The following is a 56,871-nucleotide window of genomic DNA, read 5'->3' as shown; positions in this document are numbered from 1 at the left end:
TGTGCTGGATGGGTGGTCTAAAACCTATGCGATGACGGGGTGGCGGATGGGCTATTCGATCTGGCCTGATCAACTATATAACCATGTGCGCAAAATTGCCGTTAATGCATGGTCTTGTGTAAATGCACCTGCGCAATGGGCTGGATTGGCTGCTTTGGCGGGGCCACAGGATTGCGTGCGCGATATGGTGGCAGAATTTGATCGCCGCCGCCATGTGGTGGTGGATGGGCTGAATGCCATCGACCAGATATCCTGCGCCACGCCAAAGGGCGCATTCTATGCATTTCCAAATATTTCCGAAACTGGCCGCAAGGCCAAAGATCTGGCGGGGGATTTGCTGAATCAAACGGGTGTTGCCACCATTGGGGGGCCAGATTTCGGGATTTTGGGCGAAGGGTACATCCGCCTGTCCTATGCCAATTCTATCGAGAATATCGAAACGGCTCTGGCCCGTATTGATGGGTTTTTAAATCGCTGACTACTGTTTGACAGCCTGCATTAAGAAATGCCCCGAGGCCTGTGCGAATAAAATATCGCGATTGTCCTGCCATGCTTCGATATGCACAGAGGCATAGCGCCGCCCCGCACGCACGATTGTAGCGCGGGCATAGGCATCGCGCGGCAACCCTGGGCGTAGATAATCGGTGGTGAAATTAATGGTCTTTGGTAACGGGGGTAGAGAGCTGTGATTGAGGTGCTCGAGATCAAGCTCGCCGGCCTCCATGCTGTCCCAAATGGTTTTCCATGCCAGTGTAATCACGGCAGTGCTCTCCAAAAATCCTGACGTGCCGCCCCCATGTAGGCGATTTATCACCGCATTGCCAATCAGCTTTGGGTCATATTCTAGCACCGCCGTTAGCTCATCACCGCGGCGCTCGAAACTGATACCCATAAATTTTAGAAAAGGTACCGATTGCACAAATGTGTTCAGCACGCTGTCGCGACGCTTCTTGACTTGCTGGACGGGTTCTTGGGGCTGTCTCATATGTCAGCCTTTCTTTTGAAAACAAATGCGCCGGTGGCCTGCGCTATGGGCTTGTCTGGGTTGTCTGCCCATGTGGTGGCACGGGTAAAGGCCACGGTCTGGGTGGTGTGATAAACCTCGGCGCGGGCGACCAATGTTTGGCCTGGGGGCGCTGGGCGCATGTAATCGATGCGCAGATCAATTGTTGCGGTATTGCCGATATTATCCGGATGGATCATCACCGCAAGGCCGCTAACACTATCAAGCAATACCGATACTGCACCGCCATGAACAACTCCGGTATCGGGGTCGCCGATTAGTTCGACAGAATAGGGCATGCTGATGGTTGCGTCGACCTCGCCAACATCAGTTACCTGCATACCCATGGCTTTGCACAGAGGCGTCAGTTCGGTGAACGCTGCCTGCATTTTGTTTGGTTTGGCCAATTTGCACTCCGCTTTTCTAAAACTGTAAACATGGGATTCGCGGATGTCATCCCTGATTGCATCGAATGGCGCGAGGTAATTTTGATTTATCACGGGCAAATGCATTCTCAACCGTTTGGTTGAACTATCGATTTGGCACGCGATTACCCAAAATCGCGGGTGCGCCAAGATGTAGCAGAATCTAAAATATGATTTATTGTTTATTTTCAGATACTTATTTGTGGTGTGCTGCGTGGCTGCGTCGTTGACTCTGTGCCCGTGCAATCGTATTACCAGCGCAACTGTTCACTCAGGGTTTCATAGGGGGTTTTATGTCTGATCCAATCGACCCAAACCGACTTGATGCTCTTGAGGCAAAGCTGAATGCCATACGCGAGGCTGATAAGCCCGCGCCAAAGCATGAAAGCCACTATAGTGCCGCCCAGCAGGGGTGGCGGATGGTTACCGAGCTGGTGGTGGGTTTACTGCTGGGTTTCGGGATAGGATATGGTCTGGACCACCTTTTTGGAACGCGTCCATGGCTAATGATCCTGTTTGTAATGCTTGGGTTTGTCGCGGGGGTTCGCACGATGATGCGCACCGCGGATGAAATCCAAAAGAAGAACATGAGCGCAGGTGCCCCCGCGGTGCAGGCCGGCAAAGACGAAATGTATGACGATGAAGATTGATCGTCGAGCAAGAGGATAGACAACGTGGCTACAGAAGAAGCAGGTAACGGTTTCAACATCCATCCGATGGATCAATTTGAAATTAAATCATTGTTTGGCGGCGGGCCGATCGAATGGTACAGCTTTACCAACGCCACATTGTGGATGGGTTTTGCGATCCTTGCTGTTGTTCTGCTGTTGGTTGTTGGTACACGCAAGCGCGCAATCGTTCCATCGCGCAGCCAGTCTGTCGCTGAGATGATGTATGGCTTCATCCACAAAATGATCGAGGATGTGGCTGGTAAAGAGGGTTTGAAGTTCTTCCCCTATATCTTCACGCTGTTCATCTTCATCTTGGTTTCAAACTTTTTGGGCCTATTGCCGACATCCTTCACAACCACGTCTCACATCGCCGTAACGGCCATGCTGGCCATGGCAGTTTTCGTGGCAGTGACTGTTTTGGGCTTTTACAAAAATGGCATGAAGTTCTTGGGCCTATTCTGGGTGTCATCTGCCCCCCTTGCGTTGCGCCCGATTTTGGCCGTGATCGAGCTGATATCTTACTTCGTGCGCCCTGTTAGCCATTCTATCCGTCTTGCGGGTAACGTTATGGCCGGCCACGCGGTGATCAAGGTTTTTGCAGGGTTCGCTGGTGCATTGGGCGTATGGGCGGCACTGCCGATCCTGTCTATCACAGCTGTCTATGGGCTAGAGGTGCTGGTTGCCGGTATCCAAGCCTATGTTTTCACTATTCTAACGTGTGTGTATTTGAACGATGCTCTGCATCCAAGCCACTAACGTCTGAACACTTATCTTACGCATTCCATCAAAAGGAGAAATCATCATGGAAGGTAATATCGCAGAATTGGGTCAATACATTGGTGCAGGCTTGGCTTGTATTGGTATGGGCGGTGCTGGCATCGGTGTGGGTACTGTTGCAGGTAACTTCCTGGCTGGCGCATTGCGCAACCCATCTGCAGCTGCTGGTCAAACAGCAACATTGTTCATCGGCATCGCGTTTGCCGAAGCTTTGGGCATCTTCTCGTTCTTGGTAGCATTGCTACTGATGTTTGCTGTTTAAGCAAATCTACGAGCGCGCCGAGCAATCGGCGCAAACTGATATGCGCGTGGGGGTGACCTCACGCGTTTCCCCAATCGGAGAGCAAAATGGCTGATACATCCCATGGCGCAGCCCCCGGTGCAGAATCCGCACCAGGCATGCCACAGCTGGATTTTTCAACGTTCCCAAACCAGATTTTCTGGTTGGTGGTTACGCTGGTTATCCTGTATCTAATTCTAAGCCGCGTTGCATTGCCACGTATCGCAACAGTTTTGGCCGAACGCCAAGGCGCGATACAGCGCGATTTAGACAAGGCCGAGGAACTGAAACGCACCGCACAAGATGCCGAAGACGCCTATAACAAGGCTTTGGCTGATGCGCGTTCACAAGCATCTGAAATCGTAGCCGAAGCAAAGGCCGATATCCAAAAAGATTTGGATAAGGCAATTGCAAAAGCTGATGCAGAAATTGCGGCCAAGGCAGCAGAATCTGAAAAAGCAATCCAAGCGATCCGCGACAGCGCTGCCAAATCAGTGGCAGAGGTTGCACAGACAGCAACAGCAGATATCGTGAACGCGGTTATGCCAAATGCGGCTGATGCTAAATCGATCAAAGCCGCCGTTACTGCGCGTCTGAAAGGATAAGAAGATGAGAGTATTACTGACATCTACCTTGGCCCTTACAGCCAGCCCAGCATTGGCCGCTTCTGGCCCGTTCTTTTCGCTGAACAATACAGATTTTGTTGTTCTGATCTCATTCCTTTTGTTCATTGCTTTGCTGGTTTACCTAAAGGTACCCGGAAAATTGGGTGGCATGCTGGATGAGCGCGCTACTGGTATTCAAAATGATCTGGACGAGGCGCGCTCTTTGCGTGAAGAAGCTCAGAGCATTTTGGCCGAATACGAGCGCAAGCAAAAGGAAGTGCAGGAACAGGCTGATAAAATAGTCGCCTCTGCCAAAGACGAAGCCAAGGCCGCCGCTGCACAGGCAAAGGTTGACCTAAAATCATCTATCGCGCGTCGTCTTCAGGCGGCCGAAGATCAGATTGCATCTGCACAGGCATCCGCGATCAAAGAGGTTAAAGATTCAGCAGTGAATGTTGCGATCTTGGCCGCGCAAGATGTTATTGCATCAAACATGAAGGCCAAAGAGGCCGGCGATTTGATCAATGCCGCAATCGATGAAGTGGGCGAGAAGCTACACTAAGTCTTTTAGATACCGAAGTTATAACCCGCGGGCTACGGCTCGCGGGTTTTTTTATGTTGACTCATGATACCATTTGGTTTTATTTAAGTGATACCAATTAGTATCATGAGGGTCTAATGCAAGACAACATCGCAACATTCAAGGCCTTGGGCGATCCAACGCGTCAGCAAATATTGGGCCTATTGGCTCGCGAAGAGCTGACCATCGCAGAGGTCGCCAGCAAGTTTGATATGACTAGAGCAGGCGTAAAAAAACACATGATCTTGCTCGAACGGGGTAACCTGATTTCTGTCACCCCCCGCGGGCGTGAAAGGCTGAACCGCTTAAACCCCGAAGGTTTCAGGGCGATCACCGATTGGCTCGGATTTTTTGACAATTTCTGGGATGAAAAACTTAATGCACTGGCCAACGTAATAAAGGACGAAAACAAATGAGTACTTCTGATTTGATCAAAACAATTTACCTTCCCGTATCGCCAAAGGTGGCTTGGGCATATTTGACCGAGCCTGAAAAAATGGCCAAATGGTTACATGCGCCTAAAGAGGCGCTTAGGAAAGGCGAGGATTACGCCCTGTATGGGAATGAGTCTGGAGACAAGCTGTGCTGGGGGCGGGTTACAGAAATGACACCCCATACCTCGCTTGCCTATAGTTTCTCGGTAAAGCCTGCCCCTGATCTAGAGACCCATGTTTACTGGACGCTGGATGCAGCAAATGATGGAACATTGATCACATTGCGCCACACTGGGCTGGCCCCGAGCAATAATTTTGATCTATTGATGGGGTTAGACCGCGGTTGGGATGAACATTTCGCATCTCTGCGCGATGCGCTCTAGACCTACTTGGCGATCTCATTCTGGTAGCGCAGTTTTGCGGTCGTCTCGTTTTCTTCGGCACGTCTTGTCTCTACCATACAGGTTTCAACAAAGCTAAGGTGATCCACTACCGCTTGGCGCGCGGCCTTTGGGTCGTGTGCCTTTATGGCTGATAGAATGGCGCGGTGCTGGCCTAGAATTGTGCTTCGGGTCGCGCGACGCTCGAACATAATCTCGCGGTTATAGTAGATGCCGCGCTTCAAGACCTCGAACATAGAGCGCATCATATGAAGCATGAAAATATTGTGAGATGCTTCGATGATTGCCATGTGAAATTCGGCGTCTAATGCGGCATCCTGTGCGGCGCTGTTTGTACCATCCAGAGCCAGCATTTTTTCAAAGATAGCTTCGATCACCATGATGTCGGTGTGGGTACCCATAGTGGCGGCGCGTTCGGCAGCAATGGATTCCAGATCACGGCGAAATGCGATGTAGTCAAACAGCGCATCTTGATGGGTTGAAAACAACTCGATTAGGGGCTCTGAAAAGGCGCTGCCAAATATATCGCCAACAAAGATACCTGCGCTGGCCCGGCTTTCCAAAAGTCCTTTCTCTTGCAAATTGGAAATGGCTTCGCGCAAAGAGGGTCGCGATACCCCAAGGCGTTCGGATAGGTCGCGCTCGGAGGGTAGCCGTTCGCCTGGGCGTAAAATACCACGCAGGATCAAGCCCTCGATCTGGTCGATGACCGTATCGGCAATCCGCTCTTGTTCAATTTTCTGAAAGGGCATTCCAGTCTCCTTTGGTCAGATAATATGACCAAAGAGAGTCGTGGGCAAGAATGCATTGCGCGGGAAAGCCGCGCAATGCAGATTATTTTATTGGCGCGGTGTAATGATGATTTCTACACGGCGGTTGGCGGCGCGACCCTCGAATGTATCATTGGATGCTATTGGCATTTGCTCGCTGCGGCCATAGGCACGGATACGCTCAGATGACACGCCGTTGAAAATAAGCTCTGATTGAACGGCCTGTGCGCGGCGGGTCGAAAGGTTTTGATTATAGGCCGTAGAGCCTACATTGTCCGTATGACCAACCAAATCAATCACTGTATCTGGGTATTTGTTCAAGCTTTGCGATAGCTCGATCATCACGTTTTGTAGGCTAGGGCGTAATACGGTGCTGTCGGTATCAAAGGTGATATCCTCGGGCAATGTTACAACCAATTGCCCGCCAACGCGGTTGATTTCTACACCTGTACCATTCAGAGAGCTGCGCAGCTCTTCCTCTTGCTTGTCAAGCTCGTTGCCGATCAAGCCACCAATGGCGGCACCAGCAAGGGTGCGCTTGATTTTACCGTTGCTGTCGTCATCTGTAAGAATGCCAGAAATCAGCCCGATGCCTGCGCCAATGGCGGCGCCTTTCTGTGCTTTGTCTGGTTCTTCGGTACATGCAACCAGCGCAATGGCGCTGAGGGTTGCGATTGAAACTGTTTTTAATACTGTGGCCATTTTATGATCCTGTTTTATCTGCCTGCATCCATCACTTGGGTAAAATTGTTAAGTTTTCAACTCATAAACGCGTGAAATTGCCCAAAGCGCGGGTTTTTGCCATTTTTGGCGATAAAAGTGACTAATTCGTGACGGCCTCGTGCAAAAGTAACGCACGCTTCACCGGCAAGCCCCAATGGTATCCGCCCAATCCGCCACCCTTTCGCAGGGCTCGGTGGCAGGGAATCAACCAAGAAATTGGGTTTTTTCCGACGGCTGTTCCCACCGCACGCACGGCCCTTGGGTGGTCTATTGCGGCCGCGATATCGCTATAGGTCGTTACCTGACCCGAGGGGATGTTCAAGAGCGCCTCCCATACCTTGATCTGAAAGGGCGCGCCGATCAAATGTAATCGCGCGTTGGCATTTCCTAGCACGGCCTCTTGGTATGTGTTCAGCCCCTGTTGGTCTTGGATGAATGTGGCATCAGGCCAACGCGCGCAAATATCACGCAGGGCCTCGGCACGGCCACACTCAGCGCTAAAGGCGAGGCCGCAAATACCCTTGGCCGTGGCCGCGATCAACATTTCACCAAAAGGGCTGTCGTACCAAGCATATCTAATCTCTAGCCCCGCCCCCTTGCGGGCGTATTCACCGGGGCTCATGGCCTCCCATGTTAGGAACATATCGTGCAATCGCCCCGTGCCCGACAACCCGCTGGCATGGGCCGTTTCCAATGTGTTATGCGCATCTCGCAGCAGGGTTTTAGCCACATCTAGTGTGAGATATTGTTGGTATTTCTTGGGGCTAACGCCTGTCCATTTGGTGAAGACCCGCTGGAAATGGGTGGGGGATAGGCCGGCGGCCTCGGCCACCTGTGCTAGGCTGGGGTTTGTGGCGCGGTTGGCCTCGATGTAATCGAGTGCGCGCGCGACAATTCGATAGTGGTATGGATCATGTGTCATGGGGTCAGTTTTACACGGGGTGGGGTACGGAACCACCCGTTTCTTGCGCAAACACTACTTGGCAACGGGGGCGTTGCGTGTAAAAAGCGCCTATGCCCAAGCAACTCGACTATCATTCTATATCTGAGATTTTCCATCGGTTTCGCGAACACGAACCCGAGCCAAAAGGCGAGCTGGATCACGTGAATGCCTTTACCTTGGTGGTGGCGGTGGCCCTATCTGCACAGGCAACGGATATCGGTGTGAACAAGGCAACCAAGGAGCTTTTTAAAATCGCTGATACGCCAGAGAAAATGGTGGCCTTGGGGGTAGAGGGTATTACCGAGCATGTTAAAACCATTGGCCTGTTCCGTCAGAAGGCGAAAAACGTCTATCGCCTTAGCCAGATATTGGCGGATGAATACAACAGTATTGTGCCCTCGTCGCGCGCGGCCCTAGAGAGCCTGCCTGGTGTAGGGCGCAAGACGGCCAATGTGGTGCTGAATATGTGGTTCAAGCAACCCGCTCAGGCCGTTGATACCCATATCTATCGCTTTGGCAATCGCACGGGCGTTGCTAAGGGCAAGGACGTGGTGGCCGTAGAGCGTGCCATAGAGGATCATATCCCTGCAGAATACCAGCACCATGCCCATCACTGGATGATCCTGCACGGGCGCTATGTATGTAAAGCGCGCAAGCCCGTGTGCGCGAATTGTATAATCGAAGATCTCTGTCATTTTGAGGAAAAAACAAATGTCTAAAGCGTATCAAGTTGTTGGCATCGGAAATGCGATTGTCGATGTTCTGTCCTTCTGTTCAGAAGATTTTCTATCTGAGGCCGAAATCGACAAGGGCATTATGCAGCTGATAGATACCCAGCGCGCAACATCGCTATATGGCATGATGGGGGCAGGCACCGAAATGTCTGGTGGTTCAGGCGCCAACACAATCGCTGGTTTGGCCAATATGGGGGTGAAAACCGCATATGTGGGCAAGGTAAAGGATGATCAGCTGGGTGATATTTTCCACCATGATATGAACGCAACCGGTGCGGTATACAACACCCCGCGCGCGCCCAAAGAGGCGGCCGATGAGACGGGGCGGTGCATGGTTTTGGTTACACCTGATGGCGAGCGTTCCATGAACACCTATCTGGGGGTAACCGAGCATCTGGCCGCGGATGATATCGATCCACAGATGATGGCGGATGCGGATTGGCTGTACCTAGAGGGCTATCGTTTTGATGGGCCCGAAAGCCATGCGGCATTTGCCAAGGCCATTGGCGCCTGCAAGGCAGCTGGTGGCAAGGTGTCGGTGACCCTTTCTGACCCGTTCTGTGTGGATCGCCATCGTGATGCCTTTGCAAAACTTATCCGCGAAGACGTAGATCTGTTGTTTTGCAACGAGCACGAGATGGCAGCGATGTACCCTGCGGATACGCTAGATCAATCCATCGAAATCGCGGCAACACGTACAGAAACTGTGGCATGTACCGTAGGAGACAAAGGCGCGGTTATCGCACATCAGGGCAAGATTGTGCGCGTTGCTGCGACACCTGTGGATATCGTCGATGCAACCGGTGCGGGGGATTTGTTTGCCGCAGGCTTCCTGGCGGGGTTGGTGCAGGGGCAGGATATGGAAGGCTGTGGTAAAATGGGCTGCGCCGCAGCAGGGCATATCATTAGCAAGCTTGGCGCGCGCTCGGATCAAAACTTGGCCGAGATTGTTTCGATCTAATGCGGCTGGACAGGGCGCTGTACCCTGCCTAGGCTGTGGCCATGTGTGGTGCGCTGATAGCTGGGGAAATGACATGGGCCGAGATGATGGCCATTATGCGGGGCTTTCTAGGGCCTGCAATAAATGTGGATGATACCGCACCGCCAGCTGACACAGGTTATAATATCCGCCCAACCCAGCAATTGCCCATGGTCGCCTTGATCAATGATGCGTTGGTTCTATCGACCGCTCGGTGGTGGATGGTGCCAAATGGATATCAAAACGACTGGTCTGATTGGAAGCCTACGACCTTTAATGCCCGCATAGAAACCGCCCACAAGAAAAAGGTATTTGCACAGTCTTGGCGGCATCATCGCTGCGCCATTCCGGTGCAGGGGTATTATGAGTGGACAGGCCAAAGTGGGGCAAAACAGCCGTGGTTCATCGCCCCGAAATCGAACGAACCACAGTTCTATTTTGCCGGGCTTTATTCAACCCGCGGCGATGGGTTGCATAGCTGTACCGTGCTAACCCGTGCGGCACTGTCCGATATCGCCCACATCCATGCGCGCACCCCGGTTATGCTATCGGGCCAAGAGTTACAGCCATGGTTGCGCCGCGAGGCGCGGCAGGCTGGCGAGATTGCCAAACTCGGAATGGGATTTGAGCACCGCATGCGGTTTCATAAGGTACGCCCAATTAAATCGGCCGACGACGGGCCCGAGCTGATCGAGCCTTATGATCCACCAGAACAATTGGGATTTGCGCTTTAGTCGCCCAACATTTTGTGCACTTTGTCTAGATCAATCTCGCCCAGCGGCTCTTTGCGGCTGGGGTCTTGCCAATCGTAATTGAACAGTGCGAAATCGCGCTTGAAAATCTCATAGACCAAATGCATAGACAGATCGTCGAAATAATCTTCGACAGGATGGGCGCGCTTGGGGCCGTGGCCCTCGCTTTCGTTAAAGCGTGGCATGGTGTCGATATCCAAAGCATGTTTAGAATCCACATGCTTCATCACATCTTTCATGCCCTCCTTGAAATTTTCTGTGCTGACTATCGCATCATAACGCCCACCATTAACAACCAGCGTGGCGGCGTGACCCGACATGGCCGACCAGTGGATATCTGGATCCATGGGGCGGCGAAATCGAATGGTATCGCGTGCAAATAGCAAAAAACGGCGGAAAGACTTGATCTGGTCAAACTCGCCCTCCACCTCGATACCATATTGCGCCACCAGTTTGGGCACTAAATTACCGCGGTAATATTTTCCATTGCGCTGAATTCCGCAAATTTTATCGAAAAAGGACGACAAAATGCGGGTGTATGGATTGCGTACACAGGTGAAGGTATAGGTGTTATGATTGCGCACAGTTTCGCTAATGGCTGCGCGGTTATGCTCTTGGCTCCATTTCATGATACCTGTTTCGGCATCGTGGATATCCCCATCAAAATATGACCCGTGATCTGAGTAATACATAATTTGACCAATGGTCGAACAGGCGCATTTTGGCACCACGCGATATGCGACGCTTTTGGAATCTGTGACCCATGTCCCCGGGAAACCCATATTAGCACTCTTCAATAAATATTCAGTTATTCGCCTATTATGCCGTCTTTCATCACAAAGGACTAGCCCATAATCAAATGCACCAATATTGCAAAAAAAATGTAAAAGTTATTTTGTTTTTTGGATTTGAGATTTAGAACAGTGATAATCAACTGAGTGATCGAAATGGCGAATGTCGCATATATTATCCTGTGTCATCAAAATGCTGACAATGTCTGTAATTGGCTAGATGCCTATCTAGAGCAGGGGTGTTTTGCAGCGGTGCATTTTGACCGCAACGGCAGTGATTCCGAGTTCGCCAAGCTTCAGCGTCGTTTTGGAGAGAATCCCAATGTTATTTTGGTACCGCGCATAAAATGTGGCTGGGGCGAATGGTCTTTGGTACAGGCCAGCCTGAACGCCCTGAAAATGGCCGAGAAAGCCTTCCCAAAGGCGTCGCATTTTTATCTATTGTCTGGGGATTGCGCTCCGATCAAACCTGCAAATTATATCTCGGATTTCTTGGATCAGGACAGTAAAGATTACGTCGAGCACCATGATTTCGTAAACTCTGGCTGGATCAAAACCGGGATCGTTTTGGATCGGCTTCAGTACCGTCATTTTTTTAACGAGCGTAAATCAAAGCGGCTGTTTTATACATCACTAAGGCTACAGCGCCTGTTTGGGCTGGCGCGGCGCTTGCCGGCTGATTTGGATATGAAAATTGGGTCTCAATGGTGGTGCCTACGGCGCAAAACTGTAGAGAGTGTTCTAGATTACACCAAGAAAAACCCATCCGTTGTGCGGTTTTTCAAAACAACTTGGATTCCTGATGAATGCTTTTTTCAGACGCTGGTTGCAAACCTGATTCCCCAACAACAGCTGGTGAATAGCCCACCCACCTATCTGAAATTCTCGGATTACGGATTGCCGGTGACCTTTCATCAGGATCATTTTGATTATTTGGTTGGCCAAGATCGCCTGTTTGCGCGAAAGATCACCAATACCACTGATCGTCTTCGCGAAATGCTAACGGATTATTATCGAGATCCGAACGCCGACGTTTCGCTGAACAGCAACGGGGATACCGTTTATAATTTCTTGGTGCAGAGCGGACGCAACGGAAATCGCTTTGCGCGCCGATTCTGGGAAAACGGACAAACCGTGGGCCGCGAGAAGAAACTGTCGATCATTTTGTGCAAGGATTGGCACCATGGCCAACGGGTCTTGCAGCAAATCCTAGATCACACAAATGCCAAGGGGTTTCAGTATCTGTTTAATGACGGTGGCCTGCAATTGCCTGATCTGGGCGGCATTGAGCAAAGCGTTGAAAAACGTTCTCGCCATCGCCGCGCCGTGATGCGCCTGTTGTTTGAAGATAGCACCGTTGATCATCTGTTTATCTGCATTGATCCCTCTTCAAAATTCATTGTGGATGATTTCTATTCGGATGAATGCACAGTGCGCACATTGCATGTTTCGATCCCGTTCTCGGATGAATTCTGCAAAGGACACGCCCAGCGCACGGGGGTCTTGGCCGATCCTGATGCGCCAGATGCTGGGATGATCTGCCAGGCGGTAAAAATGACATTGACCAAAGATGTGGCCGATATCCATGCGGCCCACTATTCTCATTTCTACGAGATCAGCCACAACAAGCCCTACGAGGAAAACCAACAAATGCTGGCAGGTTTTCTAGAACGAAACACAGGAGTTTCAGATAAGATCCTGCAATCTCTCGAGTATTCAAAACAGGAGGCGTAAATGGCCTATACCTACGACGATCAGAATATATTTGCGAAAATATTGCGCGGGGAAATCCCCAATACCACGGTATTGGAAACGGATCACAGCCTAGCATTTCGTGATGTTACACCGCAAAAACCCGAACATATTCTGGTGATCCCTAAGGGGGCATATGTTTGCTATGATCATTTTATTGCCACCGCCAGTGATGCCGAAATTCTGGATTACACGCGCACGATTGCACAGGTTTGCCAAAACATAGGCGTTACGCCAGATACGGGGGCGGGGTATCGTCTTTGCTCCAATAGCGGTGAACATGGGCTGCAGGAAGTGCCGCATTTGCATTTTCATATTTTGGCGGGCGCTTCAGCGGGGCGCATGGTTGCATCTTAGTCATTGCGAGGACTGATGTGCCGCGCTAAAAATACCTATGAACGCTAGGGGAAATCATGACTAAACAGCCAAAACAAGTGGTAAACGTTACCAAAAATCGCATCGCCTGTGATGGCGGTATTGGCGGACACCCACGGGTTTGGCTGCAAATTGCGGCGGGTGAAACCAGCGTTGAATGCCCTTATTGTGATTGCAAATTCATCCTCGAAGACAGCGCCACCGCACAATAACCAATTGTTGCCCCGTACCTGAATAGACCAGTGCCTCGATCAGGCCATCGGTTCGGATTGGCGCATCGTGTTCTAAATTGGCTGTAAGTTTTAGATGGGCTGTGTTTTGGGCAAAAAGAGGTGTTGCACAAAATATGGTGCAGACGATGGCGTAAAAGGTCTTTATGGTCGGCCTAAATATCCAGAATTTACAAAGGTGAGAATATGTCCGAGAATTCGATTGGCAGGGGCCACCACATTCACTTGATCGATGGCTCTGGATTTATTTTTCGTGCCTATCACGCTCTACCGCCGCTAACGCGTAAATCTGATGGTCTACCCGTAGGGGCGGTCAGCGGGTTTTGCAATATGCTGTACAAGATGGTCGAGGATCAAAAAGGATCCGACGCGCCAACGCATTTGGTTGTGGTTTTTGATGCCAAGGGTAAGACCTTCCGCTCGGATATCTACCCAGAATATAAGGCCAATCGCCCACCAGCGCCCGAGGATCTGGTGCCACAGTTCCCGTTGACACGTGATGCAACCCGCGCCTTTGGTCTGGCCCAGATCGAAAAGACGGGGTTTGAGGCCGATGACATCATCGCAACCCTTGCGGTACAGGCCCGCGATGCCGGCGCGCGCGTAACAATCGTGTCCTCGGATAAGGACTTGATGCAATTGGTTGGTGATGGTGTCGAAATGTATGACGCCATGAAAAACAAACGCATCGGCCGCGAGCAGGTCGAGGAAAAATTCGGCGTTGGCCCAGAGCGGGTGATCGATGTGCAATCCCTTGCGGGGGACAGTGTCGATAACGTGCCCGGCGCACCGGGTATCGGGATTAAAACGGCGGCTCTTTTGATCAACGACTACGGAGATCTAGACAGCTTGCTTAGCCGAGCCGAGGAGATAAAACAGCCCAAGCGCCGCCAAACGCTGATTGAAAAGGCCGATCAAATCCGCATCAGCCGTGATCTGGTAACCCTAAAACAGGATACACCGCTAGAGTTTGATTTCTCAGATTACGAGGTAAAGGCCCCAGATGCGGATACTGTGCTGAAATTCCTGACTGAAATGGAATTTCGCACTATGTCAGCGCGGATTGCCAGTAAGCTGGGCGTCGATGCACCTGCAATACCTGATGCGCCCTCTGCTGTTGTCGCAGCGGGCGCGATGCCAGATGTGCCCTTTGATCCAGATAAATATGAATGTGTACGCGATCTGGGTGCGTTGAAATCTTGGGTCGATAAAATCTACGCCCGCGGCTATGTGGCATTTGATACCGAAACCACTGGTCTGAATGAAATGGTTGTGGATTTGGTCGGTATCTGCCTGTCAGTTGAGCCAGGCGAGGCCTGTTATATTCCACTAACACACAAAGATGGCGAGGGCGATTTATTCGGTGGTGATAATCTGGCCGAGGGGCAGATCCCGCTAGAACAGGCCTTGGAAATATTACGCCCTGTTTTACAAGATCCATCCATCATGAAAATCGGCCAGAACATCAAATATGATACCAAGATTATGGCACGTTATGATGTGGCAATCGCGCCCGTGGATGACACAATGCTATTGTCTTATGCCCAACATGGCGGATTGCACAATCATGGCATGGATGCATTGGCCGAACGATATTTGGATCACAAGCCGATCAGCATCAAAACCCTGCTGGGCACTGGTAAATCTGCTATTACCTTTGATCGTGTGCCCATTGTCGATGCGGTGAAATATGCCGCTGAGGATGCGGATATCACCCTGCGCCTGTGGCAAAAATTCAAGCCACAGCTGCACGCGGCCGGCGTTACCCAAGTATATGAAACGTTAGAGCGTCCGTTGATCCCAGTTTTGGCTAACATGGAAATGAATGGCATCAAGGTGGATCGCGATCACCTGTCGCGCATGTCGAATAATTTCGCCCAAAAAATGGCAGGGTTGGAAACAGAAATCCACGAGTTGGCCGGTCAAGAGTTTAATGTCGGATCCCCTAAACAGCTAGGTGAAATCTTGTTTGACAAGCTGGAATTGCCCGGTGGGAAAAAGGGTAAAACCGGCGCCTATTCCACGGGTGTGGACATTCTGGAGGATCTGGCCGCCGAGGGCAATGATTTGCCCGCTCGTGTGCTGGATTGGCGCCAAATGTCCAAACTTAAAAGCACCTACACCGATGCGTTGCAAACACATATCAATCCAGACACAGGGCGGGTGCACACCTCTTATGTGATATCTGGGGCATCCACTGGCCGTCTGGCCTCTACGGATCCAAATCTTCAAAATATCCCTGTGCGCTCTGATGCGGGGCGCCAAATCCGCGAGGCCTTTGTGGCCGATGCGGGGAATGTTTTATTATCACTGGATTACAGCCAAATTGAGCTACGCATTCTAGCACATATCGCTGAAATTGACGCCCTAAAGCAGGCCTTTTATGAGGGCCAAGATATCCACGCCCTTACCGCCAGCCAAATGTTTGACGTGCCAATCGAGGGGATGGATCCGATGATCCGCCGCCAAGCCAAGGCGATTAACTTTGGGGTGATTTATGGCATCAGCGGCTTTGGCCTTGCGCGGAATCTGCGCATTCCACGAAAAGAGGCACAGAGCTTTATCGACACCTATTTCGAGCGGTTCCCCGGTATCCGTACCTATATGGATAAAACAGTGGAATTTGCCAAACAGCACAAATACGTAGAAACCCTGTTTGGGCGTAAAATCCACACGGCGAATATCGATGCCAAAGGCCCGCAGGCGGGCTTCTCCAAACGGGCCGCCATTAATGCCCCAATTCAGGGCACTGCGGCCGATGTTATACGGCGCGCAATGGTGCGCATGCCTGCGGCAATTGCGCATTTGCCCGCGAAAATGTTATTGCAAGTCCATGATGAATTGATATTCGAGGTGCCCAAAGAAGCCGTAGCAGAAACCACCGAGGTGGTGCGTGGGGTCATGGAAAATGCCTGTGAACCTGTGGTGAAACTGGATGTGCCCTTGGTGGTTGATGCGGGTACTGGGGCCAATTGGGCCGAGGCACATTAGGGATAGACATGAAAATAGCAGTTGTGATGACCGGTGGCACCATTGGCAAAAGATACAACCCAAAAACAGGAATGGTAGAGTGTCAGGGAAACCAATTGGATAAATTGCTGGATGGGATTTACCAAGAACATTTGACCCTGACTGGCATAGATGTTTTTGCTAAAGATTCTTTGACCTTTGATGACCGGGATCGCGCAAAAATCGCCGAGGCAGTAGAACAGGCGCAGGCCGGTCACGATGGTGTTCTGGTGCTCCACGGTACCGATACGCTTCAGCACACATCGGACGCTGTTGCCCAGATGATACCCAATCCCACCTGTCCGATTGTGTTTACTGGCGCCATGGTGCCTTTGGCCTGTGCAGGGAGCGATGGGGTGCAAAATATTGCCCAATCTTTGGTCAGCTTTGGCATGCTGGGCGCCGGTGTTCATTGTGTTTTCCACAACCGCACCTTCCCTGCGGGGCATTTTCGAAAATGCAAAGAGACCATGACATTCATCCCCAAGTAACCCTGTAACCAGCATGGCGATAGCGCCGCGCAAACCCAAGGACAGCACATGACACATTTAGGATTGATCGGCGTTGGCGTAATGGGGGCATCTTTTGCCCAGAATTTAGCCGAAAATGGGCATGCAGTTTCACTGTTAGATCGAGATATATCCAAGGCTCAGGCGGTGGCCGATGCTGGGGCTGATCTAGCGGGTGATTTGATTGTTTGTGAAGATGCGCAGGCCTTGATCAACAGCCTGCCTCAGCCGCGTTCGATTCTGGTATTGGTCCCCGCAGGTGGGCCTTTGGATACGGTGATTGATATGTTGATACCCTTGCTTAGCCAGGGGGATTTAATCGCGGATTTGGGTAATTCAAATTATCTAAAAACCCAAGAGCGCGTCGCACGGGTAGAGGCCGCGGGCCTGCAATTTTTGGGCATGGGAATTTCTGGTGGCGCAAAGGGCGCGCGCATAGGCCCATCAATCATGGCTGGCGGGTCAAAAGACAGCTGGGCGCGCGTGCAGGGCCCCTTGCGCGATGCATCTGCTAAATTTGAGGGTGAGGCCTGTTGTAATTGGTTCGGCCCCGGCGGCTCTGGCCATTTTATCAAGATGATCCACAACGGCATCGAATACGCCGATATGCAACAGATCGCAGAAACCTATGGCATCATGCGCGATGGGCTGGGCATGGATGCCACAGAAATTGCTGCGGTGTTTAAATCTTGGATGAAGGGCCCCTTGAATTCCTATTTGATTGAAATTGCCGCCGAGGTGGCGGCGGCCATTGATCCCAAAACCAGTCAGCCGATTTTGGATTTGATCTTGGATAAGGCCGGCCAAAAGGGTACGGGCCGCTGGTCGGTGATCGAGGCCCTGCACCTTGGCGCACCCGCCAGCCTGATGATGGCAGCGGTAGAGGCGCGCAATATTTCTGCCAACAAAGAGGGGCGCACAGAAATGCAGGCGGCCTTTGGTGCATCGCCCGTGGCAATGGGTGCGGCCCTAGGGTCGCGCCAAGAGGCGATTGATATTTTGGAAAATGCCATGATCGCCGCTAAGGTTTGCGCCTATGTCCAAGGGTTCGAGGTGCTAAAGCGCGCCTCTGATGCATTTAGCTGGGATTTGGATTTGGCCGCGATTGCGCGGGTCTGGCGGGCAGGGTGCATCATTCGTTCGGTTTTCTTGGATGAAATCTCGGGTGTATTTGATGCGGGTGGCCATTCCAATCTGGCATTGGCCCCCATTTTCCGTGATCGCCTAATGGCTACGACCCCAGATTTGCAAAGGCTGGTTGGGGCAGGGGTTATGCATGGTCAACAGGTGCCGGCCCTGTTTGCCGCCCTTGGGTACCATAATATGCGCCGCACCGGAAATTCGACGGCCAATATGATTCAAGGTCTGCGGGATTACTTTGGCGCCCATACCTTCGAGCGCATTGATGATCTGGGGCAGGCGGTAAACGGGCCATGGCATAACACCTCTAAATAACAAAGGCCCGCAGGGGAGGACTGCGGACCTTTGAATAAGGAGCTATTGCTTACATTTCTGACACTAGGATATCTGCTGGGTCGACACAGTGCATTTTGTCACTGCTACGCCAATTTGATCGCGGGAATGCCTAGGCGATATCGCCACTCTTGCAAATCGGGAAAAACTGCCCCGCCGACCATAGGCCAAACCAGTCTTCGCCGTCTTGGTGATGGTGTACCCCAAGATCAACCAATCGATAAAAGCTCTTGCGATCAATCAGGGCCTCTAGATTGCTGCGGATCAATACATAGGGCGATGGGGTGTCTGTACCTGGATCAAGACTGACGCGAATAGGGTTCTGATCCCCAGCGGTGCAGTGATCACCGACATGGGTCTCAAAGCTGATGGTCTGCTCCTGACCCTGCCCCTTGACGGTAAAATCAGTCGCCACAAAGGGTGCATCATCTACTGTGATGCCTATTTTCTCCACAGGTGTTACCAGAAAATATTTATCGCCATCTTTACGCAAAATAGATGAGAATAAACGAACCAGCGGTTTGCGGCCAATGGGGCTGCCTAGGTAATACCACGTGCCGTCCCGTGCGATGCGCATATCCAGATCGCCACAAAAGGGGGGATTCCACAGGTGAACGGGGGGTGCACCTTTTGATTTGCTCTTCTTAAGTGCGCTCTCAATACCCTGCATATCGGGCAGTGCGGGTTTTTTAACCGATGGCGGATTTGTCATTTGTCTTCTCTGCTCAAAATGCGTTTAATGGTGGCATTAGTTTAGGTTCCTTAAGAGGATTTGTCATGAGCAGAAAATTAGCACTAGAAATAGATGCATTGGGCGAAAAATTGACCAAGGCAAAAGCCATGATCGCAACCCGTGTTATCGGGCAGGACCGCGTGGTAGAGCTGACAATGATTTCTCTGTTAAGTGGCGGACATGGATTGCTGGTTGGTGCACCCGGTTTGGCGAAAACGCGGCTGGTGGAAACCTTGGGCGTGGTGATGGGGCTGGAAACTGGGCGGGTTCAGTTCACGCCTGATTTGATGCCTGCGGATATCCTCGGCTCCGAAGTTCTAGAAACAGCCAAGGACGGATCGCGCGATTTCAGATTTGTGAAAGGCCCTGTTTTCAACCAATTGCTGATGGCCGACGAAATAAACCGCGCCAGCCCCCGCACCCAATCTGCGCTGTTACAGGCGATGCAAGAGCACCGCGTGACCATTGCTGGTGCTGATCATGATCTCCCTGCGCCCTTCCATGTGTTGGCAACCCAGAACCCCATTGAGCAAGAGGGGACCTATCCCCTGCCAGAGGCCCAATTAGATCGTTTTTTGTTGCAGATCAATGTAGGCATGCCTGACCGAGATACCGAAAAAGAGATTTTGGCGGCCACAACGGGGCTGGATGATGTGGTGGCCCGCGAGGTGCTGAACAGCGAGGAGCTGATGGATGCACAGGATGTCGTGCGTAAAATGCCGGTAGGCGATGCGGTGGTCGAGGCGATTTTGGATTTGGTGCGCGCTGCGCGCCCAGATGATCCCTCTGCGCCAGAGAACATCCGCGAGATGGTCAGTTGGGGCCCCGGACCGCGCGCTGCTCAGGCATTGATGTTGGCCTGCCGTGCCCGTGCCTTGGTACAAGGGAATCTAGCCCCATCTTTGGATGATGTTGTGGCCTTGGCCGAGCCTGTCTTGGTGCACCGAATGGCGCTGGGCTTTGGCGCGCGCGCACAGGGTATTGATCTTACCGAGATTATCCGTGATCTGGCACAATCGATTGTTGGAACCGAGGCAGCCGCTTGAGCGAAACCGCCCAAATAACGCCGCGCGCCCTTAGAAACCGCTCGGAGCAGGCCGCATCCGCGATGCCTGCCTTGATTGCACGCGCACGGCATCTGGCGGCCACTCTGAACCTTGGGGTGCATGGGCGTAGGCGCTCTGGCCAGGGCGAGGAGTTTTGGCAATACCGCCCCGCAGGCAATACAGACAGCTTACGGGATATAGATTGGCGCCGCTCGGCGCGTGGGGATGCGTATTTCGTACGTCAAACCGAATGGCACAGCGCACAAGCGGTGCATTTCTGGATCGACAGTGGTGCCTCTATGCGTTTCTCGGATGGAAACCCTGCCACATCAAAACTCCAACGCGCGCAGGTTTTGGCCTTGGCTGTTGCGATGTTGTTGTCAAAGGCTGGCGAGCGTTTTGCGGTGCTAGAGGATGCGGGGCCACCAAAAACCGGAGAGACGCAGATCGCCCATATGGCGATGTCGCTAAGCTCTGCTCAGGCGCTAGATGAATACCAATTGCCCCCGCCAAAGCCCCTAAAGCAGGGCAGTCGCGCGGTTTTTCTCTCAGACTTTTTAGGGGACTGGGATGAAACGATTACTGCGGTATCCAAAATTGCCGATCAGGATGTTCAAGGGGTTCTGTGCCAAGTACTGGATCCCTACGAGGTGGCCTTTCCCTATCAGGGCCGTACTATTTTCGAGAGCGTAAAGGGGGGCCTGTCTTTTGAATCGCGCCGGGCAGATGCCCTTCGTCTGGAATACCTAGATCGATTGGAACAGCGCACAGATGCGCTGAAGAACTTGGCGCGCGCAACAGGGTGGCGCTATTCTCAACATCAAACTGACAGCTCTGCGCAATCTGGTTTGTTGTGGTTATATTCAGCGCTAGAGTGGGCCGCATAATGTTTGGGATCGCGAATATTGGTTTCTTGAATCCGCTTCTTCTTTGGGCGCTGGCGGTTTTGCCGGTTTTATATTGGCTGTTGCGGGCCACACCCCCTGCGCCGATTGTGCGTAAATTCCCTGCTGTTGTTTTATTGCTTGGGCTGTTGGACAAAGAGAATACACCGGATCGCACGCCATGGTGGTTGTTGCTAATACGCCTCGTTGCCGTTGCGGCAGTAATTCTGGCCTTTGCGGGCCCTGTTCTGAACCCACAGGCACGTAGTCAGGGTGATGGGCCGATGGTAATCGCCATGGATGCCACATGGGCCAGCGCCCAAGATTGGCAGGCGCGCCTGAACATGGCCGAAGATTTGGTTCGCCAAGCCCAGCAAGATGACCGCCCCGTGGCATTGATAAAGCTAACGGATACCCCTACCGAAAAATTGCTATTTCAAAGCGGTGCCGATCTGACGCAAAGCCTGCATAACCTTCTACCAAACGCATGGGCGCCTGATTACCAATCTTGGGCAACAGCGCTGAGGGAGGTGGATATTCAACAGCTTTTTTGGATTTCAGATGGATTGGCCCATGCCGATCGAGCGCTGTTTCAAGAGGGGTTGGATACAGAAATTACGGTGATACAGGGCAATCAGCCAGTTTTGGGGCTGGGGCCGCTGGCCTTTGTGGACGGCACGATGGAGGCGGTAGTTTACCGCCCCTTTGAGGCCGATCCTTTTCAGGCTTCGATCGATTTACTTGGCCCTGATCCCACGGGTATAACGCGGGTGTTGGCCAGTCAGGATGTTGAGATTTTAGAGGCGCAAACGGATGTAAATTTCGAACTGCCGACCGAGTTGCGCAATCGAGTATCCCATGCGCGCCTACGCGGGGTTCGCTCTGCGGGGGCGGTTGTCCTGACCGATGAAACATTGCGCAGCCGCAAGGTGGCCCTGCTGGCGGGACAGCAAAGCCAAGAGGCTGGTGATCTACTGGCCAGCCTGCACTACGTGCGCAAGGCGCTGGAAAACAGCGCAACATTGATTGAAACAGATCTGCGCAACGCATTGTTGGCTACGCCAGATATTTTGATTTTTGCAGATATAGGCCGCTTGTCCGAGGCCGAAACGGAGGCGGTTTCTAGCTGGGTGAAAGAAGGCGGGCTGTTGGTGCGCTTTGCTGGGCCGCGCTTGATTTCCAGCGGCTTAGGCCAGCGAAAAAACGACCCGTTATTGCCTGTGCGTCTGCGCGCCGGTGGGCGTGATGTGGGGGGAGCGATGTCTTGGGGGGCGCCCAAGCAGCTGCGTGAATTCGCCGATGGCACCCCGTTTTATGGGCTAGAAATCCCCGAAGAAGTTTTGGTAAAGGCGCAGGTTATCGCCCAGCCAGACCCCGATCTATCAGACAAGGTTCTGGCCAGCCTTCAGGATGGAACCCCCTTGATCACTGCCTCGGATTTGGGCGATGGGCGGGTGATCCTGTTCCACGTTACGGCCAATGCTGAATGGTCTAGCCTGCCGCTGTCTGGTCTTTTCGTAAAGATGCTAGAGCGCCTATCGGTGGTTACCCGCCGCAGTAACAACACCAGCGAGCAACTGCAGGGGGTGGTCTGGAAACCTCTGCGCGTGTTGGATGGATTTGGCGAAATAACTGATGCCGATAATATCGCCGGGGTCGAGGGCGCATTGCTGGCCAGCGCCCCCCTTAGCGCCACACAGCCCCCCGGTATTTACGGTGTGAAGGATCGCCGCGTGGCGCTGAATGTCATAGACGCAGATACCCCGCCCCAAGCCATGAGCTGGAAGAGCGGTACGCGGATTTCCCCGCTAGAGCGTTCAAACGAGCGAGAGCTGAAATCGATTATCCTGATCGCGGCGCTTCTGTTACTGGTGGCGGATATATTGGGAACGATGCTGGCCTCTGGTCGTGGATTGGCCAAGGCCGCGGTCGTGCTGATGCTGGGTGCGGGTATGATTGATCCCGCTCAGGCGCAGGATGACGACGCCGCATCTATTCTGGCGGCAAACAATACCGTGCTGGCCTATGTGATTACCGGGGATGCCCGTGTGGATGAAACATCAATGGCGGGTCTGCGCGGCCTATCGGCAGAGCTGACACGGCGCACCGCCATTGAGCCGATCCCCCCTGTTGGTGTCGATTTGGATCAGGACGATTTATCGCTGTTCCCCTTCTTGTATTGGCCGATGTCCGAGGGCCACGCATTATTATCTGATGACGCGGTGTCCAAGGTTAACCAATTTTTGCGATCTGGCGGGATGATCCTGTTTGATACCCGCGATGCGCAGATCGCCTCGCTGAGCGGGGGCGGCACCAAGTTGGGCCGTCGTCTTCAGCAGATAGCCCAACGGCTTGATATTCCCCCGCTAGAGGTGATTGCCGATGATCATGTGCTTACCCGCAGCTTCTATCTGATGCAGAGTTTCCCTGGCCGCTATGCCAATGCGCCCCTGTGGGTAGAGGCCACATCAGATGCACAACAGAAAACCGAGGGCATGCCGTTTCGCAACCTGAACGATGGGGTGACGCCTGTGCTGATCGGGGGCAACGATTGGGCCGCCGCATGGGCTATAGATGAGCGCGGGCGATATATGTTCCCTGTGGGGCGCGGGGCGAATGGCGACCTTCAGCGCGAATATGCCCAGCGATTTGGGGTGAACCTGCTGATGTATGCGATGACTGGAAATTACAAGAGCGATCAGGTTCATATTCCTGCGTTGCTGAATCGATTGGGGCAGTAATGGGATTTTCGTTTTCATTTGAACCTTTGATTCCATGGCCCTGGGTTTGGGCCCTGGCGGCCCTATTTGCGCTGGTGGTCTGTATCGGGGCCCTAAGAGGCGTAAAGGGTTGGCCGCTACGGATACTATCTGCGGCGTTCATTCTGTTGGCCCTGCTTACCCCGATGACAAACCAAGAGGATCGAGACCCGCTAAGCAACATCATTTTTGTAGTAGCGGATAAAACTGCCAGTCAGTCTGTTTCGGATCGTCCGGCACAGATCGAGGCCGCACTGGCGCGCCTTGCCCAAGAGATCGGCACCCTCGATGGGTTTGAAATCCGAGAGGTTGTGGTTGAGAATGATCTCAGTGCTCGTGATGATGGCTCGTTTGTTTTAGGGGCGCTTAGCAAGGCGGCTGCCGAGGTGGCGCAGGCGCGAATTGGGGGCGCGATAATCATAACCGATGGGCGCATTCATGATGCGGATGTTTTGGGTGAATTTCCCGCGCCTGTTCATGTGCTGCGCACGGGGCGCGCGGCAGATTGGGATAAACGATTGGTGCTGATCAACGCGCCCAGCTTTGCCATTGTGGACGAAGAAATCAAACTTCGATTGCGCATTGACGAGCAGGGTGCTGTGCCCAGTACACAGCGCGGCGAGGCGGTTCTGTCCATTGACATCGATGGCGAGAATTATGGCACATTCCCGCTACCCACCAACCGAGAGCTGGAATTGCCGATCAAGCTGGCGCATGGCGGGGTAAATGTGATCCAATTCAACGTACATCCCGAAGAGGGCGAGGTGACCCACCGCAACAATTCCGCGGTACTCTCCATCAATGGCGTGCGAGATCGTTTACGGGTGCTATTGGTATCGGGTGAACCCCATAGCGGAGAACGCACATGGCGCAATCTATTGAAATCCGACAGCGCCGTGGATTTGGTGCATTTCACCATTCTACGCCCACCCGAAAAACTAGATGGCGTGCCGGTTAGCGAGCTGTCGTTGATTGCCTTCCCAGTGCGACAATTGTTTCTGGAAAAAATCGAAGAGTTCGATTTGATTATTTTTGATCGCTATAAGCGGCGGGGCATGTTGTCGGCACAATATCTGCGCAACGTGGTGCAGTATGTGAAAAACGGTGGTGCAGTTTTGGTAGCATCTGGCGAGAGCTTCGCCGGAGCAGAAAGTTTGTTCCGTACCGATTTGGCCGAGATTATCCCCGCACGCCCAACGGCACGGGTGATTGAACGGGGCTTCCATCCGATGATCAGTTCATTGGGGCAACGCCACCCCGTAACCCAAGATTTAGAACGCTTTGCTCCGCCAAAAATTACAGATGATGATACCCCCAGCTGGGGCCGCTGGTTTCGCCTGATCGAGGCAGAGCCGCTACGCGGAGATGTGGTGATGACAGGTGCTGAGGGCAAGCCGTTATTACTGCTTGATCGTATCGAAGAAGGACGGGTCGCACTTTTGTTGTCTGATCACGCATGGCTGTGGTCGCGCGGATTCGAGGGCGGCGGCCCGCAACTAGAGCTGTTACGCCGATTGGCACATTGGGCAATGAAGGAACCAGACCTAGAAGAAGAGCGCCTGTCAGCCCGCAGTGACGGCAATCAGATAACAATTACCCGCAGGTCTGTTTTGGACAGCCCGCGTGACCTTCAGGTTCAAAACCCGGATGGCTCGTTGCGCGCCTTAGAGATGCAAGAACATAGCCCAGGGCAATGGATTGCGCAATTCGAGGGTACGGAAAATGGTCTCTATCGGTTGTATGATGGGGATCAAGAGGCGGTAATTGCCCTTGGGCCAACCTTGCCGCGGGAATTTGAACAAACGCTGGCGGATGGTGTCATGCTAAAACCATTGCGTCGGGTAACTGGTGGCGGGGAGATTGGCCTAGAAGAGGTTCCATCCCCCGATTTGCGCATCGTGCGCGCGGGGCGTGTTGCTGCGGGTGAACAGTGGTTGGGGCTGGTGGATCGCCAATCTTATGTAACCTTGGCCGTGCGTCAGGCACCGGTTTTCCCTGCATGGTTCTATTTAATCATGGCCGCAGGATTTGCGATTTTAGGCTGGTGGATCGAGGGACGACGCAGGAATTTGAGCACATCATAGGGAATTGGCAATAAAGAACTTGATTTATCAATTGGTAAAGTTATTTTACCAATTGATAAATCGCACCGGAGTCCCCAATGGAAATGCCAATTCCCGATCAGGCCGTTTTGGATAACAAAACCAAAATCGTCGCCCTGTTGAAAGAGGTGCTGCCCCCGCATGCGGTGATCCACCATATTAGCGAAACCCGAGCCTATGAATGTGATGCACTAACCGCCTATCGCTGCCCTCCCATGATTGCGGTGCTGCCCGAAACCACCCAGCAGGTTTCGGATGTTCTGAAAATTTGCCACGCGCATAATGTGCCTGTGGTTCCGCGCGGATCTGGCACATCGCTGGCGGGGGGGGCGTTGCCCACCGCGGATTCAGTGGTTCTGGGGGTGGCGAAACTGAACGATGTCTTGGAGACCGACTATAAAAATCGATTTGTGCGTGTACAGTCTGGGCGTACCAATCTGTCTGTTACTGGTGCGGTCCAGGAACAGGGCTTTTTCTATGCGCCAGACCCAAGCAGCCAATTGGCCTGTGCGATTGCAGGTAATATCGGCATGAACTCTGGTGGGGCGCATTGCTTGAAATACGGGGTCACCACTAACAATCTTCTGGGGGTAACCATTGTGATGATGGACGGCGAGGTCGTTGAAATTGGTGGGCCTTATATGGATGCCAATGGGTTGGATCTTCTGGGGGTGATCTGTGGATCCGAGGGTCAGTTGGGCGTGGTGACCGAGGCAACTCTTCGAATTCTACACAAACCTGTTTCCGCGCGCCCTGTTTTGGTTGCCTTTGACGAAAACGAGGTGGCTGGGGCCTGTGTTGCCGAAATCATCAGGGCAGGGGTTCTGCCCGTTGCCATTGAATTTATGGATCGGCTTTGTATCGAAACCAGCGAAAATTTCTCTGATGCGGGCTATCCTGATGCGAATGCATTGCTGATTATCGAGGTTGAGGGCGCAGAGGTAGAAATAGAAGAGCAGCTGGAAAAAATCATCAACATCGCCCAGAGGCATAATCCAATTGAAATTCGACAGAGCAAATCCGAAGAAGAAAGCGCGAAAATCTGGCTAGGGCGTAAATCTGCCTTTGGCGCGATTGGTCAGATCAGTGACTACATGTGCCTTGATGGCACAATTCCGGTATCCAAGCTACCTTATGTCCTGCGCCGCACCGCAGAACTATCCGAGGAATACGGCCTGCGGGTGGGGAATGTATTCCATGCTGGTGATGGCAATATGCATCCGCTGATTTTGTTTGACGCAAACAAAAAGGGCGATCTGGAACGCTGTGAGGCCATGGGGGCCGAAATCTTGCGTCTCTGTGTCGAGGTGGGTGGATGTCTGACGGGCGAACATGGCGTCGGAGTCGAGAAGCGCAACCTGATGTTTGATCAATATAGCCAAGAAGATATCGAGGCCCAGCTTTGGGTCAAGGATGTGTTTGATCCCAAATGGCTGTTAAATGCGGCCAAGGTTTTCCCGCTTGCCGCCACACAAACAAGGCGCGCGCGATGACCCCTGCAACTGTTCGCGAGCTTTCTGATACGATCGCTTCGGCCAATGGGCCGTTGCGGATTTTGGGTGGCGGCACGCGCCAAGCTCTTGGCGAATGTTGCTTGGGGGCACCTCTTGGTACTGCAAATCTGTCTGGAATAACCCTCTATGAACCTGAGGCCCTAACGCTGGTGGCACAAGCAGGCACGCCGATGGCTGAATTGCAGGCTGTTCTGCGTTCTGAAAACCAGCAATTTGCCTTTGAGCCAATGGATCATCGTCAGATATTGGGATCCGGTGGGAACCCAACCTTGGGCGGGGTGGTTGCCTGTAATGTATCGGGGCCACGGCGGCTGTCTGCGGGGGCCTGCCGAGACAGCCTGCTGGGTGTATCGCTGGTGGATGGGCGTGGCAATATCATCAAGAACGGCGGCAGGGTGATGAAAAACGTAACCGGCTATGACTTGGTAAAGCTGATGGCGGGCAGCTATGGCACTCTGGGTGTATTAACAGAGCTGTCGTTTCGCGTGTTGCCGATTCCAGAAGCCAGCGCAACCCTGTGCCTGCATCAGCTCTCTGTGGGTCAGGCCTCGGCTGTGATGGCCCGCGCAATTGGGTCGGCCAATGAAATTTCTGGTGCCACCTATTTCGATCATACTGTGCATTTGCGAATCGAGGGCCTCGAGGCATCGGTGGCCCATCGCCTCGGCGTCTTGAAGGATTTATTCCACGAGCACGAGATCAGTGTCGAGACTGCGCCTGATGCACATGCTGAAATCTGGCGGGGAATCCGCGATGTTACACCCCTGTGTGAAAAGCGGGGCAATATTTGGCGCCTGCACATAAAGCCCAGCGATGCCCCAGAGGTGATGAACCGGCTATCGGCCGCAGAGATAAGATACGATTCTATGTTAGATTGGGGGGGTGGTCTGATTTGGTTGTGCCTCTCGCGCGATTTTGACCTGCGTAAATCACTAGAAGGGATTGCAGGTCATGCGAGTTTGATACGTGGATCAGGCTTTGCCGCAGTACCGCCAACCAGCAACGCGGTAGCGCGCCTATCGGCTGGCCTGCGCGGAAAATTTGACCCTAGGGGCATACTAAATGCAGGGATTTTAGGCTGATGCAAACAAATTTTACCGAAGAACAGTTGAAAGATAGTGGTCTTCAACGCTCCAATCAAATTCTTAGATCCTGTGTGCATTGTGGGTTTTGCACTGCCACATGTCCTACCTATCAGGTGTTGGGCGATGAATTGGATAGCCCACGTGGCCGAATTTATCTGATCAAAGATATGTTGGAAAACGAGCGGGTGCCAGATTCAAAGACGGTGGAGCATATTGATCGATGCCTATCCTGCCTGGCTTGCATGACTACCTGCCCTTCTGGCGTGCATTATATGCATCTGATTGATCATGCGCGGGACTACATTGAGCAAAGCTATAAGCGCCCCTTGATGGATCGTATCATCCGCAATGCTCTGGCCCATACACTGCCTTACGATAGGCGGTTTCGGCTGGCCATGCGCGGGGCCCAGATGGCCAGACCCCTTGCGCGGATACTGCCTACAAAGATCAAAAATATGATCGAGTTCGCGCCGCGAAAACTGCCCCCGCCCAGCCTGAATGATCAGGCGCAGGTTTTCCCTGCGCAGGGTAAAACCCTACGCCGCGTGGCCTTGATGACGGGCTGCGCGCAAAAGGCGCTAAATACGGACATCAACGATGCAACACTTCGTTTATTACGCCGCTTTGGGTGTGAAGTGGTGGTTGCCAAAGGTGCGGGGTGCTGTGGAGCACTGACCCATCACATGGGAAAAACTAGCCAGAGTCACGATTTTACAGCGCGAAATGTAAAGGCATGGATGGCTGAGTACCGCGGCAAGGGGCTGGATGCGATTGTAATAAACACCAGCGGTTGTGGCACCACCGTAAAGGATTATGCCCATATGATGCGCGAAACAGATCTTGCCGCAGATGCTGCTCAGGTATCCAAACTGGCCATGGATATATCCGAGGTCTTGGCAACGCTAGACCTGTCGCCCAGCATAGAACCAGATCTACGGGTGGCCTATCACAGTGCCTGTTCATTGCAACACGGGCAGAAAATTACCGCCACCCCCAAAAACCTATTAAGGGACGCGGGGTTTACGGTGCTAGAACCCAAGGATGCGCATTTATGCTGCGGATCTGCAGGTACCTATAATCTGTTGCAACCTGAAATTTCAGCCCAGCTAAAAGAGAGAAAAATCAAGACCATATCTGAGACTGATGCGGATGTGATTGCCGCAGGAAACATCGGTTGCATGATGCAAATCGGGTCTGGCACCACCGTGCCGGTGGTTCATACGGTGGAATTGTTGGATTGGGCAACGGGCGGGCCCAAGCCGCCCAAATTGTGCACCGATTGATTTAGGCGCTATCTTGCGAAAAACGTGCAGAAATAGCGGTGTTTGCTTGTCATCGAATCATAAATGGCGCAGAAATAAACATGCGTGTTTTTTCGATCATTTCTGCACTGGTGTTAATGGGTTCGGCGGGGTTTGCCGATCCTAACCTGCGCGCCTTGCACAGTGCCGATCAGGCGAAGCAATGGGCAGCTGTTGGGCGGTTGAATATCGGCAATACTGGCTTTTGCTCGGGGGCGCTGATAGCACCGGATAGGGTGCTTACGGCCGCGCATTGCGTGGTGGATTCGGCCACGGGCCAGCAATACAAACCAGACACGATAGAATTTTTGGCCGGTTGGCGTGATGGGCGGGCCTCTTCCTATGGTCGCGCTCGGCGCGTGGTGGTGCATGCGGATTATCGTATTCAGGAAACCATTGATGATCGTAGCGTTTCTGCGGATTTGGCAATCATCGAATTACAGCGCCCAATGACAGTAAATGGCCTAAAACCCTTTGGGTATGAACGCCAGCCAAAGGTGGGGCAAACCTTAACCGTGGTTTCCTATGCTAAAAACCGTGCCGAGGCGCCCTCGATCGAAGAGAGCTGTAAGGTGCTGAACCGAAAGCCGCGCGTGATTATTTCCAGCTGTTCAGTGGATTTCGGGGCCTCTGGCTCGCCGATATTCGTGATCGAAGGGGGGATCGCGAAAATCGCATCTGTTGTATCAGCCAAGGCCGAGATGCAGGGGCGCCATGTTTCATTGGGCGTGTCTCTTGAGGATCCTCTGGATGAATTGATTGCACAACTGGAGAAATCGCGCGGGATTTTCCGCAGCCGCAAACCAGGGCAGAGCTTGGCAGATCAGCTGGGGCGCTAGGCGTTTCAGAATTGCTGGTAACTTCTTTGTGAAAATATTGCGTGCAAACAGTCTTGCAAAAAAACTAATCCTACACATATGATAACTACCGGATGCCCAATAGGGGTCCGCAACACGATGGTCTGTCCATGATGGAAGGCCGCAAATAAACGTATCGCTTTTGAAGGATATGATATGCGTACTTATGATTTTACACCCTTATTCCGTTCAACCGTTGGCTTTGATCGCCTTGTAAATCTGGTTGATACTGCCCTGTCTGCCGAGACTGGCGCAAATACCTACCCCCCATATAACATCGAAAAATCCAGCGATGATGCCTACCGCATTTCGGTGGCCGTTGCAGGGTTCAGCGAAGACGAGCTGACGATCGAGATGCGCGATGCGCAACTGGTTATCGCAGCAAAGAAGGCCCAGAGCGAAGACGACAAGGTAACATACCTGCACCGTGGTATCGCCGCGCGCGCCTTTGAGAAACGCTTTCAACTGGCGGATCATGTTCGTGCAACGGGTGCGAATGTTGAAAATGGCCTTTTGCACATAGAATTGGTGCGCGAAGTTCCCGAGGCCCTAAAACCGCGGCGCATTGAGATCGCCAACCCAACAAAAACCATCGAGGCGAAGAAAACCGCCAAGGTCGCCAAGGATGCCCCGATCGAGGTGTAATCCCCTTGGGTCAGCGCCTCCCCTGCGCGGCCCCTGCGCCCGTGTCTATCTCTCCCCCGTTGGCACGGGCATCTGTTCGCCTAGCGAACCAAGGCGCCACCTACTTGTTCCCCAAGAGTGGCGCCTTTTGCATGACCGAAACCTATTTCAACGCATCCGCAAGACGCATCAGCTGAATAGCCTCGGCACGATACCCAAATGGATCAGCCCCCTTACCAGATAACGCAAGGGCAATATTTTTTTGCCAATCCCAATCGCCAAGATACTTATCTTGGGTCAGCAACTGGCCCATTCCCGCAATCGATGCACCAAACAGGGCCTCGCTGGTGGGGGCGCTTGTGTTCATTTGAATAGGTGTGGTGATCAATTTGCTGACCTTCGACCCAGGATCTTTATAACGCAGTTTGAAAAATCCCAACTCGTCGCTGTCGGATACGCCTTGTGTTTTGGCCGCATAGCGTAGGGGATCATTCTTCACAGCAGGCGAGCCGACAGGGGTGATTTCATAGATGGCTGTAACCGTGTGTCCCGCGCCAATTTCGCCTGCATCTACCTTATCGTTGTTAAAATCTTCGCGGTTTAACGCGCGGGTTTCATAGCCAATCAGACGGTACTCGGCGACTTTTTCGGGGTTAAACTCCACCTGAATTTTCACATCATTCGCAATGGGGAATAATGCGCCCCCTGCTTGCTCTACCAACACCTTTTGGGCCTCGGCTAGGGTGTCGATATAGGCGGCGGTGCCGTTGCCGTTTTGGGCGAGGCTCTGCATCATGTCATCGCGATAATTGCCGTTTCCAAAGCCCAGAACCGACAAATAAATGCCTGTGTCGCGCTTTTGTTCTACAAATGTTTTCAGGGCGTCTGGGTTAGAAATACCCACATTGAAATCCCCATCCGTTGCTAAAATAACACGCCCAATGGCCCCGTCTGCGGCCATAGATTCTGCCAGGGAATAGGCCTGCTGTAACCCTGCCTGCCCTGCGGTTGACCCACCAGATGATAACCGCTCTAGGCTGGCCAAAATTTTTGCCTTTTCACTAGCAGGGGTTGGATCCAATACCGTGCCAGCACTGCCCGCATAGGTCACAATCGCGACGCTGTCCTCCGGGCGCAATGTACCCAATAACAGGCGGAAGGATTTCTTTAACAGCGGTAACTTATCCGGTGCATTCATCGAACCAGAGGTATCAATCAAGAAGACCAGATTTAGCGGCGGGCGCGCGTCAACCGCGGGTTTTGCCCCTTGAAGGCCGATGTGCAGCAGCTGTGTGTTGGGATTCCATGGGGTCTCGAAAACCGATAGCTCAGTCGAGAAAGGTGCCTCGGCTAAATCCGGAGCAGCATAGTCATAGGGGAAATAATTGATCATCTCCTCAATACGTACCGCCGAGGCCGGTGGTAAATCCCCATTGCTAAGGGCTGTGCGAACAAAGGCATAGCTGGCGGTATCGACATCAATTGAAAATGTCGAAACCGGGTCTGCCTGCGTAACCTTCAATGGGTTTGGCGTGGCCTCTGGAAATGTGTCGCGGTTTTTGACTTCGGGTAAGGGGGCTATACTCTCGGCCAACTGGGATGGCTTCTTTATTTTGCGGGCGCTCTGGGCCGGTTGACCGTTTGTATCATTTAGCGCTTGTAAGGTTGGCGCTTGCCCGAAACTTTCGCTTTGTGTGCGGGACTTATCCATCAGGGGCTGCTCTTTTGGCGTTTCGCGTTTACCCAGTACGACGGGGGCAGTGGGCTGTGGCGTGACCGTGACTTCTGACCTTTCTGCGCGGGGCATGGGCTTTTGCCGGGGGGCGGCGGTGTCGAACTCGGCCGCTTTATCGACTGTTATGCGATCGATTGCATCGGTGTAATTTCGCAAGCTCATGTCCTGAGTGATCAGAAACCCAAGCCCGCCAACCACCAAAAAAGATGTGGCATAAAGGGCTGTACGCGTTTTCGGTGAATTCATCATGTTCCAAACTCCTGTCCAAATGCCAGACGCACTTTGCGTTGGCTTATGAGTAGGACGCGCCGAATTCTGAATTCCTTGGTGTGCGGCGAAATTTTTTTTCGCCAAGGCAATGGCCGCGGCTTTTTTGTCCGCATCTGGTTGCGGATCGATTGCATCTAGGGCGGCTTTAAGGTTGTCGAGTTCGTCGCTCATGATAGGCGCTCCTCTGATATGGCCAATTCGCGCAGGCGCTTTTTTGCATCACTGATGCGCCAAGAAATGGTGCCCTCGGATACGCCTAGGATTTCGGCGGCCTGAGCATGGGTCATTTCTTCGCTTAGGATTAAGACCAAGGTCTGTTGCTGCTCGGTCGGCAGTGTGGTCATCGCTTGGCTCAGCCATGCCAGCTGTTCCGCTGTTTGCTGGTCTGTGGCGCGATTTAGATCCTGGATATCGCCCCAGACCTCGTTGTTCTTTGTTTGGCGATGCTGTTTTCGCAACATGTCTTTGGCCGCATTCATGGCCACGCGGTATAGCCACGTAGAGAATTTGGCCTCTGCGCGAAAGGACATGATTTTTCCCGCCAACGAGGCACAGACATCTTGGGCCAAATCCTCGGCCCCCGATTTGTTACCAAACATCCGGTATCCCAGTCGAAAAACCATATCATAGTGGCGCGACACCAATTCGCCAAAGGCCTCTGCATCGCCGGATTGGGCACGCTCTGCCAAAATTTCGTCACTGGTTTCCATCAACATAATGGTATTAGACGTGGCTGTGGCGTCAATCCTTGGAAATAAAAATAAAAACGCCCCGTAGGGCGCTTTTCTATTTTACGGATGTACAGATGTATTTCAGTTCTAGGAAATCTTCGATCCCGTGATGCGATCCCTCGCGGCCCAGGCCCGATTGTTTGACCCCGCCAAATGGTGCCACCTCGGTAGAGATGAGACCGGTGTTCACACCGACAATTCCATATTCCAGACCTTCTTGCATCCGGATCACGCGGTTCAGATCATTGGAATAGAAATATGATGCAAGACCAAAAATCGTATCATTAGCCGCGGCAAGAACCTCTTCTTCGGTTTCAAACTTAAACAGAGGCGCAAGCGGGCCAAATGTTTCCTCTGTGGCGACCAACATATCAGATTTCACATCTGTTAAAACCGTGGGCTCGAAAAACGACCCTCCCAAGGCATGGCGATTGCCGCCTGCGGTTACCTTGGCCCCCTTGGCGAGCGCATCGGTGATATGTTCTTCAACTTTGTCCAAGCTGTTCATATCAATCAATGGGCCGTTCAAGGTACCCTGTTCCAATCCATCACCGACGGCCATTTCGGATACGCGTTTAGACAACTTTTGTGCAAATGCGTCGTAGATGCCAGATTGTACATAGATTCGGTTAGAACAAACACAGGTCTGACCATTGTTACGGTATTTGGATGCGATTGCACCCTCAACAGCATCGTCAAGATCAGCGTCGTCAAAGACGATGAACGGGGCATTCCCGCCCAGCTCTAGCGACAATTTCATGATCTGATCCGAGCACTGCTTCATTAAAATTCTGCCAACCTCGGTTGATCCCGTGAAGGTTAGCTTGCGTACCGCAGGGTTAGAGCAGAACTCGGCGCCAATTTTGCGTGCCTTGGATGATGGGATGATCGTTAATAGACCCTTGGGTAGCCCTGCGCGCTCGGCGATAATGGCGATCGCCAATGCCGACAGCGGTGTTTGATTTGCTGGGCGACCGACAAATGAACACCCCGCCGCCAGCGCGGGGGCAAGCTTGCGGGCGATCATCGCTGATGGGAAATTCCATGGTGTGATTGATGTAACCACTCCAACAGGTTGTTTTATAACGGTAATTCGCTTGTCACGCATGTGGCCAGGGATGGTTTCACCATAGATACGCTTAGCCTCTTCACCAAACCATTCAAAGAAGCTGGCAGAGTATTTAATTTCGCTGATGGCCTCTTGTAGAGGTTTGCCCATTTCGGCTGTCAGAATCGCACCTAAATCCTCGGCGTTCTCGATCATCAATTCTGAGATCCGGCGCAAAACGGCGGCACGTTCTTTGCCTGTCCATTTTACCCATTCTTTCTGGGCGATTTCGGCCTGTTCAATGGCAAATTTCGCAGCCCCGACATTCATATCAGGCAGGCTGACAATCACGTCTCCGCGCGCTGGATTGGTAACATCAAATGTCCCCGCATCCGAGGCATCTTTCCATTCGCCGGCGATGAAAGCTTGGCGCGCCAAGAGAGTTGGGTCTTTGAGTAACGACTCAAGGTTCGTTGTCTTTTGCATGAGTGCACCTACCTAAGCTAAAGGGATCTAGGCCTCTTGCCTGACACAAACAGTGAGCAGGTGCAACAAATACCGTTAACAAATGCACTATTGTGATAGTATGTCATCGTCATCCAAATAGGTACCCATGCGGATTTCTAGATAGGATAGGGGTATTTTTCCAAGATTTTCAATGCGATGTTCTGTGCCAAAGGGGATTTCACTGTCGTGGCCTTCGAATATGGTGGTGCTTTGGGTATTGCTGTGGATTGCCGCGCAACCAGCCAAAACCACGATTCGTTTGGATACATGGACATGGCATTCGCTTGGCAGCTTGGCACCGACAGGCAAAGTGACCTGCAAAACGCGGTGGCGTTCGTTGCGTGTCAATTCTTGACGAGAAGTTAGCGCGAAATGTGGATCTTTGGATTTTGGTTGATCAAAAGCAGCGATAGTACCCATGTGGTGTCTCCTTGTTTAGAATAAAATTGTCAGCTTTTAGTTAATGAAAGTTGAATCTTTCGCCGATCGAACCGATATATATGCCAAGCAAAGAAAGTGATCGAAATGCGTATTGTAAAATGGATCTTTATTATCAGCATCTTTTCGGCGGTTGGGCTGTTGTTTCATTACACCCTGCCGCAGCGGGATGTGGTGCGCGTAACAGGTACAGAAGTCATTCGATCTGATTTCAATGGTTGGAATCGCCTGTTCTATGCACAACAAGACAGCGGAAATGCCGTGGCAACCACACGCGATGTGCGCCTGATTAACACCGTCTACCCCGATGGCAGTGTGATGGTATTTCGTAATGAAGATACGGGGTGGTTTAACTGGCCCCCCTATTTCAAGACCAACAGCTCTGACGTAAGTGCCCATGCCGAAAACCTGCAATCAACTGCAGAGGCCCCGAAATGGGTGTCGATCAAACATTATGGATGGCGGTTTTCGCCGTGGTCTATTTATCCAAATGCAACGCGCCTAGATGCAGTCGATGATCCGGATGCCACTTTTTTCCCGTTGTTTAATACGCTGTTCTTCATCTTCATTTCGCTGATCATGCTTGGGCTGTTCCGATTGGCTCAGCGGTTTAAACGCCGGCGCATCGATCCTGTTCTGGATGACATGGGTGAGACTTGGGATTCGGTAGAGGCGGGCGGCACACGCATTGGCAATGCAATTCGTGGGATGTTCAAGAAATTGGGCGGGCGCTAAAATATGCTGGTAAATCGGTACTGATTTTGGCAATACCGTTGGCGTAACATTTAGGCAGGTAACTCCAATGATCCCATATCGTTCCAGAACAACCACTCATGGCCGTAACATGGCAGGCGCACGCGGTCTTTGGCGCGCCACAGGTATGACCGACGAAGACTTTGGCAAACCGATTATCGCTGTGGTGAACTCTTTTACCCAATTTGTGCCTGGACACGTCCACCTAAAGGATCTGGGGCAATTGGTTGCGGGTGAAATCGAGGCCGCAGGCGGTGTTGCCAAAGAATTTAATACCATCGCGGTGGATGACGGTATCGCCATGGGCCACGACGGCATGTTGTATTCGCTACCGTCACGCGAAGTGATCGCAGACAGCGTAGAATACATGGTCAATGCACACTGTGCTGATGCGATGGTGTGTATTTCCAATTGCGATAAAATCACGCCGGGCATGTTGATGGCGGCGATGCGCCTAGACATCCCCGTGGTCTTTGTATCCGGTGGCCCGATGGAGGCCGGCAAGGTTGATATCGATGGTGATCTGCGCAAGGTCGATCTGGTAGATGCGATGATTGATGCGGCCAACCCAGATGTATCCGATGCCGAGGTTCAGGCGATCGAAGAAGCCGCCTGTCCAACATGCGGGTCGTGTTCTGGTATGTTTACGGCGAACTCTATGAATTGCTTGGCCGAGGCGCTGGGCCTTGCCTTGCCGGGGAACGGTTCCACATTGGCGACCCATTCAAAACGCGAGGCCCTATTTCGCGAGGCGGGCCGCCTGATCGTGAGCCTGACCAAGGATTACTATGAAAACGGCAACACGGCCGTGTCTGCACGGGGCATCGCCAGCAAGGCCGCGTTTGAAAACGCGATGACGCTGGATATCGCCATGGGTGGCTCTACGAATACCATCTTGCATCTCTTGGCCATTGCCAATGAGGCGGGTGTGGACTTTACCGTTGATGATATAGATCGGCTGTCACGCACTACACCGTGCCTGTGCAAGGTTGCGCCAGCAATTGCCAATGTCCACATGGAAGATGTGCACCGCGCGGGTGGTATTTTCGGCCTGCTTGGTGAAATGGATCGCGCAGGTCTCATGGATACATCCGTAGCTACAATCCACGAACCAACCATGGCGCAAGCGATTGCAAAATGGGATGTGAAAATATCGAATGACCCAGCCGCTCATGATCTATTCCTTGCCGCCCCCGGTGGTGTGCGCACCACACAGGCATTTAGCCAATCTCGCCTGTATAAAGAGCTGGACGTAGACCGTGAAAGCGGCGTGATCCGCAGCAAAGAAAATGCATTTTCTCAGGACGGCGGATTGGCTGTGCTGTTTGGCAACATCGCCCAAGAGGGTTGTGTGGTGAAAACCGCAGGCGTTGATGACAGCATCCTGAAATTCTCGGGGCCAGCGATTGTCTGCGAAAGCCAAGACGAGGCGGTAAATCGCATTCTTGGCAAAGAGGTTAAGGCGGGGGATGTGGTGATCATCCGCTACGAAGGCCCCAGAGGCGGCCCCGGAATGCAGGAAATGCTGTACCCGACATCCTATCTAAAATCCATGCGCTTGGGTAAGGCCTGTGCATTGATTACTGATGGGCGCTTTTCTGGCGGCACATCTGGATTGTCGATCGGACACGTCTCTCCCGAGGCCGCCGAGGGTGGCAACATTGGCCTGATCAAAGAAGGCGATATCATCGAAATCGACATACCTAATCGTAAAATCGATGTGGCCCTATCAGACGAACAGCTGGCAGAGCGCCGCGCAGAAATGGAAGCCAAGGGCGATGCCGCTTGGGCCCCAGAAAAGCCGCGCAAACGCAATGTTAGCCGCGCATTGCGCGTTTATGCAGCCCATGTGGGCAACGCTAGCCAAGGCGCCGTGCGCTTAGAACCATAGCAATTCTCGGGGATGGTGCGTAGCCATCCCCAAGACCTGATCCGGGGCCGCCCCAGATGCGCCAATCTCCCACTGCCGGTGATCACCCCTAATTTTCAAAGAACATCGCGCCGAATTGCAGCCCTTGGGCCACATTCGTGGCTTTTAGGCGCCTTGGCTAAGATGTTAATATTGACGCACATGCATGCACATGCTGTTCTGCGGGCGAAAACATCGGGAATGACTGGCACGCTCGGCCAATTCCGGAGGAGAGCGGGCAAACCGCTCTGCCTTAAAACACACGCTTGGGGGAACCTTATGAGAAAAATTTCAACAGCCTTGATGATCGGCGCAGTTGCCTCCGGCATCGCAACCGCAGGATTTGCACAAGAGCAGGTGAAAATGGCGACGATTACACCTGGCTCTTCGGCCTATTTGGTGATGACCAGCATGGCCTCTAGTGCAAATATTAATCAAAATAAATTCGAGGTTTTAGTGGATGCCACCGGATCGCCAACCAAAGATATGGTTGATGCCGCGCTGGGGCGTTTGGATATGATCCTGACCACGCCACTGAACATGGAGCACATGAAAAACGGCACTGCCATGTATCAAGATTTGGACAGCGCGCCCGCATTATCGCAAAATCTTGGTTTGGTTTACTGGTTCCCAGCGGGGGCCATTCACACCGTGGTACACGCTGATACCGGCATGGCACGTCTGGATGATATTCGCGGGCAAAAGGTTTTTATGGGGCCGTTGGGCAGCGAGGCATTTAATGCCTCTCGGGCATGGATTTTTGCGGCAACCGGCTTGGATGCTGGTAGCGATTACGAGGTCGTCGACAGCACATGGGGCGCCGCCCTGCAAGGGTTTCAAAACCGTGAATTCGAAGTGCACATTAGCGCTGGTATCCCCCCCTTTGCACAGGTGGAAAAGCTCGCCGAAACGGCAAATGTGCGCATTTTGGGCCTAACCCGCGCTGAGGCCTCTGTCGAAAGTGACCCTCTCAATCGCGCCTTTGGCGAAATCGGGCGCACGCGTGATGTGATCCCTGCCGCTGCATATGGTGATAAGGTGATCAATTCTGAAGATGTCTATGCTATGGGCACCACAGTGGGCGTGGTTGCCCGCATGGACCTGTCTGAAGAGGCGGTTTACGAGATCACCAAGGCATTCTGGGATAACCTGCCAAAGCTAACAGAGGATGCGCCCTACCTAGGGTCACTCACACCTGATGCAGCCTTTGCGGCAGAAAACGTCGCACTACACCCCGGTGCTGCGAGATTTTACAAAGAGGCGGGCTGGAAAATTCCACGCGCTCTGCGCTAGGTGATTGGGCCGCGGATGCGGCCCTTGGCACATCTGGGGTAAGCGTATGGTTGACGCAGAACTGTTGAAAAAATATGCTGATCGGGCTGCATAAAATAGTGCCCCTTAGGCATGTGCATTCATCCAACCAATAGGTGCCTTAATGCCCCAACCGACAACGATTATACAAAACGCCGATGTCATCGTGACAATGGATGCGCAACGCCAAGAATTGAAAGGCGCAGATATCGCTATCACAGGCGGGGTCATCTCTGCCCTTGGACATAACTTACCCACCCAAGGCGCCGAGGTGATCAATGCCAAGGGCTGTGTTGTGACGCCGGGGTTAGTGAACACTCATCACCATCTGTTCCAATCCTTGGTGCGCGGTGTTCCTGCGGGGCAGGATGCATTGTTGTTTGGCTGGCTTAAAACGCTCTATCCAATTTTCCAACGGATGGAGGGCGCGGATATGTTCATATCTGCCCAATTGGGGCTCGGAGAGCTGGCGCTTTCTGGATGCAGTTTGAGTTCTGATCACCAGTATATTTTTCCAAATGATGTGCGCCTAGAACATGCGATCGAGGGGGCTAAATCTATAGGTGTACGGTTTCATGCCACGCGCGGTGCCATGTCGGTGGGCGAAAGCAATGGCGGACTGCCGCCTGATGCCTTGGTCGAACAAGAGCCTGCAATTGTGGCGGATTTCCTGCGGGTAATAGATGAACTGCACGACCCGAATGTGGGGGCGATGGTACAGGTGGCGCTGGCACCCTGTTCGCCCTTTACGGTTTCCGAAGGTTTGATGCGCGATGCGGCGGATATGGCGGCCGATAAGGGGGTGATGTTGCATACCCACTTGGCTGAAAATGACGAAGATATTGCATATTCGCTAGAAAACTTCGGCTGTTTGCCGGGTGAATACGCAGAGCGCCTAGGATGGACGGGTGATCATGTTTGGCATGCCCATTGCGTGAAGCTAAACCCCGATGAAATTGACCTTTTCTCTCGTAGTAAAACCGGTGTCGCCCATTGTCCTTGCTCGAATTGTCGTCTGGGTTCCGGAATCGCACCGGTACGTGAAATGCGCGATGCAGGGGTAAAGGTTGGCTTGGGGGTCGATGGGTCTGCTAGCTCTGATGCGGGGCACTTGCTGTCCGAAGCGCGACAGGCAATGCTATTACAGCGGGTGAAAAATGGCGCCGATGCTATGGCCGCACGCGAAGCTCTGGAAATAGCAACGCTGGGTGGGGCAGCCGTGCTGAACCGGCATGATCTGGGGTCATTACAGCCCAACAAACGTGCGGACATCGCAATCTGGGATGTTTCTGGAATGGCGGCGGCGGGGGCATGGGATCCGGTGGCGGCCTTGGTTCTAAATGGCCCGTTTAATGTTCGCGATTTATTGGTAGAAGGGCGCCCGGTGGTTTCCGAGGGGCAACTGGTCAATCAAGAAGAGGCGGTGATTGTCGAAAACGTTCAGAAGCGCGTGGCACGCCTAATGTCCTAGCACGTATTGTGCCAGCGCCACCGTGATCGGCAGGGTCACAAAGGCCAGACCGGTATGAATGGCCACTATACTAGCACTAAGGGGGGCATCCCCGCCCAGCTGGCGCGCCAGAGTATAAGATGATGATGCGCTGGGGGCGGCGGCAAATATAACCGCGATTATGGTTTGCATATCACTCAGCCCCACGCCTCGGGCAATACCAAAGGCCAAAAGTGGGAAGAGTATAAACTTTCCGATGCCCGCGGTAACAACCGCAGAAACCTTTATCGGCCCCTCGAAACCACGCAGGCTGGCACTCACCACCAATAGCACCAATGGCAATGTGGCCCCCCCCAGCAATCGGGTCATCTCGTGCACAACAGGGATCTGTTGCCCGATCACCAAATTGCAAGATACCCCAAGAAAGATCGATACAAGCAGGGGATTGCGCGCCAAATCCGCAAGAATCGCCGTGATCAGCCCTCCTGTGCGGCGCTTAGGTGTTAGGGTTATTATCAGCGGCACGACCGTTAGGTTGGTAACAGGGATTAACATGGCCGAACCTAGGGCCGCAATGGCCAAACCCTCGGTGCCAAATAGGCTCTCTGCTACCGCAAGTGCAAGGAACGTATTATGGCGCGCACTGCCTTGTAAAACCGAGCTGATGCTGGCGCCATTTAGGCCAATCAAGCGCCCCGCAATTACACCAAAGACCGCCGCACAAAAGAACGCCCCCAGCAAGGCCATGCCCATGCCAACCACCAAATTCATATCAAAACTGGTGGTGGAGGTTTTGTAAAACAAAAGCGATGGCATCAGAACCCAATACACCAATTTGTCTGCTGTGCCCCAGAATGTACCGCTCTCAAAAATTCCGCGGCGCAAAACCAGCCCCAAGACCATTAGCCCAAAAATAGGCGCAATGAGCAATGCGATAGAAAACATTTCAGATCCTTTGAGGGTGGGGCTGTGTTTTGTATCTGCCCAAAGTGATGGGCTGTCAATCCGCCAGATCTAGAAATACCCGACACTGCGAAACCAATTCGCAATGACTAGCCTCTCGGCTGGTTCCATAAAACTAAGGTTGGCGGGGGGCATCGCGTGGCTGATGCCAGCCTGTAAATAAATTGCGCGGGCATGCCCAGCGATTTCGGTAGGGTTGTCCAGAACCACACCCTTGGGTGCCCATAAAACACCCTCGTAGACAGGTTCGGTGGCATGACACATGGAACAGCGCCCCAAAACGATATCATGTACTTGTTGAAACCCGGTGGCGCTCATGTACTTTTGTTGCGTTTTTGTCAGCTGGGTGGTTTCGCGTAATTGCGCGGGCAAAAGGGATAGCCAAATCAGGATGAAAAACAATATTCCCGCCGCGGCCCATGTCCAGTGGGGGTTTCCATTGCGGGCATGAAGGCTGTTGAAATAATGGCGGATGCAAACCCCGATTAGAAAAACAAGACTAGCGATGATCCAATTATATTCGCTGGCAAAGGCAAGTGGGTAGTGGTTTGACAGCATCAAAAACAGCACAGGTAAGGTAAGATAGTTGTTGTGGGTAGAGCGCTGTTTGGCAATTTTGCCATACTTTGGATCAGGTTTGCGCCCCGCTATCAAATCGGCCACCACAATTTTCTGATTGGGAATGATTACCATAAACACATTTGCCGCCATGATGGTTGCGGTAACTGCGCCCAAATGCAACAGCGCCGCCCGTCCAGAAAACACCTGTGTGAACCCCCAAGCAAGCGCCACCAAAGCCAGATATAGAAAAACCATCAAGCGGCGATTATCCGCCCCGAAGCCTGAATTGCAAATCCAGTTATAAACGAGCCAAACACCGGCCATCGATCCAATTGAAATCAAAATCGCAAGCGGTGTCGAGATATCGGCCACACGCGGATCGATCAAATATAGATCAGCACCTGCGTAATACAGCAGGATCATCAGCGCGAAACCCGACATCCATGTGGCATAGCTTTCCCATTTGAACCATGTCAGATGTTCCGGCAGGGCATCAGGGGCCACAAGGTATTTTTGAATATGGTAAAAACCGCCGCCATGCACCTGCCATTCTTCGCCGTGGACACCATGGGGCAGGCCCTCGCGCTTACGCAGCCCAAGATCCAATGCGATGAAGTAAAAGGATGACCCGATCCATGCGATAGCCGTAATAACATGAACCCAACGCGCCGCCAGTTCCATCCACGCCATCACAACCGCTAGATCAAACACCTTAGCTGCCTCGATAGGTGCTGTAGCCGAAGGGCGATAACAATAGCGGCACGTGATAATGAGTAGGAGTTGGCATGCCAAACCGCACGGGCACCTGATCTAGAAACAGAGGTTCCGCCTGTAGCGTACCCAAGCTGCGCAGATAATCACCTGCATAGAACACCAGCTCATAGGTGCCTGGCCTAAATTTACTGGGTGGAAGCAGCGGCTCATCGGTCCGCCCGTCATCATTGGTGACCATTTCTTCGATTTTACGGTGACTGTTTCCCGAAACACGAAAAAGCTGAATTTTAACACCCGCCGCAGGTTGCCCGGTGGATGTATTTAAAACATGGGTTGTTAGATAGCCTTGGCTCATATTTTTCCTCTTCTGCGTTATTTACAATGCACCCGCGCGTCCCAAAAAGAAAGCCCAAGCAGAATTTTTCTTTACGGGCGGGTTCAAAAATCTAATAATTAAGCGAAGTTAAGGTAAGGTTGTAGATGACACGATACCCCAGAGATATGCGCGGATACGGCGATGACCCCCCTGTTGTGCATTGGCCGGGGGGGGCGAAAATCGCATTACAATTTGTGCTAAATTACGAGGAAGGCGGGGAAAACAACATCCTGCACGGTGATCAAGGATCCGAGGCCTTCTTGTCTGAAATTGTCGGGGCGCAATCATGGCGGGGTCAGCGCCATTGGAATATGGAAAGCATCTATGAGTATGGGGCGCGTTCAGGGTTTTGGCGTCTGCATCGGCTGTTTACTAAATTTGATATTCCAGTAACAGTTTTTGGCGTCGCCACCGCCCTTGCGCGTGCGCCCGAGCAGGTGGCGGCAATGCAGGCCGCAGATTGGGAAATTGCCAGCCATGGGCTAAAATGGATCGAATACAAAGATTTCACACCGCAGGCGGAAACCGATCATATCCGACAGGCCAAACGCCTTCATAGGCTAGTTACTGGCGCGCCGCCGCAGGGGTGGTATACGGGGCGGTGTTCTCAAAACACCCTTGATTTAATCACCGCTGATGGGAGTTTTGATTACATTTCCGACAGCTATGCCGATGATCTGCCTTATTGGCATCAAACCCGTAGCCAAAATCAATTGGTGGTTCCCTATACGCTGGATTGCAACGACATGCGCTTTGCCACGCCTCAGGGTTTCAACTCTGGGGATCAGTTCTTCACCTATCTCAAGGACAGCTTTGATGTTCTTTATGCCGAGGGGCAGGAGGGCGCGCCAAAAATGATGTCGGTGGGGTTGCATTGCCGCCTGATCGGGCGACCGGGGCGAATACAATCGCTGGTACGGTTTATAGAATATGTGAAATCAAAGGCGGATGTTTGGTGCGCCAAGCGCATTGATATCGCAGATCATTGGCGTAAAAACCATCCCGCCCCCTTAATTGGATATCGACCCAGCACTATGCCGATGGCGCTGTTTGTGCAAACCTTTGGAGGGATTTTCGAACATTCCCCGTGGGTTGCCACCCAGACATGGCAGGACGAATTAGGCCGCGCACAGGATAGCGTGGAGGGGTTGCATAGCGCGATGTGTAGGCAATTTCGCGCAGCATCTGAGGAGACCCGCCTAGATGTGCTGAAGGCACATCCAGATTTGGCGGGACGCTTGGCCGCGGCAAAATCGCTGACCGAGGACAGCACCAAGGAGCAAGCCAGTGCAGGGTTAGATATGCTAACAGAGGAAGAGCGGGCGGAATTCACCCACCTTAATCAGCAATATACAGGCCAGCATGGGTTCCCGTTCATTCTTGCGGTTAAGGGCCTGAACAAGGATCAGATCATGGCAAATTTTAAGGCGCGGATTTTGAATGCCAGAGAGACCGAGTTTGCGACCGCTTGTGCACAGGTAGAGCGCATTGCGCTATTGCGACTGCAGGAGATTCTGTGATGGGATACCATACACCAACGGGAGGGTTAGCACCGCAAACAACCCCGCTGCGCAGGCGGGCGCGTTTTAGCGAAAGCTATGCGTTTATTCCTGCGGAATGCTTTAGCGATATTGTCACAAGTTACCTACCACATTGGCACAAGTCGCGCGCATGGATTATGGCGCGCCCCATGAGCGGCTTTGCGGAGACATTTGCCCAATATATCGTCGAGGTTGCGCCAAATGGTGGCAGCCCCGCACCCGAACCAGATCCAAACGCACAGGCCGGGATATTTGTCACCCAAGGCACCCTAACGATTATATATTCAGGTCAGCGCCATCAGATCGGTGTGGGGGGCTATGTATATATTCCTCCTGAGGCGCAGTGGCAGGTGGAAAACACCACCACCATGCCGGTAACATTCCATTGGATTAGAAAACGCTACCTGCCCGTTTCTGGGATCGCCAAACCGGAATTTTTCACCACATCGGATGCACAGACACCCGCCCAAGACATGCCCGATTGTGCAGGCCTATGGGCGACCACGCGATTTGTCGATCCCGATGATATGCGCCACGATATGCATGTGAACATCGTGTCTTTTCAACAGGGGGGATGCATTCCATTCGAGGAAACCCATGTTATGGAACACGGGCTATACGTCTTGCAGGGGCGCGCGCGGTATTTGCTGAATCAGGACTGGATTGATGTGGAGCCGGGGGATTTTATGTGGTTGCGTGCCTTTTGCCCTCAGGCCTGTGTGGCAACTAGCACAGAGCCATTTAGGTATCTTTTGTACAAAGATGTAAACCGCCACCCAGCATTGGCGCTGGCATGATAACTATCGATATCGAGCCGCTGACGCAGGATGCATTTGCGCCCTTTGGCGATGTGCTTGCCATTGGATTGGGCGATGCAGTTCCGATTAATCAGGGCAGATGCACCCGTCATCATAACCTGTCGCAACCAGATATCTTGAATGGCTCTACTGGTATCAGCTTGTTTCAGTCCGAACTGCAAACACTTCCCTATGTGCTTACAATGATGGAACGCCACCCTCTTGGATCGCAGGCGTTTGTGCCGATGTGTGATGCGGGGTTCTTGGTGATAGTTGCACCAGATGAGGGGGGGCGTCCGGCGCTACCGCGCGCCTTCATGACGGCGGCCTTTCAGGGGGTGAGCTATCATCGAAATATATGGCACGGGGTTTTAACGCCGCTGTCAGGGTCGGGGATGTTTTGCGTGATCGATCGGATCAGCCAACAGGATACGGGCGGTGAAAACCTAGAGGAATTCACCTTTGGGACACCCTATCATGTCATTGGGAATGCCTAGTAGATTTGCACCGGCGTCGCATCTGTGGTTAGCTGGGGTTAAATCGCCCTAATTTGCTTTACGCCGCATCGGGTATTTTAGGGGTTAAATAACAGAAGGTGGCGGATATTATCCATGGAAATAGAGTTTCTTCTGAATGGGGAAACCACGCGGGTTGATGTTAGTGATCCTACCCAAACTCTGCTGGATTGGCTGCGCGAGGAGCGCCAGCTTACGGGCACCAAAGAGGGCTGTAACGAGGGGGATTGTGGCGCCTGTAGTGTGGTTTTGTCTCATGGTGATTCCCTAATGCCGGTTAACGCCTGTATTTTGTTCATGCCGCAATTGCAGGGTAAATCGATCCGCACTGTCGAGGGGCTGGCGAATGGCTCTGATATGCATCCAATACAATCGGCACTGGTTGAAAAACATGGCTCTCAATGTGGGTTTTGCACCCCCGGTATTGTGGCGTCGCTGGCCGCAGCGCTGGGTAATAAAGACCGCGACTATGATACGGCTCTTGCGGGAAATCTTTGCCGTTGCACAGGCTATGCCCCGATCATTAAGGCCGCTAAGGCTGCTGAGGGCCGTGCGCACCCTATGTGGATAGAGGCAGATCGCGGGGCAGAATATTCCCCGTTGCGCTCGGTGCAGGCACCCCATGATTTGAATGAATTCGCGGCTTGGTTTGTGGATAATCCAGATGCCACATTAATTGCCGGTGGCAGTGATGTGGGACTATGGGTGACCAAAGGTCTGCAAGAGTTAAACCGCCCGTGTTTCTTACATCAAATACCCGACCTAAAACGCATAGAGCGATCGCCGGAGGCGATTACATTTGGTGCGATGGTCACCATAGCACAGATGCGCGATAGCCTGCACAAAGACCTGCCACAGATGTCGGAATTTCTGCGCCGCTTTGCCTCGGCGCAATTGCGCAATGTGGCAACCATTGGGGGGAACATCGCCAATGGATCGCCGATTGGGGATTTGCCGCCCGCGCTCATTGCGCTGGGCGCGCGCCTGCGGCTGCAAAGGGGGCAACAGATCCGTGAAATTGCGGTCGAGGATTTTTTCATCTCTTATGGCTCTCAAGACATTCAGCCCGGGGAATTTTTGCACAGCATCATAGTGCCGACCACATCAGATACGCTAAAGTGCTACAAGTTATCAAAACGCTTCGATCAGGATATTTCGACAGTTTGCGGGTGTATTAATATCCAGACCACAGACGGCATGGTGACAGAGGCGCGACTGGCCTTTGGCGGGATGGCGGGGATACCACAGAGTGCGCATGGGGCAGAAGCTGTATTAATAGGTATGGCCTACGATCGCCGCGCAATAGACCGCGCAATGACAGCTTTGGCGGATGATTTCACCCCGTTATCTGACGCGCGCGGCTCTGCGGCGTATCGCATGCTGGCGGCACAAAATATGCTGCTACGGGCCTATCTTGCCGACAAGGCCCCCGCGCTAGATATTTTAGAGGTCACCCCATGAGCGCCCCAGAACATGATGCAGCCACCCTGCATGTAACGGGGCGCGCGCGCTATACCGATGACATTCCCATGCCCGCGGGGGCCTTGCATCTGGCATTTGGCCTATCGGATGTGGCCTGTGGCACGCTTATAAACATTGATCTCGCTCAGGTCCGCGCGGCTCGGGGCGTGGTGGCGGTGCTCTGCGCCAAAAATTTGAAGCACAGCAATGATGTTTCCCCTTCGGCGCACGACGAGCCGCTGTTAGCAATTGATCGTGTGCACTATATCGGTCAGCCGATGTTCTTGGTCATCGCCGACACCCATACCAACGCGCGCCGCGCCGCGCGCCTAGCAAAGGTTGAAATCGATGCGCACCCCCCGATCTTGAGCATTGATCAGGCCTTGGCGGCACATTCACAGTTCGAAGACCCGATCATATTCAACAAGGGGAATGCAAAGCAGGCGCTCAAAACAGCCCCAAGGCGGCTGACTGGTGTGATTGATATGGGGGGCCAAGAACATTTCTATCTTGAAGGGCAGGCCGCCGCCGCATTGCCCCAAGACAATGGTGATGTTCTGATCCATTCCTCTACTCAGCACCCAAGCGAGGTTCAGCACAAAGTGGCCGAAACCCTTGGGTTGCCCTTTAATGCGGTGCGGGTGGAAACGCGACGCATGGGGGGGGGATTTGGTGGTAAGGAAAGCCAAGCGAATGCTTTGGCCTGTGCCTGTGCGGTTGCGGCCATCCACACAGGGCGCGCCTGTAAAATGCGCTATGATCGCGACGATGATATGATGATCACGGGAAAGCGTCATGACTTTCGTATCAAATACACGGTTGGCTTTGATCCAGATGGGCGCATCTTGGGCTTGGAAATGATCCACTATTGCCGCGCTGGTTGGGCACAGGATCTATCCCTGCCGGTAGCAGATCGTGCGATGCTGCATTCGGATAATGCCTATAACCTGCCAGATGTGCGGATCACCTCGCACCGTTTGAAAACCAATACCCAAAGCGCCACGGCCTTTCGCGGGTTTGGCGGCCCGCAGGGCGTGCTGGCAATCGAGCGGGTTATAGATGAAATCGCCCATGATTTAAGCCTTGACCCTCTGAATGTACGGCGCAAAAATTTTTACAAAAATGGGGATGTCACGCCCTATCATATGACCATTGAGGATAGCGTCATTGCGCCCCTGGTCGAACAGTTGCGCATCAGCGCGGACTATGACACGCGCTATGCGGAAATCTGTGCCGAACACCGCGATAACCCCAATGCTATTTTGCGTCGCGGTATCGCCCTAACGCCCGTGAAGTTTGGCATCAGCTTTACTCTTACGCATCTGAATCAAGCGGGGGCATTGGTGCATATCTATTCCGATGGCTCTGTGCACCTAAATCATGGCGGCACGGAAATGGGGCAGGGGCTGTTTACCAAGGTGGCCTCGATTGCCGCGCGCACTTTGGGGGTGGCGTATTCGCGCATTAAGATTACCGCAACCGATACGGCCAAGGTACCCAATACATCGGCAACCGCGGCCTCCTCTGGGTCTGATTTAAACGGAATGGCGGTGCAAAATGCCTGCCTAACTTTGCGCAAGCGCCTAACTGAATTTGCGGCTCTGCATTTTAATGTGCCCCCCGAGGGCATAGAGTTTAGCAAGGATCATGTGCAGATCGGCGCGGATAGGATACCCTTTGCACAGCTGATCAGCCTTGCCTATCAGCACCGCATTTCGCTCTCGGCCACAGGGTTTTACGCCACACCTAAAATTCAGTGGGATCGTATGTCTGGGCAGGGGCGAGCGTTTTTCTATTTTGCCTATGGGGCGGCGGTCAGCGAGGTGGTGGTGGATACCCTTAGCGGCGAGAACCGTATTCTGCGCACGGATATTCTGCATGATGTGGGGCGTTCGCTTAATCCCGCACTGGATATCGGCCAGATCGAGGGCGGGTATGTGCAAGGCGCGGGGTGGCTAACGACAGAAGAGCTGGTCTGGGACGATACGGGCCGGCTACGCACCCATGCGCCTAGCACCTATAAAATCCCCGCCTGTTCGGATAGGCCCCGCATCTTCAATGTTGATCTGTTTGATAACGAAAATACAGAAGACACGATCTATCGGTCCAAGGCGGTGGGAGAGCCGCCGTTCATGTTGGGGATCTCGGCCTTTTTGGCACTTAGCCATGCGATCTCTATGCCCAATGGGCAATATGCCACCCTACAGGCACCGGCCACTGCGGAAAACCTGCTGATGCGCTATTGCGCTCTGCGGGGGCAAGGATGATGGGGTTTGACCGCGCCCAGCTGGAACGCCATGTGGGTCAGGGGCCTGTTGCGCGCATTGTGATTGCCGCGCACCAAGGCTCTGTACCACGGGGAACGGGGACCTCTATGCTCTTAACATCTGATGGGCCGTTTGGCACCATTGGCGGCGGGGCATTGGAACTTCAGGCGCTGGCGCTGGCCGAAAAGATACGTGGCGGCGATCAGGCGCAATGTATTACCGTCCCGCTTGGCCCTGCATTGGGTCAATGTTGCGGCGGGCGCGTTACCTTGGTGATCGAGCGCTACACCCGCGAGACGCTACCACAGGCAGGTCTGTTTTTTGCCCGCGGTATCCGCGCAAGTACGCAGTCTTTGGCAGTGGCGCGTAAGATTGCTGGCCTGCGCAATGGCCAAGGTATCAATGAAACGCTGCTGATAGACGGCTGGCTATTTGAACCAGTGGTTGCACCTTTGCAGCCCCTGTGGATTTACGGTGCAGGGCATGTGGGGCGCGCGATCGTGGATGTGATGCAGGGGCTGGATTTTGACATTACATGGGTCGATACCGCCCCAGATAGGTTCCCCGCGCATTGCCCTGTGCAAACGCTGGTTTCTGCAAATCCTGCCCATGTGGTGCGGTATGCCCCAAAGAATGCGTTTCACCTGATCCTAACCTATTCACACGCCTTTGATTTTGATCTGTGCCATCAGCTGTTACAGCATCCGCATGCATGGGCTGGGCTGATTGGATCAAAAACAAAATGGCGAAGATTCCAAAAACGATTGGCCGACCTTGGGCATCGGCCTGAAGAAATAGGCGCTATCTGTTGTCCTATTGGCGCCCCAAATTTAGGCAAGTCTCCGAAATCAATTGCTATTGGCGTAGCGGGTCAGCTACTGTCAATTAGGGCTGGAAACTGGGCTGGGGAGCGCAAAAAAATATGAGCTTGATCTCGCTGCAAAACCTGACGAAGACCTATCCTGGCGTTATTGCAAATGACGCGGTTAGCTTTGATATCGATCACGCAGAGATTCACGCGCTATTAGGTGAAAACGGCGCTGGAAAATCAACTTTGGTCAAAATGATCTATGGTTTGGTTAAACCCGACAGTGGCACCATCACCTTTCAGGATAAACCATTCGCCCCCAGGGAACCGCGCGCGGCGCGTAAGGCCGGGGTGGCCATGGTGTTTCAGCATTTTTCCCTGTTCGAGGCTCTAAGTGTTGCGGAGAATATCGCGCTGGGCATGGAGAAACCGCCCAAACCCGCAATTCTATCGGATCAAATTCGCGAGGTATCTGTCAAATACGGCCTGACCCTAGATCCGGAACGCTTGGTGGGGGATCTGTCTGTGGGTGAACGTCAGCGCGTCGAGATCATCCGCTGTTTGCTCCAAGAGCCTAAATTGTTTATTATGGACGAACCAACATCGGTGCTGACCCCCCAAGAGGTGCAAACCCTGTTCGAAACCCTGCGGCGCCTGCGCGACGAGGGCACCTCAATTCTTTATATTTCGCATAAACTCGAAGAAATAAAACAGCTGTGCCAGCGCGCCACCGTTTTACGTGGCGGCAAGGTGGTGGCGACCTGTACCCCCAGCGCAGAAACCGCAAAATCCATGGCGGAAATGATGGTGGGAACCAAGCTAACCACACCGCAAAAGATCAAGCCCGAGTTTGGCCAACCTTTATTACGGGTACAGAATCTTTCGGTAAAATCAGCCGACCCGTTTGGCACATCGCTGGTTGATATCAATTTCACCCTGCGCGCAGGCGAGATCATGGGCATTGCTGGCGTTGCAGGAAATGGTCAGGATGAATTGATGCTGGCCCTCTCTGGCGAGATCCGCACCCCGCCCGCATCCGTTCAGATAGAGGGTGGGTTTGTTGGTCAATTAGGCCCCGCAAAGCGCCGCCAAAGAGGTCTGTTGAGTGCTCCAGAAGAGCGCCTTGGCCACGCCGCCGCTCCTGATATGACCTTGACTGAAAATGTACTGTTATCCGCCTATCATCGCCAAAACTTAGGGCGGCGCGGGTTTATTGATTTTGCTCGTGCGCAAATATTCGCGCAGGGTGTGATCAAAAGATTTGATGTGCGAACCCCCTCGGCAGAAAACAGTGCGAAATCTCTATCAGGCGGAAACTTACAAAAATTCGTTGTGGGGCGCGAGGTGATGCAAAACCCCAGGGTTTTTGTGGTTAACCAGCCCACATGGGGCGTGGATGCCGCCGCCGCCGCCGCCATACGCCAATCGTTGTTAGAATTAGCCATGGCGGGCGCTGGGGTTTTGGTGATCAGCCAAGATTTGGACGAGTTGATGGAGGTGTCCCACAGCTTTGCGGTATTATCCGAGGGCCGCCTTAGCCCCCCGCGCGACGCCGAGGGTATCACGGTCGAAGAAATTGGTCTTTTGATGGGGGGCGCAGAAATCGCATGATAAAATTAATTCCGCGCAATCAGCCTTCGAAATCGATGATCGCGCTAACGCCGCTGATCGCGGTGCTTTTGACGATGTTGGTTGGGGGGGCGTTGTTTGTGGCGCTGGGCAAGGATCCCTTCGCCGCGATCCGTATGATTTTCTGGGATCCGCTGTTTGGCGAGCACGCCTTTTATTATCGCGGTCAAATTTTAATAAAAGCGGCGCCGCTGATTATCATTGCATTGGGGCTGTCATTTGGATTTCGGGCCGGTATTTGGAATATCGGCGCCGAGGGCCAATTTATCATGGGGGCCATTTGTGGTGGTGCCGTGGGGTTGGCGGCCTATCCATCTGACAGCTGGCTTTTATATCCTGCGATGGTGCTTGCAGGGGCTTTGGGGGGGATGCTGTGGGGGCTGATCCCTGCATTTTTGAAAATACGGTTTAATGCGAATGAGATTTTGGTGTCTTTGATGCTGGTCTATGTGGCTGTTAACTTTCTGTCGGGGATGGTTACGGGGCCTTTGCGCAATCCCGATGGGTTTAACTTTCCTGAGAGCCGCGCATTCCAAAGCTTCTCTGCCGCGCATAACCCCGAGATTTGGGCCGGTACTGGCATTCATATTGGTGTTTTGGTGATGCTGGGGTTGGTGGTGGGTTGCTATGTTATGCTGACGCGCCACATATTTGGATTTAATATTCGCCTTGCGGGCCAAGCACCGCGTGCCGCGCGTTTTGCGGGGATTAGCCCCAATCGGATGATAATGATCTGCCTTGGGCTATCTGGCGCATTGGCCGGTATGGCTGGGCTGTTCGAGGTGACGGGGCCAGCAGGCAAGCTGTCTACCACCTTCCCTCTGGGGTATGGGTTTACGGCGATCATCGTTGCCTTTTTGGGGCGATTACATCCCGTCGGTATTTTTTTGGCGGGGCTGTTGCTGGCGGTGACATATGTGGGCGGTGATATCATCCAATCGCAACTTAGCCTGCCCAAGGCCTCTATTCAGGTGTTCCAAGGCATGCTGTTGTTTTTCTTATTGGCGGTGGATGTCTTGGTGATGTATCGCATACAGCTACTTCAGCGGAGGGTTCGTTAATGGATATTTCAGCAGTTGCGCTAATCGCCAGCTTGATCGTGGCGGCCACGCCGATCCTATTAGCGGCCATTGGTGAACTGGTGGTTGAGAAGGCTGGTGTGCTGAACCTCGGTGTCGAGGGTATGATGATCATTGGCGCTGTGGTTGGATTTATTGCCGCTGTGAATACACAAAGCGCATTTGTCGGATTTGTCGCGGGCGCCTTGGCGGGTGGCGCGCTGTCGTTTCTGTTTGCTATTCTAACGCAATATCTTTTGTCCAATCAGGTGGCCTCTGGGCTGGCGCTTACGCTGTTTGGGCTGGGGTTAGCGGCGCTGTTGGGGCATGGCTATACGGGGATAAAACCCCCTGCATCACCAAAGATGGAATTCTTTGGACTGTCAGAGCTTCCTGTTCTTGGGCCCACGGTTTTCCATCATGATCTGATGGTTTATTTTTCAATTACACTGGTGGCGGGTGTTTGGGCGTTTCTGAAATTTACGCGCGCGGGGCTGGTTCTACGTGCTGTGGGTGAAAACCACGATGCCGCCCATGCGCTGGGTTACAAGGTGGTGCGTATTCGTGTCGCGGCTATTCTGTTTGGCGGGGCCTGTGCGGGGCTGGGTGGGGCCTACCTGTCGCTGATCCGCGTACCCCAATGGACCGAGGGCATGACTGCGGGGGCTGGTTGGATTGCCTTGGCGATTGTGGTGTTCGCCAGCTGGAAGCCATGGCGGATTATTTTGGGTGCCTATTTATTTGGCGGAGTGACTATTTTACAGCTGAATCTCCAAGCGATTGGTGTAGATATTCCCGTTTCCTACCTTTCTATGGCGCCCTACCTTGTGACGATTGTTGTTCTGGTTATTATGTCTGCAGATAGGGCGCGGGCCTCGCTTAATGCACCTGCCTCGCTTGGTCGGATTTTTCATGCCTCTAACTAGGGGTGAATTCAAACGGGGCATAGAACCCCAAATTGGGAGACTAAAATGAAGCTGCTAAATACTTTGTTGGCTGGTGCTGCGCTGGCCATTGGCTTGGGTGGAATGGCCCATGCCGAAGATAAAACCAAGGTTGGTTTTGTATATGTAGGCCCTGTTGGGGATTTTGGTTGGTCATACGAACATGACCAAGGCCGCCAGGCGGTAGAGAAGGCCTTTGGCGATAAGGTCGAAACCGTATTTGTAGAATCCGTACCCGAGGGTGCCGATAGTGAGCGCGTGATGACCCAGATGGCGCTGGACGGGGCGGATCTGATTTTTACTACATCCTTTGGGTATATGGACCCAACGATCAATGTGGCGGCCAAATTCCCGAATGTGAAATTTGAACATGCCACCGGTTATAAACGTGCCGAGAATGTTTCCACATATTCTGCACGTTTCTACGAGGGCCGCACAGTTATCGGCCATATCGCGGGCCATATGACAGAAACAAATACAATCGGCTATATCGCGTCTTTCCCAATTCCAGAGGTTATCCGTGGGATTAATTCGGCCTATCTGGCGGCGAAAAAGGTAAATCCCGATGTGAAAATGAAAATCGTATGGGTTTATACATGGTTTGATCCAGGCAAAGAGGCGGATGCCGCATCCGCACTGATTGATCAAGGCGCTGATATCATTATGCAACACACAGATTCCCCTGCGGCCATGACCATCGCCGAAGAAAAAGGAATTTATGCATTTGGCCAAGCTTCTGATATGAAACAGTTCGGGCCGAATGCCCGTCTATCCTCTATTATCGATGACTGGGCGCCCTACTACATTGCCCGCACAAAGGCGGTTATGGACGGCACATGGGTCAGCACCGACACTTGGGATGGCATCAAGCCTGGAATGGTAGAAATCGGTGAATTCTCTGACAAGATTCCAGCCGATGTTCAGGCATCAGCTACAGCGATCAAAGAGGCCCTGGAGGCCGGAACAATGCACAGTTTTACTGGCCCATTGAACAAGCAAGATGGCACTGCGTGGTTGGCCGAGGGTGAAACCGCCGATGACGGCACGCTTGCGGGGATGAACTTCTACGTAGAGGGTGTCGAGGGCGAAATTCCGAACTAAGCTTCGCACCAAATTGATTTTAGGCCCGTGCAGACGCGCGGGCCTTTTTTATGAGGCGCGCAGCGAGCGCAGGAACAATCCGATACCGCCCACCAACAACACAATGATCATCAATAAATCAAAGGCGCTCATCCGTGCAAAGCGGAAATCAATACTGGCAATCACCCCAAACACCAGCATGATCAAAGAGGCCCCGGCCAAGCCCCAGCCCAGCCAATTCTTGGAATTGAAAAAAATCATTCCGACCCCGAAAATAAAGGGGATCAAGACCATCCCAGAGGTGATCTCGAAGGTGCCAAGGCTATAGAGTCCACGCCCCAATCCGAAATGTGTGGTCACCGTAATGGCGCGCAAGAAAAGATAGCCCCCCGCGATCATCATCGTTAACCCGATGAAAAAACCACCAACACCGCCATCACTGCCGCCTGCACCTTTAATATTCATGTTTTGCCCTTTACAAAATACGCCCGCGCGCTGGTTCTTTCGATTTAGCTACAGATAGCACCGCCTAAATTAAAAGGCAAAGCAACTTCCGCGGGCGATGCGATGCTGGGGGCTTGAATGTTTGCACGATAGGCCTATTCTGCGCCAAAACCTGCATCCACAATGCGCAGTCGCCCCTTGGCCAAGATTTTAGGAAATACTATGGGTTCAAATACAAAAGGTGCCTTGCTGTCTCTGCTTGCGTTTGGGGTGTTTGCCACCCACGATGTGGTGATCAAGTATTTGGGGGCCAATTACGCGCCCGTACAGATCGTGTTTTTCAGCGTATTGTTTGGTTTCCCCTTGGTGTCATTCATGCTGATTGGAGATTCCAGCGCACAAAACCTACGCCCGCGTCACCCTTGGTGGACAGCCCTGCG

General features: G+C 52.9%; 56 protein-coding genes (2 of these 56 cut by a window edge). 41 read left to right on the top strand and 15 right to left on the bottom strand.

Annotated elements, in window-relative coordinates; translation table 11 throughout:
- On the top strand, positions 1-478 hold the end of the coding sequence (locus QQL62_RS07755) for a pyridoxal phosphate-dependent aminotransferase (RefSeq protein ID WP_284377457.1). 695 nt of this gene lie to the left of the window's left edge; only the last 478 of its 1,173 coding nucleotides appear in the window; its start codon lies beyond the left edge, outside the window; it ends in the stop codon at positions 476-478.
- On the opposite strand, the gene QQL62_RS07750 is transcribed toward QQL62_RS07755, so the two are convergent.
- On the bottom strand, positions 479-985 hold the full coding sequence (locus QQL62_RS07750; protein WP_284377453.1) for a PaaI family thioesterase: 507 nt from the start codon (positions 983-985) through the stop codon (positions 479-481).
- Positions 982-1,410 (bottom strand): PaaI family thioesterase, encoded by a 429-nt coding sequence (locus QQL62_RS07745; RefSeq protein WP_284377451.1) that lies wholly within the window; start codon positions 1,408-1,410, stop codon positions 982-984. The genes QQL62_RS07750 and QQL62_RS07745 overlap by 4 nt, the downstream gene beginning before the upstream one ends.
- Before the next feature lie 311 nt (positions 1,411-1,721).
- Here QQL62_RS07745 and QQL62_RS07740 point away from each other — a divergent pair, with 311 nt between their 5' ends.
- The 7 genes from QQL62_RS07740 to QQL62_RS07710 all read left to right on the top strand — a co-directional run bounded on the left by QQL62_RS07740 (position 1,722) and on the right by QQL62_RS07710 (position 5,158).
- Positions 1,722-2,078, top strand: a complete 357-nt coding sequence (locus QQL62_RS07740) for an AtpZ/AtpI family protein (RefSeq protein ID WP_284377449.1) — start codon at positions 1,722-1,724, stop codon at positions 2,076-2,078.
- A gap of 66 nt (positions 2,079-2,144) precedes the next feature.
- Positions 2,145-2,855, top strand: a complete 711-nt coding sequence (locus QQL62_RS07735; protein WP_284378697.1) for a F0F1 ATP synthase subunit A — start codon at positions 2,145-2,147, stop codon at positions 2,853-2,855.
- Between the two features lie 46 nt (positions 2,856-2,901).
- Positions 2,902-3,138, top strand: coding sequence for a F0F1 ATP synthase subunit C (locus QQL62_RS07730; RefSeq protein ID WP_284377447.1), 237 nt, complete (start codon positions 2,902-2,904; stop codon positions 3,136-3,138).
- Between the two features lie 86 nt (positions 3,139-3,224).
- Positions 3,225-3,761, top strand: coding sequence for a F0F1 ATP synthase subunit B' (locus QQL62_RS07725; RefSeq protein ID WP_284377445.1), 537 nt, complete (start codon positions 3,225-3,227; stop codon positions 3,759-3,761).
- A gap of 4 nt (positions 3,762-3,765) precedes the next feature.
- A complete protein-coding gene (locus QQL62_RS07720; protein WP_284377443.1) occupies positions 3,766-4,323 on the top strand; it encodes a F0F1 ATP synthase subunit B in 558 nt (185 codons plus the stop codon).
- A 116-nt stretch (positions 4,324-4,439) separates the two neighbouring features.
- Complete coding sequence (locus tag QQL62_RS07715; RefSeq protein WP_284377442.1) at positions 4,440-4,757, top strand: ArsR/SmtB family transcription factor; 318 nt, start codon at positions 4,440-4,442, stop codon at positions 4,755-4,757.
- Positions 4,754-5,158: an SRPBCC family protein gene (locus QQL62_RS07710; protein ID WP_284377440.1), complete on the top strand. Its 405-nt coding sequence runs from the start codon at positions 4,754-4,756 to the stop codon at positions 5,156-5,158. Before QQL62_RS07715 ends, QQL62_RS07710 begins: the two co-directional genes overlap by 4 nt.
- Before the next feature lie 2 nt (positions 5,159-5,160).
- On the opposite strand, the gene QQL62_RS07705 is transcribed toward QQL62_RS07710, so the two are convergent.
- The 3 genes from QQL62_RS07705 to QQL62_RS07695 all read right to left on the bottom strand — a co-directional run bounded on the left by QQL62_RS07705 (position 5,161) and on the right by QQL62_RS07695 (position 7,591).
- The gene (locus QQL62_RS07705) at positions 5,161-5,928 is read right to left on the bottom strand and encodes a FadR/GntR family transcriptional regulator (protein ID WP_284377438.1); all 768 of its coding nucleotides are present in this window, start codon (positions 5,926-5,928) and stop codon (positions 5,161-5,163) included.
- 87 nt (positions 5,929-6,015) lie between these two features.
- Complete coding sequence (locus QQL62_RS07700) at positions 6,016-6,648, bottom strand: YiaD family glycine zipper/OmpA-like lipoprotein (RefSeq protein ID WP_284377436.1); 633 nt, start codon at positions 6,646-6,648, stop codon at positions 6,016-6,018.
- 121 nt (positions 6,649-6,769) lie between these two features.
- Positions 6,770-7,591, bottom strand: coding sequence for a bifunctional transcriptional activator/DNA repair enzyme AdaA (locus QQL62_RS07695; RefSeq protein ID WP_284377434.1), 822 nt, complete (start codon positions 7,589-7,591; stop codon positions 6,770-6,772).
- 92 nt (positions 7,592-7,683) lie between these two features.
- Here QQL62_RS07695 and nth point away from each other — a divergent pair, with 92 nt between their 5' ends.
- From nth to QQL62_RS07680, 3 genes are read left to right on the top strand one after another with little or no spacing between them, the layout of a single operon-like run.
- Positions 7,684-8,331 carry an endonuclease III gene (gene nth, locus QQL62_RS07690; RefSeq protein ID WP_284377432.1) on the top strand — a complete coding sequence of 216 codons (648 nt, stop codon included), beginning with the start codon at positions 7,684-7,686 and terminating at the stop codon, positions 8,329-8,331.
- Positions 8,324-9,307, top strand: coding sequence for an adenosine kinase (locus QQL62_RS07685; RefSeq protein ID WP_284377430.1), 984 nt, complete (start codon positions 8,324-8,326; stop codon positions 9,305-9,307). Before nth ends, QQL62_RS07685 begins: the two co-directional genes overlap by 8 nt.
- 41 nt (positions 9,308-9,348) lie before the next feature.
- Positions 9,349-10,059 carry an SOS response-associated peptidase gene (locus QQL62_RS07680; RefSeq protein WP_284377427.1) on the top strand — a complete coding sequence of 237 codons (711 nt, stop codon included), beginning with the start codon at positions 9,349-9,351 and terminating at the stop codon, positions 10,057-10,059.
- Here the strand turns inward: QQL62_RS07680 and QQL62_RS07675 are convergent.
- Positions 10,056-10,859, bottom strand: a complete 804-nt coding sequence (locus QQL62_RS07675; RefSeq protein WP_284377423.1) for a sulfotransferase family protein — start codon at positions 10,857-10,859, stop codon at positions 10,056-10,058. The genes QQL62_RS07680 and QQL62_RS07675 overlap by 4 nt on opposite strands.
- 165 nt (positions 10,860-11,024) lie before the next feature.
- Between QQL62_RS07675 and QQL62_RS07670 the strand changes: the two genes are divergently transcribed.
- The 6 genes from QQL62_RS07670 (at position 11,025) to gndA (ending at position 18,198) form a co-directional block, all read left to right on the top strand.
- Positions 11,025-12,602 carry a DUF5928 domain-containing protein gene (locus QQL62_RS07670; RefSeq protein ID WP_284377421.1) on the top strand — a complete coding sequence of 526 codons (1,578 nt, stop codon included), beginning with the start codon at positions 11,025-11,027 and terminating at the stop codon, positions 12,600-12,602.
- Positions 12,603-12,977 (top strand): HIT domain-containing protein, encoded by a 375-nt coding sequence (locus tag QQL62_RS07665; RefSeq protein WP_284377419.1) that lies wholly within the window; start codon positions 12,603-12,605, stop codon positions 12,975-12,977.
- 56 nt (positions 12,978-13,033) lie between these two features.
- Positions 13,034-13,207: a zinc-finger domain-containing protein gene (locus tag QQL62_RS07660; protein WP_284377417.1), complete on the top strand. Its 174-nt coding sequence runs from the start codon at positions 13,034-13,036 to the stop codon at positions 13,205-13,207.
- Positions 13,208-13,411: 204 nt separating this feature from the next.
- Positions 13,412-16,216 carry a DNA polymerase I gene (polA, locus tag QQL62_RS07655; protein ID WP_284377414.1) on the top strand — a complete coding sequence of 935 codons (2,805 nt, stop codon included), beginning with the start codon at positions 13,412-13,414 and terminating at the stop codon, positions 16,214-16,216.
- 8 nt (positions 16,217-16,224) lie between these two features.
- Positions 16,225-16,725, top strand: coding sequence for an asparaginase (locus QQL62_RS07650; protein ID WP_284377411.1), 501 nt, complete (start codon positions 16,225-16,227; stop codon positions 16,723-16,725).
- A 48-nt stretch (positions 16,726-16,773) separates the two neighbouring features.
- Positions 16,774-18,198, top strand: coding sequence for an NADP-dependent phosphogluconate dehydrogenase (gene gndA / locus QQL62_RS07645; RefSeq protein ID WP_284377408.1), 1,425 nt, complete (start codon positions 16,774-16,776; stop codon positions 18,196-18,198).
- 130 nt (positions 18,199-18,328) lie between these two features.
- On the opposite strand, the gene QQL62_RS07640 is transcribed toward gndA, so the two are convergent.
- Complete coding sequence (locus QQL62_RS07640) at positions 18,329-18,928, bottom strand: DUF1285 domain-containing protein (protein WP_431355751.1); 600 nt, start codon at positions 18,926-18,928, stop codon at positions 18,329-18,331.
- A 65-nt stretch (positions 18,929-18,993) separates the two neighbouring features.
- Between QQL62_RS07640 and QQL62_RS07635 the strand changes: the two genes are divergently transcribed.
- The 9 genes from QQL62_RS07635 to QQL62_RS07595 all read left to right on the top strand — a co-directional run bounded on the left by QQL62_RS07635 (position 18,994) and on the right by QQL62_RS07595 (position 31,142).
- Positions 18,994-19,995, top strand: coding sequence for an AAA family ATPase (locus QQL62_RS07635; RefSeq protein ID WP_284377406.1), 1,002 nt, complete (start codon positions 18,994-18,996; stop codon positions 19,993-19,995).
- A gap of 62 nt (positions 19,996-20,057) precedes the next feature.
- A complete protein-coding gene (locus QQL62_RS07630; protein ID WP_284378693.1) occupies positions 20,058-20,882 on the top strand; it encodes a DUF58 domain-containing protein in 825 nt (274 codons plus the stop codon).
- Positions 20,882-23,620, top strand: coding sequence for a DUF4159 domain-containing protein (locus tag QQL62_RS07625; RefSeq protein ID WP_284377403.1), 2,739 nt, complete (start codon positions 20,882-20,884; stop codon positions 23,618-23,620). Before QQL62_RS07630 ends, QQL62_RS07625 begins: the two co-directional genes overlap by 1 nt.
- Complete coding sequence (locus QQL62_RS07620) at positions 23,620-25,722, top strand: hypothetical protein (protein ID WP_284377401.1); 2,103 nt, start codon at positions 23,620-23,622, stop codon at positions 25,720-25,722. Before QQL62_RS07625 ends, QQL62_RS07620 begins: the two co-directional genes overlap by 1 nt.
- Positions 25,723-25,799: 77 nt before the next feature.
- Positions 25,800-27,233 (top strand): FAD-linked oxidase C-terminal domain-containing protein, encoded by a 1,434-nt coding sequence (locus tag QQL62_RS07615; RefSeq protein ID WP_284377399.1) that lies wholly within the window; start codon positions 25,800-25,802, stop codon positions 27,231-27,233.
- Positions 27,230-28,336 (top strand): FAD-binding protein, encoded by a 1,107-nt coding sequence (locus QQL62_RS07610; RefSeq protein WP_284377397.1) that lies wholly within the window; start codon positions 27,230-27,232, stop codon positions 28,334-28,336. The genes QQL62_RS07615 and QQL62_RS07610 overlap by 4 nt, the downstream gene beginning before the upstream one ends.
- Positions 28,336-29,622: a glycolate oxidase subunit GlcF gene (glcF, locus tag QQL62_RS07605; RefSeq protein WP_284377395.1), complete on the top strand. Its 1,287-nt coding sequence runs from the start codon at positions 28,336-28,338 to the stop codon at positions 29,620-29,622. The genes QQL62_RS07610 and glcF overlap by 1 nt, the downstream gene beginning before the upstream one ends.
- 80 nt (positions 29,623-29,702) lie before the next feature.
- Positions 29,703-30,479: a trypsin-like serine peptidase gene (locus QQL62_RS07600; RefSeq protein WP_284377392.1), complete on the top strand. Its 777-nt coding sequence runs from the start codon at positions 29,703-29,705 to the stop codon at positions 30,477-30,479.
- A gap of 174 nt (positions 30,480-30,653) precedes the next feature.
- Positions 30,654-31,142, top strand: a complete 489-nt coding sequence (locus QQL62_RS07595) for an Hsp20 family protein (protein ID WP_284377390.1) — start codon at positions 30,654-30,656, stop codon at positions 31,140-31,142.
- Positions 31,143-31,284: 142 nt separating this feature from the next.
- Here the strand turns inward: QQL62_RS07595 and QQL62_RS07590 are convergent, their stop codons facing one another.
- The 4 genes from QQL62_RS07590 to QQL62_RS07575 form a co-directional block, all read right to left on the bottom strand.
- Positions 31,285-33,297 carry a vWA domain-containing protein gene (locus QQL62_RS07590; RefSeq protein ID WP_284377388.1) on the bottom strand — a complete coding sequence of 671 codons (2,013 nt, stop codon included), beginning with the start codon at positions 33,295-33,297 and terminating at the stop codon, positions 31,285-31,287.
- Positions 33,294-33,836 (bottom strand): RNA polymerase sigma factor, encoded by a 543-nt coding sequence (locus QQL62_RS07585; RefSeq protein WP_284377386.1) that lies wholly within the window; start codon positions 33,834-33,836, stop codon positions 33,294-33,296. The genes QQL62_RS07590 and QQL62_RS07585 overlap by 4 nt, the downstream gene beginning before the upstream one ends.
- 76 nt (positions 33,837-33,912) lie before the next feature.
- Entirely contained in the window at positions 33,913-35,391 is a 1,479-nt protein-coding gene (locus QQL62_RS07580) for an NAD-dependent succinate-semialdehyde dehydrogenase (RefSeq protein WP_284377383.1), read from the bottom strand.
- An 87-nt stretch (positions 35,392-35,478) separates the two neighbouring features.
- The gene (locus QQL62_RS07575; protein ID WP_284377381.1) at positions 35,479-35,832 is read right to left on the bottom strand and encodes a cupin domain-containing protein; all 354 of its coding nucleotides are present in this window, start codon (positions 35,830-35,832) and stop codon (positions 35,479-35,481) included.
- 105 nt (positions 35,833-35,937) lie between these two features.
- Here QQL62_RS07575 and QQL62_RS07570 point away from each other — a divergent pair, with 105 nt between their 5' ends.
- The 4 genes from QQL62_RS07570 (at position 35,938) to QQL62_RS07555 (ending at position 41,294) form a co-directional block, all read left to right on the top strand.
- Positions 35,938-36,585 (top strand): DUF1523 family protein, encoded by a 648-nt coding sequence (locus QQL62_RS07570; RefSeq protein WP_284377379.1) that lies wholly within the window; start codon positions 35,938-35,940, stop codon positions 36,583-36,585.
- 67 nt (positions 36,586-36,652) lie between these two features.
- Positions 36,653-38,494 (top strand): dihydroxy-acid dehydratase, encoded by a 1,842-nt coding sequence (gene ilvD / locus QQL62_RS07565; RefSeq protein WP_284377377.1) that lies wholly within the window; start codon positions 36,653-36,655, stop codon positions 38,492-38,494.
- Positions 38,495-38,791: 297 nt separating this feature from the next.
- Positions 38,792-39,805, top strand: coding sequence for a TAXI family TRAP transporter solute-binding subunit (locus QQL62_RS07560; protein ID WP_284377375.1), 1,014 nt, complete (start codon positions 38,792-38,794; stop codon positions 39,803-39,805).
- A gap of 142 nt (positions 39,806-39,947) precedes the next feature.
- Positions 39,948-41,294, top strand: coding sequence for an 8-oxoguanine deaminase (locus QQL62_RS07555; protein WP_284377372.1), 1,347 nt, complete (start codon positions 39,948-39,950; stop codon positions 41,292-41,294).
- Here the strand turns inward: QQL62_RS07555 and QQL62_RS07550 are convergent.
- The 3 genes from QQL62_RS07550 to uraH all read right to left on the bottom strand — a co-directional run bounded on the left by QQL62_RS07550 (position 41,283) and on the right by uraH (position 43,866).
- Complete coding sequence (locus tag QQL62_RS07550; protein WP_284377371.1) at positions 41,283-42,218, bottom strand: AEC family transporter; 936 nt, start codon at positions 42,216-42,218, stop codon at positions 41,283-41,285. The two genes, QQL62_RS07555 and QQL62_RS07550, sit on opposite strands and share 12 nt — an antisense overlap.
- A 69-nt stretch (positions 42,219-42,287) precedes the next feature.
- The gene (locus QQL62_RS07545) at positions 42,288-43,508 is read right to left on the bottom strand and encodes a urate hydroxylase PuuD (RefSeq protein WP_284377369.1); all 1,221 of its coding nucleotides are present in this window, start codon (positions 43,506-43,508) and stop codon (positions 42,288-42,290) included.
- 1 nt (position 43,509) lies between these two features.
- A complete protein-coding gene (gene uraH / locus QQL62_RS07540) occupies positions 43,510-43,866 on the bottom strand; it encodes a hydroxyisourate hydrolase (protein WP_284377367.1) in 357 nt (118 codons plus the stop codon).
- A 125-nt stretch (positions 43,867-43,991) separates the two neighbouring features.
- On the opposite strand from uraH, the gene puuE reads away from it, so the two are divergent.
- From puuE to QQL62_RS07490, 10 genes are all read left to right on the top strand, one after another.
- A complete protein-coding gene (gene puuE, locus QQL62_RS07535; RefSeq protein ID WP_284377365.1) occupies positions 43,992-45,407 on the top strand; it encodes an allantoinase PuuE in 1,416 nt (471 codons plus the stop codon).
- Entirely contained in the window at positions 45,404-46,225 is an 822-nt protein-coding gene (locus QQL62_RS07530) for a bifunctional allantoicase/(S)-ureidoglycine aminohydrolase (protein WP_284377363.1), read from the top strand. Before puuE ends, QQL62_RS07530 begins: the two co-directional genes overlap by 4 nt.
- Entirely contained in the window at positions 46,222-46,722 is a 501-nt protein-coding gene (locus QQL62_RS07525) for an ureidoglycolate lyase (RefSeq protein ID WP_284377361.1), read from the top strand. Before QQL62_RS07530 ends, QQL62_RS07525 begins: the two co-directional genes overlap by 4 nt.
- A 114-nt stretch (positions 46,723-46,836) precedes the next feature.
- Complete coding sequence (gene xdhA, locus QQL62_RS07520; RefSeq protein WP_284377359.1) at positions 46,837-48,201, top strand: xanthine dehydrogenase small subunit; 1,365 nt, start codon at positions 46,837-46,839, stop codon at positions 48,199-48,201.
- Positions 48,198-50,468 (top strand): xanthine dehydrogenase molybdopterin binding subunit, encoded by a 2,271-nt coding sequence (gene xdhB / locus QQL62_RS07515; RefSeq protein WP_284377357.1) that lies wholly within the window; start codon positions 48,198-48,200, stop codon positions 50,466-50,468. Before xdhA ends, xdhB begins: the two co-directional genes overlap by 4 nt.
- A complete protein-coding gene (gene xdhC, locus QQL62_RS07510; protein WP_348520659.1) occupies positions 50,465-51,394 on the top strand; it encodes a xanthine dehydrogenase accessory protein XdhC in 930 nt (309 codons plus the stop codon). The genes xdhB and xdhC overlap by 4 nt, the downstream gene beginning before the upstream one ends.
- On the top strand, positions 51,391-52,887 hold the full coding sequence (locus QQL62_RS07505) for an ABC transporter ATP-binding protein (RefSeq protein ID WP_284377356.1): 1,497 nt from the start codon (positions 51,391-51,393) through the stop codon (positions 52,885-52,887). Before xdhC ends, QQL62_RS07505 begins: the two co-directional genes overlap by 4 nt.
- Positions 52,884-53,966 (top strand): ABC transporter permease, encoded by a 1,083-nt coding sequence (locus QQL62_RS07500; protein WP_284377354.1) that lies wholly within the window; start codon positions 52,884-52,886, stop codon positions 53,964-53,966. The genes QQL62_RS07505 and QQL62_RS07500 overlap by 4 nt, the downstream gene beginning before the upstream one ends.
- The gene (locus QQL62_RS07495) at positions 53,966-54,889 is read left to right on the top strand and encodes an ABC transporter permease (protein WP_284377352.1); all 924 of its coding nucleotides are present in this window, start codon (positions 53,966-53,968) and stop codon (positions 54,887-54,889) included. The genes QQL62_RS07500 and QQL62_RS07495 overlap by 1 nt, the downstream gene beginning before the upstream one ends.
- A gap of 45 nt (positions 54,890-54,934) precedes the next feature.
- Positions 54,935-56,008, top strand: a complete 1,074-nt coding sequence (locus QQL62_RS07490; RefSeq protein ID WP_284377350.1) for a BMP family ABC transporter substrate-binding protein — start codon at positions 54,935-54,937, stop codon at positions 56,006-56,008.
- A gap of 48 nt (positions 56,009-56,056) precedes the next feature.
- On the opposite strand, the gene QQL62_RS07485 is transcribed toward QQL62_RS07490, so the two are convergent.
- Entirely contained in the window at positions 56,057-56,452 is a 396-nt protein-coding gene (locus QQL62_RS07485; protein ID WP_284377348.1) for a hypothetical protein, read from the bottom strand.
- 201 nt (positions 56,453-56,653) lie between these two features.
- On the opposite strand from QQL62_RS07485, the gene QQL62_RS07480 reads away from it, so the two are divergent.
- Positions 56,654-56,871, top strand: partial view of a DMT family transporter gene (locus tag QQL62_RS07480; RefSeq protein WP_284377346.1) — the beginning only. 745 nt of this gene lie beyond the right edge of the window; only the first 218 of its 963 coding nucleotides appear in the window; the start codon lies at positions 56,654-56,656; the stop codon falls past the right edge of the window.

This window comes from Amylibacter marinus, from assembly GCF_030160015.1.
GTDB classification, from domain to species: Bacteria; Pseudomonadota; Alphaproteobacteria; order Rhodobacterales; family Rhodobacteraceae; genus Amylibacter; species Amylibacter marinus.
This window is presented reverse-complemented; position numbering and strand designations above follow the sequence as displayed.

What these genes read in the sequence shown, in the direction of transcription:
- QQL62_RS07750 (WP_284377453.1), bottom strand. Translation starts at nt 985, where the DNA reads ATGAGACAGCCCCAAGAACCCGTCCAGCAAGTCAAGAAGCGTCGCGAC.
- QQL62_RS07740 (WP_284377449.1), top strand. Translation starts at nt 1,722, where the DNA reads ATGTCTGATCCAATCGACCCAAACCGACTTGATGCTCTTGAGGCAAAG.
- QQL62_RS07735 (WP_284378697.1), top strand. Translation starts at nt 2,145, where the DNA reads ATGGATCAATTTGAAATTAAATCATTGTTTGGCGGCGGGCCGATCGAA.
- QQL62_RS07730 (WP_284377447.1), top strand. Translation starts at nt 2,902, where the DNA reads ATGGAAGGTAATATCGCAGAATTGGGTCAATACATTGGTGCAGGCTTG.
- QQL62_RS07725 (WP_284377445.1), top strand. Translation starts at nt 3,225, where the DNA reads ATGGCTGATACATCCCATGGCGCAGCCCCCGGTGCAGAATCCGCACCA.
- QQL62_RS07720 (WP_284377443.1), top strand. Translation starts at nt 3,766, where the DNA reads ATGAGAGTATTACTGACATCTACCTTGGCCCTTACAGCCAGCCCAGCA.
- QQL62_RS07715 (WP_284377442.1), top strand. Translation starts at nt 4,440, where the DNA reads ATGCAAGACAACATCGCAACATTCAAGGCCTTGGGCGATCCAACGCGT.
- QQL62_RS07710 (WP_284377440.1), top strand. Translation starts at nt 4,754, where the DNA reads ATGAGTACTTCTGATTTGATCAAAACAATTTACCTTCCCGTATCGCCA.
- QQL62_RS07705 (WP_284377438.1), bottom strand. Translation starts at nt 5,928, where the DNA reads ATGCCCTTTCAGAAAATTGAACAAGAGCGGATTGCCGATACGGTCATC.
- QQL62_RS07700 (WP_284377436.1), bottom strand. Translation starts at nt 6,648, where the DNA reads ATGGCCACAGTATTAAAAACAGTTTCAATCGCAACCCTCAGCGCCATT.
- QQL62_RS07695 (WP_284377434.1), bottom strand. Translation starts at nt 7,591, where the DNA reads ATGACACATGATCCATACCACTATCGAATTGTCGCGCGCGCACTCGAT.
- nth (WP_284377432.1), top strand. Translation starts at nt 7,684, where the DNA reads ATGCCCAAGCAACTCGACTATCATTCTATATCTGAGATTTTCCATCGG.
- QQL62_RS07685 (WP_284377430.1), top strand. Translation starts at nt 8,324, where the DNA reads ATGTCTAAAGCGTATCAAGTTGTTGGCATCGGAAATGCGATTGTCGAT.
- QQL62_RS07680 (WP_284377427.1), top strand. Translation starts at nt 9,349, where the DNA reads ATGTGTGGTGCGCTGATAGCTGGGGAAATGACATGGGCCGAGATGATG.
- QQL62_RS07675 (WP_284377423.1), bottom strand. Translation starts at nt 10,859, where the DNA reads ATGGGTTTCCCGGGGACATGGGTCACAGATTCCAAAAGCGTCGCATAT.
- QQL62_RS07670 (WP_284377421.1), top strand. Translation starts at nt 11,025, where the DNA reads ATGGCGAATGTCGCATATATTATCCTGTGTCATCAAAATGCTGACAAT.
- QQL62_RS07665 (WP_284377419.1), top strand. Translation starts at nt 12,603, where the DNA reads ATGGCCTATACCTACGACGATCAGAATATATTTGCGAAAATATTGCGC.
- QQL62_RS07660 (WP_284377417.1), top strand. Translation starts at nt 13,034, where the DNA reads ATGACTAAACAGCCAAAACAAGTGGTAAACGTTACCAAAAATCGCATC.
- polA (WP_284377414.1), top strand. Translation starts at nt 13,412, where the DNA reads ATGTCCGAGAATTCGATTGGCAGGGGCCACCACATTCACTTGATCGAT.
- QQL62_RS07650 (WP_284377411.1), top strand. Translation starts at nt 16,225, where the DNA reads ATGAAAATAGCAGTTGTGATGACCGGTGGCACCATTGGCAAAAGATAC.
- gndA (WP_284377408.1), top strand. Translation starts at nt 16,774, where the DNA reads ATGACACATTTAGGATTGATCGGCGTTGGCGTAATGGGGGCATCTTTT.
- QQL62_RS07640 (WP_431355751.1), bottom strand. Translation starts at nt 18,928, where the DNA reads ATGACAAATCCGCCATCGGTTAAAAAACCCGCACTGCCCGATATGCAG.
- QQL62_RS07635 (WP_284377406.1), top strand. Translation starts at nt 18,994, where the DNA reads ATGAGCAGAAAATTAGCACTAGAAATAGATGCATTGGGCGAAAAATTG.
- QQL62_RS07630 (WP_284378693.1), top strand. Translation starts at nt 20,058, where the DNA reads ATGCCTGCCTTGATTGCACGCGCACGGCATCTGGCGGCCACTCTGAAC.
- QQL62_RS07625 (WP_284377403.1), top strand. Translation starts at nt 20,882, where the DNA reads ATGTTTGGGATCGCGAATATTGGTTTCTTGAATCCGCTTCTTCTTTGG.
- QQL62_RS07620 (WP_284377401.1), top strand. Translation starts at nt 23,620, where the DNA reads ATGGGATTTTCGTTTTCATTTGAACCTTTGATTCCATGGCCCTGGGTT.
- QQL62_RS07615 (WP_284377399.1), top strand. Translation starts at nt 25,800, where the DNA reads ATGGAAATGCCAATTCCCGATCAGGCCGTTTTGGATAACAAAACCAAA.
- QQL62_RS07610 (WP_284377397.1), top strand. Translation starts at nt 27,230, where the DNA reads ATGACCCCTGCAACTGTTCGCGAGCTTTCTGATACGATCGCTTCGGCC.
- glcF (WP_284377395.1), top strand. Translation starts at nt 28,336, where the DNA reads ATGCAAACAAATTTTACCGAAGAACAGTTGAAAGATAGTGGTCTTCAA.
- QQL62_RS07600 (WP_284377392.1), top strand. Translation starts at nt 29,703, where the DNA reads ATGCGTGTTTTTTCGATCATTTCTGCACTGGTGTTAATGGGTTCGGCG.
- QQL62_RS07595 (WP_284377390.1), top strand. Translation starts at nt 30,654, where the DNA reads ATGCGTACTTATGATTTTACACCCTTATTCCGTTCAACCGTTGGCTTT.
- QQL62_RS07590 (WP_284377388.1), bottom strand. Translation starts at nt 33,297, where the DNA reads ATGAGCGACGAACTCGACAACCTTAAAGCCGCCCTAGATGCAATCGAT.
- QQL62_RS07585 (WP_284377386.1), bottom strand. Translation starts at nt 33,836, where the DNA reads ATGGAAACCAGTGACGAAATTTTGGCAGAGCGTGCCCAATCCGGCGAT.
- QQL62_RS07580 (WP_284377383.1), bottom strand. Translation starts at nt 35,391, where the DNA reads ATGCAAAAGACAACGAACCTTGAGTCGTTACTCAAAGACCCAACTCTC.
- QQL62_RS07575 (WP_284377381.1), bottom strand. Translation starts at nt 35,832, where the DNA reads ATGGGTACTATCGCTGCTTTTGATCAACCAAAATCCAAAGATCCACAT.
- QQL62_RS07570 (WP_284377379.1), top strand. Translation starts at nt 35,938, where the DNA reads ATGCGTATTGTAAAATGGATCTTTATTATCAGCATCTTTTCGGCGGTT.
- ilvD (WP_284377377.1), top strand. Translation starts at nt 36,653, where the DNA reads ATGATCCCATATCGTTCCAGAACAACCACTCATGGCCGTAACATGGCA.
- QQL62_RS07560 (WP_284377375.1), top strand. Translation starts at nt 38,792, where the DNA reads ATGAGAAAAATTTCAACAGCCTTGATGATCGGCGCAGTTGCCTCCGGC.
- QQL62_RS07555 (WP_284377372.1), top strand. Translation starts at nt 39,948, where the DNA reads ATGCCCCAACCGACAACGATTATACAAAACGCCGATGTCATCGTGACA.
- QQL62_RS07550 (WP_284377371.1), bottom strand. Translation starts at nt 42,218, where the DNA reads ATGTTTTCTATCGCATTGCTCATTGCGCCTATTTTTGGGCTAATGGTC.
- uraH (WP_284377367.1), bottom strand. Translation starts at nt 43,866, where the DNA reads ATGAGCCAAGGCTATCTAACAACCCATGTTTTAAATACATCCACCGGG.
- puuE (WP_284377365.1), top strand. Translation starts at nt 43,992, where the DNA reads ATGACACGATACCCCAGAGATATGCGCGGATACGGCGATGACCCCCCT.
- QQL62_RS07525 (WP_284377361.1), top strand. Translation starts at nt 46,222, where the DNA reads ATGATAACTATCGATATCGAGCCGCTGACGCAGGATGCATTTGCGCCC.
- xdhA (WP_284377359.1), top strand. Translation starts at nt 46,837, where the DNA reads ATGGAAATAGAGTTTCTTCTGAATGGGGAAACCACGCGGGTTGATGTT.
- xdhB (WP_284377357.1), top strand. Translation starts at nt 48,198, where the DNA reads ATGAGCGCCCCAGAACATGATGCAGCCACCCTGCATGTAACGGGGCGC.
- xdhC (WP_348520659.1), top strand. Translation starts at nt 50,465, where the DNA reads ATGATGGGGTTTGACCGCGCCCAGCTGGAACGCCATGTGGGTCAGGGG.
- QQL62_RS07505 (WP_284377356.1), top strand. Translation starts at nt 51,391, where the DNA reads ATGAGCTTGATCTCGCTGCAAAACCTGACGAAGACCTATCCTGGCGTT.
- QQL62_RS07500 (WP_284377354.1), top strand. Translation starts at nt 52,884, where the DNA reads ATGATAAAATTAATTCCGCGCAATCAGCCTTCGAAATCGATGATCGCG.
- QQL62_RS07495 (WP_284377352.1), top strand. Translation starts at nt 53,966, where the DNA reads ATGGATATTTCAGCAGTTGCGCTAATCGCCAGCTTGATCGTGGCGGCC.
- QQL62_RS07490 (WP_284377350.1), top strand. Translation starts at nt 54,935, where the DNA reads ATGAAGCTGCTAAATACTTTGTTGGCTGGTGCTGCGCTGGCCATTGGC.
- QQL62_RS07485 (WP_284377348.1), bottom strand. Translation starts at nt 56,452, where the DNA reads ATGAATATTAAAGGTGCAGGCGGCAGTGATGGCGGTGTTGGTGGTTTT.